The sequence below is a fragment of the Acinetobacter sp. ABJ_C5_2 genome (assembly GCF_044538485.1).
Lineage (GTDB): Bacteria > Pseudomonadota > Gammaproteobacteria > Pseudomonadales > Moraxellaceae > Acinetobacter > Acinetobacter nosocomialis_A.
Map to the genome: position 1 here is coordinate 1 of NZ_JBIUCS010000001.1, position 57671 is coordinate 57671.

54 protein-coding genes and 1 pseudogene (1 of these 55 running past the window's edge) are annotated in these 57671 nt (G+C 38.5%); 32 read left to right on the forward strand and 23 right to left on the reverse strand.

The genetic code is table 11. The features are described 5' to 3' along the window. Window positions 1-58: 58 nt before the first annotated feature. Window positions 59-988: a DUF2971 domain-containing protein gene (locus tag ACH8JV_RS00005; protein ID WP_396519041.1), complete on the forward strand. Its 930-nt coding sequence runs from the start codon at window positions 59-61 to the stop codon at window positions 986-988. A 119-nt stretch (window positions 989-1107) separates the two neighbouring features. Here ACH8JV_RS00005 and ACH8JV_RS00010 read toward each other — a convergent pair whose 3' ends face one another. Continuing rightward, entirely contained in the window at window positions 1108-1437 is a 330-nt protein-coding gene (locus tag ACH8JV_RS00010) for a hypothetical protein (protein ID WP_396519043.1), read from the reverse strand. A gap of 147 nt (window positions 1438-1584) precedes the next feature. After that, window positions 1585-1854: a hypothetical protein gene (locus tag ACH8JV_RS00015; protein ID WP_396519045.1), complete on the reverse strand. Its 270-nt coding sequence runs from the start codon at window positions 1852-1854 to the stop codon at window positions 1585-1587. An 827-nt stretch (window positions 1855-2681) separates the two neighbouring features. On the opposite strand from ACH8JV_RS00015, the gene ACH8JV_RS00020 reads away from it, so the two are divergent. Then, the gene (locus ACH8JV_RS00020; RefSeq protein WP_396519047.1) at window positions 2682-3251 is read left to right on the forward strand and encodes a TetR/AcrR family transcriptional regulator; all 570 of its coding nucleotides are present in this window, start codon (window positions 2682-2684) and stop codon (window positions 3249-3251) included. 69 nt (window positions 3252-3320) lie between these two features. Here the strand turns inward: ACH8JV_RS00020 and ACH8JV_RS00025 are convergent, their stop codons facing one another. After that, window positions 3321-4184, reverse strand: coding sequence for a metal-dependent hydrolase (locus tag ACH8JV_RS00025; protein WP_016805063.1), 864 nt, complete (start codon window positions 4182-4184; stop codon window positions 3321-3323). A 105-nt stretch (window positions 4185-4289) separates the two neighbouring features. On the opposite strand from ACH8JV_RS00025, the gene ACH8JV_RS00030 reads away from it, so the two are divergent. After that, the gene (locus ACH8JV_RS00030) at window positions 4290-4910 is read left to right on the forward strand and encodes a TetR/AcrR family transcriptional regulator (RefSeq protein ID WP_396462386.1); all 621 of its coding nucleotides are present in this window, start codon (window positions 4290-4292) and stop codon (window positions 4908-4910) included. A 116-nt stretch (window positions 4911-5026) separates the two neighbouring features. On the opposite strand, the gene ACH8JV_RS00035 is transcribed toward ACH8JV_RS00030, so the two are convergent. After that, window positions 5027-5632 carry a nitroreductase family protein gene (locus ACH8JV_RS00035; protein ID WP_311086751.1) on the reverse strand — a complete coding sequence of 202 codons (606 nt, stop codon included), beginning with the start codon at window positions 5630-5632 and terminating at the stop codon, window positions 5027-5029. A 33-nt stretch (window positions 5633-5665) separates the two neighbouring features. Continuing rightward, complete coding sequence (locus ACH8JV_RS00040; RefSeq protein WP_396519049.1) at window positions 5666-6451, reverse strand: SDR family NAD(P)-dependent oxidoreductase; 786 nt, start codon at window positions 6449-6451, stop codon at window positions 5666-5668. Window positions 6452-6573: 122 nt separating this feature from the next. Between ACH8JV_RS00040 and ACH8JV_RS00045 the strand changes: the two genes are divergently transcribed. Then, entirely contained in the window at window positions 6574-7140 is a 567-nt protein-coding gene (locus ACH8JV_RS00045; RefSeq protein ID WP_209045442.1) for a TetR/AcrR family transcriptional regulator, read from the forward strand. On the opposite strand, the gene ACH8JV_RS00050 is transcribed toward ACH8JV_RS00045, so the two are convergent. After that, window positions 7137-8294, reverse strand: coding sequence for a glycerate kinase (locus ACH8JV_RS00050; RefSeq protein ID WP_396519052.1), 1158 nt, complete (start codon window positions 8292-8294; stop codon window positions 7137-7139). The genes ACH8JV_RS00045 and ACH8JV_RS00050 overlap by 4 nt on opposite strands. Window positions 8295-8688: 394 nt before the next feature. Between ACH8JV_RS00050 and ACH8JV_RS00055 the strand changes: the two genes are divergently transcribed. The 5 genes from ACH8JV_RS00055 (at window position 8689) to epmA (ending at window position 14622) form a co-directional block, all read left to right on the forward strand. Beyond that, a complete protein-coding gene (locus ACH8JV_RS00055) occupies window positions 8689-11097 on the forward strand; it encodes an FdhF/YdeP family oxidoreductase (protein WP_396519054.1) in 2409 nt (802 codons plus the stop codon). Between the two features lie 78 nt (window positions 11098-11175). After that, entirely contained in the window at window positions 11176-11967 is a 792-nt protein-coding gene (fdhD, locus tag ACH8JV_RS00060; protein ID WP_396519056.1) for a formate dehydrogenase accessory sulfurtransferase FdhD, read from the forward strand. Window positions 11968-12086: 119 nt separating this feature from the next. Further along, a complete protein-coding gene (locus tag ACH8JV_RS00065) occupies window positions 12087-12479 on the forward strand; it encodes a YkvA family protein (protein WP_396519058.1) in 393 nt (130 codons plus the stop codon). Between the two features lie 104 nt (window positions 12480-12583). Beyond that, the gene (locus ACH8JV_RS00070) at window positions 12584-13651 is read left to right on the forward strand and encodes a 4-phosphoerythronate dehydrogenase (RefSeq protein ID WP_396519060.1); all 1068 of its coding nucleotides are present in this window, start codon (window positions 12584-12586) and stop codon (window positions 13649-13651) included. After that, complete coding sequence (gene epmA / locus ACH8JV_RS00075) at window positions 13648-14622, forward strand: EF-P lysine aminoacylase EpmA (RefSeq protein WP_396519062.1); 975 nt, start codon at window positions 13648-13650, stop codon at window positions 14620-14622. The genes ACH8JV_RS00070 and epmA overlap by 4 nt, the downstream gene beginning before the upstream one ends. A 57-nt stretch (window positions 14623-14679) precedes the next feature. On the opposite strand, the gene ACH8JV_RS00080 is transcribed toward epmA, so the two are convergent. Next, window positions 14680-15660 carry a TIM44-like domain-containing protein gene (locus ACH8JV_RS00080; RefSeq protein WP_311069465.1) on the reverse strand — a complete coding sequence of 327 codons (981 nt, stop codon included), beginning with the start codon at window positions 15658-15660 and terminating at the stop codon, window positions 14680-14682. A gap of 82 nt (window positions 15661-15742) precedes the next feature. Continuing rightward, complete coding sequence (gene radA / locus ACH8JV_RS00085; protein ID WP_304402689.1) at window positions 15743-17131, reverse strand: DNA repair protein RadA; 1389 nt, start codon at window positions 17129-17131, stop codon at window positions 15743-15745. Between the two features lie 175 nt (window positions 17132-17306). On the opposite strand from radA, the gene ACH8JV_RS00090 reads away from it, so the two are divergent. The 6 genes from ACH8JV_RS00090 (at window position 17307) to ACH8JV_RS00115 (ending at window position 23630) form a co-directional block, all read left to right on the forward strand. Further along, entirely contained in the window at window positions 17307-18725 is a 1419-nt protein-coding gene (locus ACH8JV_RS00090) for an amino acid permease (RefSeq protein WP_396519064.1), read from the forward strand. A 301-nt stretch (window positions 18726-19026) separates the two neighbouring features. Next, window positions 19027-20433, forward strand: coding sequence for an amino acid permease (locus ACH8JV_RS00095; RefSeq protein WP_263614411.1), 1407 nt, complete (start codon window positions 19027-19029; stop codon window positions 20431-20433). 140 nt (window positions 20434-20573) lie between these two features. Then, a complete protein-coding gene (locus ACH8JV_RS00100; protein WP_068936861.1) occupies window positions 20574-20798 on the forward strand; it encodes a lipoprotein in 225 nt (74 codons plus the stop codon). A gap of 22 nt (window positions 20799-20820) precedes the next feature. Further along, the gene (lysA, locus tag ACH8JV_RS00105) at window positions 20821-22071 is read left to right on the forward strand and encodes a diaminopimelate decarboxylase (protein WP_396519066.1); all 1251 of its coding nucleotides are present in this window, start codon (window positions 20821-20823) and stop codon (window positions 22069-22071) included. Window positions 22072-22076: 5 nt separating this feature from the next. Next, on the forward strand, window positions 22077-22922 hold the full coding sequence (dapF, locus tag ACH8JV_RS00110; protein ID WP_396519068.1) for a diaminopimelate epimerase: 846 nt from the start codon (window positions 22077-22079) through the stop codon (window positions 22920-22922). 102 nt (window positions 22923-23024) lie between these two features. Continuing rightward, window positions 23025-23630: an alpha/beta fold hydrolase gene (locus ACH8JV_RS00115; RefSeq protein ID WP_396519070.1), complete on the forward strand. Its 606-nt coding sequence runs from the start codon at window positions 23025-23027 to the stop codon at window positions 23628-23630. Window positions 23631-23680: 50 nt separating this feature from the next. Here the strand turns inward: ACH8JV_RS00115 and ACH8JV_RS00120 are convergent, their stop codons facing one another. Further along, window positions 23681-24304: a LysE family translocator gene (locus ACH8JV_RS00120; protein ID WP_396519072.1), complete on the reverse strand. Its 624-nt coding sequence runs from the start codon at window positions 24302-24304 to the stop codon at window positions 23681-23683. A gap of 163 nt (window positions 24305-24467) precedes the next feature. Here ACH8JV_RS00120 and xerC point away from each other — a divergent pair, with 163 nt between their 5' ends. From xerC to gyrA, 6 genes are all read left to right on the forward strand, one after another. After that, the gene (gene xerC, locus ACH8JV_RS00125) at window positions 24468-25355 is read left to right on the forward strand and encodes a tyrosine recombinase XerC (RefSeq protein WP_396519584.1); all 888 of its coding nucleotides are present in this window, start codon (window positions 24468-24470) and stop codon (window positions 25353-25355) included. 465 nt (window positions 25356-25820) lie between these two features. Then, window positions 25821-26570 (forward strand): electron transfer flavoprotein subunit beta/FixA family protein, encoded by a 750-nt coding sequence (locus ACH8JV_RS00130; protein WP_000646180.1) that lies wholly within the window; start codon window positions 25821-25823, stop codon window positions 26568-26570. A gap of 17 nt (window positions 26571-26587) precedes the next feature. Beyond that, entirely contained in the window at window positions 26588-27520 is a 933-nt protein-coding gene (locus tag ACH8JV_RS00135) for an electron transfer flavoprotein subunit alpha/FixB family protein (RefSeq protein WP_272409704.1), read from the forward strand. A gap of 77 nt (window positions 27521-27597) precedes the next feature. Beyond that, entirely contained in the window at window positions 27598-28440 is an 843-nt protein-coding gene (locus ACH8JV_RS00140) for a helix-turn-helix domain-containing protein (protein ID WP_396519074.1), read from the forward strand. Window positions 28441-28530: 90 nt separating this feature from the next. Continuing rightward, window positions 28531-29490, forward strand: coding sequence for an MBL fold metallo-hydrolase (locus tag ACH8JV_RS00145; RefSeq protein WP_396519076.1), 960 nt, complete (start codon window positions 28531-28533; stop codon window positions 29488-29490). A 395-nt stretch (window positions 29491-29885) separates the two neighbouring features. Then, window positions 29886-32600, forward strand: a complete 2715-nt coding sequence (gene gyrA / locus ACH8JV_RS00150; RefSeq protein WP_396519078.1) for a DNA gyrase subunit A — start codon at window positions 29886-29888, stop codon at window positions 32598-32600. Between the two features lie 54 nt (window positions 32601-32654). On the opposite strand, the gene ACH8JV_RS00155 is transcribed toward gyrA, so the two are convergent. The 8 genes from ACH8JV_RS00155 to ACH8JV_RS00190 form a co-directional block, all read right to left on the reverse strand. Then, window positions 32655-34301: an ArnT family glycosyltransferase gene (locus ACH8JV_RS00155; protein ID WP_396519080.1), complete on the reverse strand. Its 1647-nt coding sequence runs from the start codon at window positions 34299-34301 to the stop codon at window positions 32655-32657. Window positions 34302-34310: 9 nt separating this feature from the next. Next, complete coding sequence (locus ACH8JV_RS00160; RefSeq protein ID WP_331422147.1) at window positions 34311-34691, reverse strand: GtrA family protein; 381 nt, start codon at window positions 34689-34691, stop codon at window positions 34311-34313. A 1-nt stretch (window position 34692) separates the two neighbouring features. Next, on the reverse strand, window positions 34693-35673 hold the full coding sequence (locus ACH8JV_RS00165) for a glycosyltransferase family 2 protein (RefSeq protein WP_396519082.1): 981 nt from the start codon (window positions 35671-35673) through the stop codon (window positions 34693-34695). After that, entirely contained in the window at window positions 35670-36464 is a 795-nt protein-coding gene (locus tag ACH8JV_RS00170; protein WP_263614401.1) for a ChbG/HpnK family deacetylase, read from the reverse strand. Before ACH8JV_RS00170 ends, ACH8JV_RS00165 begins: the two co-directional genes overlap by 4 nt. A gap of 258 nt (window positions 36465-36722) precedes the next feature. Then, a complete protein-coding gene (locus tag ACH8JV_RS00175; RefSeq protein WP_396519084.1) occupies window positions 36723-37814 on the reverse strand; it encodes an ABC transporter permease in 1092 nt (363 codons plus the stop codon). After that, on the reverse strand, window positions 37811-38941 hold the full coding sequence (locus ACH8JV_RS00180) for an ABC transporter permease (RefSeq protein WP_396519086.1): 1131 nt from the start codon (window positions 38939-38941) through the stop codon (window positions 37811-37813). The genes ACH8JV_RS00175 and ACH8JV_RS00180 overlap by 4 nt, the downstream gene beginning before the upstream one ends. Before the next feature lie 3 nt (window positions 38942-38944). After that, complete coding sequence (locus ACH8JV_RS00185; RefSeq protein ID WP_396519088.1) at window positions 38945-40066, reverse strand: HlyD family secretion protein; 1122 nt, start codon at window positions 40064-40066, stop codon at window positions 38945-38947. Between the two features lie 12 nt (window positions 40067-40078). Further along, complete coding sequence (locus ACH8JV_RS00190) at window positions 40079-41566, reverse strand: TolC family protein (protein ID WP_263614397.1); 1488 nt, start codon at window positions 41564-41566, stop codon at window positions 40079-40081. A 377-nt stretch (window positions 41567-41943) separates the two neighbouring features. Between ACH8JV_RS00190 and serC the strand changes: the two genes are divergently transcribed. Continuing rightward, window positions 41944-43023, forward strand: a complete 1080-nt coding sequence (gene serC, locus ACH8JV_RS00195; protein ID WP_396519090.1) for a 3-phosphoserine/phosphohydroxythreonine transaminase — start codon at window positions 41944-41946, stop codon at window positions 43021-43023. A gap of 57 nt (window positions 43024-43080) precedes the next feature. Here the strand turns inward: serC and ACH8JV_RS00200 are convergent, their stop codons facing one another. Further along, a complete protein-coding gene (locus tag ACH8JV_RS00200; RefSeq protein ID WP_019457296.1) occupies window positions 43081-43227 on the reverse strand; it encodes a hypothetical protein in 147 nt (48 codons plus the stop codon). A gap of 33 nt (window positions 43228-43260) precedes the next feature. After that, window positions 43261-44202 carry a hypothetical protein gene (locus tag ACH8JV_RS00205; protein WP_304456461.1) on the reverse strand — a complete coding sequence of 314 codons (942 nt, stop codon included), beginning with the start codon at window positions 44200-44202 and terminating at the stop codon, window positions 43261-43263. A 257-nt stretch (window positions 44203-44459) separates the two neighbouring features. Between ACH8JV_RS00205 and ACH8JV_RS00210 the strand changes: the two genes are divergently transcribed. Together ACH8JV_RS00210 and ACH8JV_RS00215 are read left to right on the forward strand one after the other, a co-directional pair. Further along, entirely contained in the window at window positions 44460-44945 is a 486-nt protein-coding gene (locus ACH8JV_RS00210) for a YaiI/YqxD family protein (RefSeq protein WP_079377047.1), read from the forward strand. Between the two features lie 10 nt (window positions 44946-44955). Then, complete coding sequence (locus ACH8JV_RS00215) at window positions 44956-45864, forward strand: DMT family transporter (RefSeq protein ID WP_396519092.1); 909 nt, start codon at window positions 44956-44958, stop codon at window positions 45862-45864. Window positions 45865-45893: 29 nt separating this feature from the next. On the opposite strand, the pseudogene ACH8JV_RS00220 reads toward ACH8JV_RS00215, so the two are convergent. Continuing rightward, window positions 45894-45974 (reverse strand): annotated as a pseudogene (locus ACH8JV_RS00220) (PilZ domain-containing protein); the annotation flags it as partial. A 137-nt stretch (window positions 45975-46111) separates the two neighbouring features. Between ACH8JV_RS00220 and ACH8JV_RS00225 the strand changes: the two are divergent. The 3 genes from ACH8JV_RS00225 to ACH8JV_RS00235 all read left to right on the forward strand — a co-directional run bounded on the left by ACH8JV_RS00225 (window position 46112) and on the right by ACH8JV_RS00235 (window position 50542). Then, on the forward strand, window positions 46112-47347 hold the full coding sequence (locus tag ACH8JV_RS00225) for a lipoprotein-releasing ABC transporter permease subunit (RefSeq protein ID WP_263614392.1): 1236 nt from the start codon (window positions 46112-46114) through the stop codon (window positions 47345-47347). Then, window positions 47340-48026, forward strand: coding sequence for a lipoprotein-releasing ABC transporter ATP-binding protein LolD (gene lolD, locus ACH8JV_RS00230; RefSeq protein WP_311086768.1), 687 nt, complete (start codon window positions 47340-47342; stop codon window positions 48024-48026). Before ACH8JV_RS00225 ends, lolD begins: the two co-directional genes overlap by 8 nt. 83 nt (window positions 48027-48109) lie before the next feature. Continuing rightward, window positions 48110-50542, forward strand: a complete 2433-nt coding sequence (locus ACH8JV_RS00235; protein ID WP_396519094.1) for a DNA internalization-related competence protein ComEC/Rec2 — start codon at window positions 48110-48112, stop codon at window positions 50540-50542. Here ACH8JV_RS00235 and ACH8JV_RS00240 read toward each other — a convergent pair. Further along, window positions 50495-51478 carry a lysophospholipid acyltransferase family protein gene (locus ACH8JV_RS00240; protein WP_311069445.1) on the reverse strand — a complete coding sequence of 328 codons (984 nt, stop codon included), beginning with the start codon at window positions 51476-51478 and terminating at the stop codon, window positions 50495-50497. The genes ACH8JV_RS00235 and ACH8JV_RS00240 overlap by 48 nt on opposite strands. Window positions 51479-51614: 136 nt before the next feature. Here ACH8JV_RS00240 and sppA point away from each other — a divergent pair, with 136 nt between their 5' ends. Continuing rightward, complete coding sequence (gene sppA / locus ACH8JV_RS00245; RefSeq protein WP_233929962.1) at window positions 51615-52631, forward strand: signal peptide peptidase SppA; 1017 nt, start codon at window positions 51615-51617, stop codon at window positions 52629-52631. Window positions 52632-52650: 19 nt separating this feature from the next. Further along, window positions 52651-53460: an alpha/beta fold hydrolase gene (locus tag ACH8JV_RS00250; RefSeq protein WP_396519096.1), complete on the forward strand. Its 810-nt coding sequence runs from the start codon at window positions 52651-52653 to the stop codon at window positions 53458-53460. Between the two features lie 64 nt (window positions 53461-53524). Here ACH8JV_RS00250 and purN read toward each other — a convergent pair whose 3' ends face one another. Next, window positions 53525-54154: a phosphoribosylglycinamide formyltransferase gene (purN, locus tag ACH8JV_RS00255; RefSeq protein WP_002052470.1), complete on the reverse strand. Its 630-nt coding sequence runs from the start codon at window positions 54152-54154 to the stop codon at window positions 53525-53527. Continuing rightward, window positions 54151-55221, reverse strand: coding sequence for a phosphoribosylformylglycinamidine cyclo-ligase (purM, locus tag ACH8JV_RS00260; protein WP_000071984.1), 1071 nt, complete (start codon window positions 55219-55221; stop codon window positions 54151-54153). Before purM ends, purN begins: the two co-directional genes overlap by 4 nt. 135 nt (window positions 55222-55356) lie before the next feature. On the opposite strand from purM, the gene cxpE reads away from it, so the two are divergent. From cxpE to rbtA, 3 genes are all read left to right on the forward strand, one after another. After that, window positions 55357-56550 (forward strand): chloramphenicol efflux transporter CxpE, encoded by a 1194-nt coding sequence (gene cxpE, locus ACH8JV_RS00265; RefSeq protein WP_263614386.1) that lies wholly within the window; start codon window positions 55357-55359, stop codon window positions 56548-56550. A gap of 20 nt (window positions 56551-56570) precedes the next feature. After that, entirely contained in the window at window positions 56571-57269 is a 699-nt protein-coding gene (hda, locus tag ACH8JV_RS00270) for a DnaA regulatory inactivator Hda (RefSeq protein WP_001249536.1), read from the forward strand. Between the two features lie 327 nt (window positions 57270-57596). Next, on the forward strand, window positions 57597-57671 hold the 5' end (the start) of the coding sequence (rbtA, locus tag ACH8JV_RS00275) for a rhombotarget A (protein ID WP_396519098.1). The gene runs 1779 nt beyond the window's last position; only the first 75 of its 1854 coding nucleotides appear in the window; its start codon is at window positions 57597-57599; its stop codon lies off the right edge, out of view.

Here is a 57671-nt window from a genome sequence, read left to right on the forward strand (position 1 = left end):
ATAAAATAGTGTAAGTATATAACACTAGTTGAGAAGATAGTTATGAGTATTATTAATTATGGCATTATTTAAGTTTTTTCCTAAAGATGATGATTTGATAGAAAAAATTTTTACTAGAGATCATTTCTGTGCTGTTAAATGTTCTTTACCTAAAGATTACAACGATCCGTATGAGTTATTTTTAGGAGTAGATAACTCTGTAGGCCCTAATGATTTAGCTTTTTATCATGATGTAGTTCAAGAAATTCCACAATATCCAACCTCTTGTTTTTCTAAATCTGTACTTTCATTACCCATGTGGGCACATTATGCAAGTAACCAAATGGGATTTGTTATTGAATACGATCTTGAGTTATTAAAACAATATTTTCCTAATGCCTCTATAGAGAATGTGAAATATATTTCAGAGCCAGATGAAAATATAGCAAAAACTTTAAAAATGGCTTCTGGAACTTTAAAACCTAGATATTTAATGTTTCTTAATAAAATAGTTCACTACAACGCATATTTCTCTAAATTTGAAGACTGGAGTTATGAAAAAGAATGTCGCTTTGTAGCTACAGGTAATTACACTGAAACTATAAATTCAAATGATTTATTATTCATTCCCATAAAAGCAATTAAATCTATCATTTTAGGAAAAAGTATATCTGATCCAAATAAGCATAAATTGCTGGAAATTTCAAAAAGATATAATCTTAAAATCTATCAAATTAATATCAGTAAAACTTCTTCTTTACCATTTTTTACAGATTTAGATGGTAAATCTTTTATTTTTAATAAAGAAGAAATTATTTTAGCCCCTAAAGTTTGTAAAGCTTGTCCGCAACCTCTATTAAATACTAAATCTGAGCTATGTGAAATTTGTAGTATTACTGAAGCTCACAAAGAGAATGCCATGGATCGGAATACTTTTAGATTACTAGATCATGCTGGTATACTAGATAAATATATGAATGACTTTAATAAAATATCTAGAAATAGATAAAGAATAATCAATTTTAATGCTTTATGAATGTTTTTGTAAGAATTTCATAGTTTTAATTATTTCACTGGTAATAAGTTATAGTAATAATTTATTACCAGTTTTAACTATCTAAAATAATCTTATTTATTTCGGTTATATTTGCTTGTAGGAAAACTTACTCTGTTTTCTTTCAAATGAGTGCTTTCTATAATTTCTGCAATCATTTTTTCTTTATGATTCATTGTTTCTCGATTATCAAATATTTTTCTTAATGTTAAAGGAAAGTATCCGCTCTTAGTTAACTGAATTTCACCTTGCCCCATGGCCCAACTAGAACTAGTGTTCCATGTTAAATCATTACCAATATGATGTTTGATTCCTTTTTCTTCATCAATTGCATACAGTTGATGTCCATATTCATTTGAATATTCTTCTTCTAGACGATCGAAGTACTGTTTATCATCATTCATTATTTATCTCCTAAAAATATAATTTTAAATAAATGAGAACTAAAGATTATAGCAGTAACCTTTAGTTAAAAATAAGAGAATAATCTCATTATTTTTTCGATTTAGAGCTTTTCATATAACAATCATTATATTAATTCTAGAAAATCTTTAGATTAAAAAAATTTCAGGATATAAAAATGATGGGGTATGTTTTCTAATTAATTGGACTTGCCCTTTATAACCTCGTTTCTCTAATTCTAGTAAAAATACGGGCCATGGAGGAATATTACTGCGATATATATTACTTGATGATGTAGACATCCCACCTCCAATTGCAGTAGATAACCCACCATACAATTGAGTAGATAACCCACCATTCAATTCTGTACTCAAATTTCGAGGCCAAGTTCTTAAATTTGGTATCTCAGGTCGTGACATAACTAACTTATCTCCAAATTTCTATTGTGAAAAATATTAATTAGAATACATTCCCCTTTTTTAAGTACATGTTTTAATCGTTTTGAACACGAACGACATTTTATGTCTCTTTAATAAATTATTTTCTTACTGATTGGTTATTTAACATGATTCAGCTTATAAGAAATTCTTCTAGCTTAAAGCAGCTTACTAGGCTATTTACCCGCTTTTATAAACCCCCATTTAACAATAACTCACTCATTATTTATCCTTACTTTTTAATGATCTAATTTAAAACAAATGTCATTTTGTATGCTTGACTGCAAAAGGGTTGGGCACTATTCTTTGCCTGCTGGCCACATTGCCAGTCGGTCGTCGCAGACCGAATATTATCTCCCGCATCAGAGCCATTCCTTCTGAGGAATACTCATATGTGGTAGCCACTCGTTCCTTTCCCGTAGCGGTAGGACGGGAGAGGGACACCTACGGGTGTGCTAGTTTGAGATAATACTAGTCTGCGAACCCTTTCTCGTTCTGCCACCATAATTCTATAAATGTCTGGCAGAACTCCCAATAAAAAGGAGTTGGCTTTGCACATCCATTATTTCTTGGCAACCTTTGCCAAATGCTATAACAACACAACTTAGTTTTTAACGAGTTTGATCGCCATGCGGCTGATTAGGCTTTAAATCGTCACGACTAAAAACTTGCAGCAACAATAAAACTTGAGATGTGCCAAGCACAGTCTTTATAGGCTTTGCTACGCCTTTTTTTCAGCTTTTAAAAAGTAAAAGGCTTTTATATCTCATTTATATACAACAACAATTTAATTTTATAACGGTAAAACTATGCCAAATTTAATTCTCCCAACACGTGCTTTTGAGGTTATCAAAAAAGGGATCGATTTATTCCACTACGGTGGCTTTCACATGGTCGGCGTCGACAAAATTGTGAGAGAAACAGAAGTGAATAAAATGACGTTTTATAATTATTTTCACTCAAAAGAACGCTTCATTGATATCTGTCTAATTGTGCAAAAAGAACGGCTGCAAGACCAAGTGGTTGCAATGGTGGAGTACGACCATGACACAAGCACAATCGATAAACTTACGAATCTTTATGAATTACATACCAACTTAGAAGGGCAGTATTACTTATTATTTAAGGCCATTTTTGAAACTAAAAATAGTTATCCAAATGCCTATCAAACCGCGGTGAGGTACAGAATATGGCTGACCAATGAAATTTATAGTCAACTTCGATTACTCAAAGCTGATGTTTCTTTTACTGATGCCAGACTGTTTTTATATATGATTGATGGCGCAATTCTTCAGCTTTTAATGTCAGAACAGAACAATGAAAATGAGAGATTATTAGTGCGCTTTTTAAGACAGTTTAAATTTAGCGAACCTATGTAATCTCTACACATTTTTAAAGAGAATTAAGTCTGAAAAAGCCCTCAGATGAGGGCCTTATATATTGCTTTTCTAGCTCAGCGCTTCTTTGAGAAACCCTTGTTGGCCAAAAAGCTTTTCTCGAAATTCAGCTTCTAACTGTTCGGTTTGCATATGTAGAGGATTAAAACCTTCGTCTCTGACATCAAGCATATCTACAAATGCTTTAGATAAAATTCCTAACCGATTAACTCCGCCAAATCCTAAATAAACCCCATCCTTCAATTGTTTGAAGGTGAATTTTATATCTTTTCTTTTTAAAATCTTGATCCAATATTCAAACATAATAGGCATGATAAGTTTTGTGACTCTAGCTAAAGCGAGTTTTCTGTTTTTGCTAGAATTTCCTCCTATCGCATTTAATACATCAAATGCGACCGATTTATGCTCAAGTTCTTCAAGGGCATGCCACTCCCAAAGATTTCTGCTTTCTTGCGTAGTTTTTTCTTTAATTAACTGGTCTGTGAGCAATAGGCGAGCAAGTGTAGCTGTGTAATGTTCCATCACTACGGTAGCAGCGACTTGTTCGACTGCTGAAAGTTTACGTAATTTATCTAAACGAGCTTTGGTTTTAGCCTCAATTTCGACCACTTCAGGATAGTTAGAACGGAGGAAATGATTGTTCAATGTTTTATGTTCACGGCTATGAAAAGCTTCTTGAGCAATAAAAGCTCTTATATCTTCTAATAAGTTTTCATCCTTAATTTGGCTTCGAACGTTTCTAATACTTTCTATAAAAAACATTTCACCCGGAGGAAACATTGCGGAAAGTACAACAAACAAAGAAGTGACAACAGGATTTTCCTCATAATAAAAAGAGTAACTTTTATTCGCATCGTAAGAAAGTTCAACATTACGGCGAACTATTTTTTGATTTGATGCTAGAGCTGTATTCATTTTTCTAACTCATCTTTTAAAAAATAATTGATCAAATTTTGATTTCTATTAGAATTTATCAATGAATTTATACGGAAAAAAGCCGGATATTTATAAGGATAAAAAATGAAGGTAACTACAAGAAAACCAAAACAAAATAGAGCGAAAAATACATTTAAATCTATAGTGAGTGCAGGATTTATCTCTGTTATGAAAAATGGCTTGGAGCATACGACTGTACTTAAAGTTTGTGAGATTGCAGGCGTCGGATCGGGAAGTTTTTATGAATATTTCAAAAATAAAGACGCGCTTTTTATCGAGATGCAGCAACACTTCATTGTGGAGATATCAAAAGCCATTTATGAGGTGATTCCTGAAATTTTAGATTTAGAGATCCCTGAAGCAATCCGAACAATTTTTTTAAAAATTGGTGAACTTTTGGCGAAAGATAATAATAAATATTTTTATTGGCTCAGTGTTTCTTCTAAATACAGTACTGAAGCAAGTCAGGTAAAAGCTGTGAAAGCGATAAATGTATTAGCTATTGAATATGCGATGAAACATCCAGAAGTATTAAAAATCAAAAATTTAAAAATGATGGTTTATATTTTAATTCACTCAAGTATCGCTTTAACAATGAACTTTTTTACGTCTGAAAATATGGGTTTTACTTTTGAAGAGTTAGTTGACTGCTTAATTAATATTACGATGTCATACATAGAAGATGATAGGAATAAAGTCGCTTAATTTTCTATTCGCAAGTTTATAATTTTTAGCGCCTAAATGAATACTAAATTAAAGGCTTCCAGCTATTTATAATAAAAAGAACAAATAGGATGAAAGCCTAAAATTTGAATTACAACTTAGAATGTATTTTGAATAATCACATCGTCGTAAGGAAGTTTGCCCACACGTGGGTAAGGCTCGGAAGCCGACTTACCAACTGCAATCATTAAACACACCACATGATCTTCAGGTAAGTTAATGAGCTTTGCCATTGCGTCAAAGTCAAAACCGTCCATAGGGCAGCTATCTAAACCGTGTTCTTGGGCAAGTAACATCAGAGTTTGAGCAAAAATACCCGCACTGCGCATCACTTCGTCACGCTGAGTTTGTGGACGGTCACGATAATACTGGTCAATTGCACCAGCCATAATATTTTGAACTTCTGGAGTTGCACCATCCCACACACGTTTGGCATCAACTTCCCATGTATTTACTTTTGCACATAATACAATCAGTAAAGATGCTTCTGTAACTTGTGGTTGGTCCCAAGCAATTGCACGAATTTTTTGTCTTAACTCAGTGTCTTCAATAATCACTGGACGCCAATGTTGCAAGTTAAAAGCACTTGGTGCATTTGCTAAAACTTCTTGTAATAACTCTTTCTTGTTATCTTCAGATAATTCAAAAGAAGGGTCGAAGCGTTTAATTGCACGGCGCTTACGGAGAGCATCAATAACATTCATAAGATTTTCCTACTTAAGAGGTGGGTAGCAATACTAGTTAGCTTTATAACGTTGAGCTACTTCAGCCGAAGAAAAGTTTGGTAGTAAAGTGATACGTGATTTTTCAAAATTATTCCATTGATTTTCGTCTTTAAGCACAGGAATTGTAATTGTTTCTTTGCGATCAAAGCCGATTAGAGCAGCATCGACCAAATTATTGACATCCATTAATGGCGGAACTTGGCTTAAGTCGATGCCTGAACGTTCCCAAATTTCGGTTTTAGTGGCAGAAGGCAATACGGCTTGAACATGTACACCACGATCTTTTAACTCTAAATGTAAACCTTGGCTAAAAAAATGTATGAAAGACTTACTTGCCCCATAAATGGTAGAGCCAAATTCAGGGGACAACCCAACCACAGAACCTAAATTAATAATTGAGCCTTTACCTTTACGCACAAGTTGCTCTGAAACAGCATGAGACAATCGAACCACCGCAGTCATATTTAAAGTCATGAGTGTTTCAATTTCTTTAATATCTTGAGCTAAAAAGTTCCCGCTTAATGTAATACCTGCGTTATTTACCAAAATTTCAATATCGGCATCGTTTTTAAGTACATCTTCAATTTTACTGATGTCTTGATCCTTTGATAAATCGGCCTGAATAAATTCGACCTGTACATCGTATTTTTCTTGAAGATCTTTTGAAATTTTATCTAAACGGTTGGTGTCTCGTGCCACCAAGATTAAATGATAGCCACGTTGAGCAAATCGATCTGCATAAACAGAACCAATTCCTGACGAAGCCCCTGTAATAAGTACTTTTGATTGAGCTGACATGTGATGTCTCCACGCTTTAATTTTTAGATGATGACTATAATCTAAAATATACAGGTTTTGATGTCAATCATAATCAATGTATAATAATGACGAGCAGGGTGAATAAAAGTGAGCGCACCAACATGAAAGTCAGTAAAACTCAGGTAAAAGAAAACCGAGATAAAATTGTTGAAAAGGCGACTCAACTGTTTCGTAGCAAAGGCTACGATGGGGTCGGCATTGCCGAATTAATGTCTAGCGCAGGCTTTACTCATGGTGGGTTTTATAAACATTTCACTTCGAAGACTGACCTTGTCTCAATTACCGTTAAACATGGGCTTGAGCAGGTTTTAAAAAGAATAGAAGGTTTAAACTTAACTCAATTTATTCAGCTTTATGTGTCCCGCACTCATCGAGATAATCGAGATTTGGGCTGCACACTAACAGCGCTATCTTGTGATGCAGCAAGACAGCCAGACGAAGTAAAAGTCGAATTTGAAGAAGGCATTGAGCAACTTATTCAGTTCATTATGAACGAACGAGCAAAACAAGTTTCTTTAGAAACAGAAGAGTTGAGAAAGCAAGCCATCAATATTCTTGCCCAATCTGTGGGGGCAATTGCCTTGTCTCGCGCATGCCCAGACCAATCAAACCTTAGTGATGAAATATTGGAAAGCTGTAAAGAGAGCCTTTTAAAATTAGCCGATTAAGCTTTGTTATCCGTTAAGCTGGTTTGGCTAAATTGAATTAATCTTGCAATATCGACGGTTCTTTCATAAATGAGTTGTGCTGCATGTTCACAGGCCTGTTCTAATGTAATGGGGCCATTGGCGAGTGAAAAAGCAGCTGTAACGCCATGTTCATAAAGCGCTTGGTAGCCTTCGCCTAAAGAGCCTGCAATGACAATAACTGGAACATTGTGCGCCTTAGCAATTTGACTCACCCCAAAAACTGTTTTGCCACTTAAGGTTTGCTGGTCAAATTTACCTTCGCCTGTAATCACCCAATCTGCATGAGCAATTTTATGCTTAAGTTGGTTTAGTTCAGCCACCACTTTAACGCCAGCTTTAAAGTCTGCATTTAAATAACTTTTGGCTGCAAAGCCTAAACCGCCAGCAGCACCTGAGCCTGCTTCATCTCGTTTGTCTAAACCTAAAAGTTGCTTAGAGATATCGGCAAAATGGGCAAGGGCGGCATCGAGTAACTGGACTTGAGCAGGGGAAGCCCCTTTTTGTGGACCAAAAATATGTGATGCGCCATTTGGACCGCAAAGTGGATTGGTCACATCGGCAGCCAGTAAAAACCGTGTATGCTGAATGCGTGAGTCGAAATGTGTTAAGTCAATGTGTGATAGGTTGTTTAGAGCGAGGCCACCTGCGGGTAAAACGTTTTGGTTGGCATCGAGCAAAACAGCACCCAAAGCACTGAGTAAACCTGTGCCACCATCATTAGTAGCACTACCGCCCACGGTTAAAATAATGTCTTTTGCGCCCGCGTCTAAGGCATCTAAAATAAGCTGGCCTGTGCCAAACGTTGTGCTGTGGCAAGCGTCTCGCTCAGACGGTGGAACTAACTGTATGCCGCTCGCTTGAGCCATTTCAATGATGGCGATTTTCTGATGCTCTAACCATCCCCATTTGGCCTGAACAGGCTGACCTAATGGCCCGACTACAGTTTTTTCACGCCATTGACCATCACAGACTTCTAAAACTGCTTCAATGGTTCCTTCACCGCCATCTGCCATTGGACATAAAACAGTTTCTGCATGAGGAAAAACCGCTTGCCACCCTTTGGCAATGGCTTGCGCTACCTTCAAAGCAGATAAGCTGTCTTTAAATGAGTCAGGGGCGATCACAACCTTCATAAATACTCTAATAAGGATAAGTTTCTCATTGTTTTATACTGCTTAATACCAAAAAACCAGAGATAAACACATGTAAGTGTCAATTTTAAAACGCTTTCAAACTGTTAAAAATGAAACCCAATAATGTTTTTATCTGTAAAAACTACAGCTATTAAATTTTTAAGTCATTGTTTTATATGTTTTTATATAAATAATGTGCTTGGGCTGAATGATTGTAATTGTAAATAATATGGCACATATTATAAGAGCGGTTGAGCCGGCTTTTAAAAGATGAGCAATAACATAAAAAGCAGACTCTACTCATAGGTAAACAGCGGGTAGCTTTGATAAAACCATAATTAAATTGTGATTTCACTGAGCCTGTTGAGTGTAAAAAAGATAAGAGGATGAAAAAGTGGATAATTCAGAAGAACAAAAGCACATACAGGAAAATAATAGTTTTGCGCGAATTGAGCCATATACTCATCCTGCTGGCGGGTGGGGCGCACTGCTGAGTGTTGCCCGAAACTTAAAGCGACAAGATATTTTAGGCAAAGGCTCAATTACCTTACTCAACATTAACCAGCCTACAGGTTTTGACTGTCCCGGCTGTGCATGGCCAGAAAAGAAAGACGCTCACGCATTTAACTTTTGTGAAAATGGTGCCAAAGCGGTTGCCTTTGAAGCGACCAGTAAAACCGTTACTCCCGAATATTTCGCAGGGCATACCGTCAGTTGGCTGTCAGAACAAAGCGATTTTTTCCTAGAAGACCTAGGCCGCTTAACCGACCCAGTTCGTTATGATGCTGCAACCGATAAATATGTTCCTATTTCGTGGGATGATGCATTTAAGCTCATTGCTCAACATTTACATGCGCTAGATAACCCAGACCAAGCGGCATTTTATACGTCGGGCCGTGCCAGTAACGAAGCAGCATTTTTATATCAATTATTTGTGAGAAGCTTTGGTACAAATAACTTTCCAGACTGTTCGAACATGTGCCATGAAACCACAAGTGTCGGCTTGCTTGACTCAATTGGTTTAGGAAAGGGCACAGTCACCCTAGATGACTTCGATATAGCTGATGCTATTTTTAGTTTTGGGCATAACCCCGGCACTAACCATCCACGTATGTTAGGTACTTTACGTGAAGTTTCTAAACGCGGCGGCAATATTATTGCGATTAACCCAATTAAAGAACGAGGCCTAGAGCGTTTCCAAGACCCACAAGCACCGCTTGAAATGATGACCAACGGCAGTACGCCAATTAGTCGTTATTATTTCCAGCCTAAAATTGGGGGTGACTATGCACTCATGTTAGGGATGTTAAAGCACTTAAATGAGTGGGATAAAAAAGCACTTGCCTCAGGTAAACCAAGCGTTTTTGACCGAAACTTTATTGCGGTCAATACTGTTGGTTTCGATGAAATGATTGCCGAGGTAGAAAGAACCGAGTGGGCAGATATTCATAAGCACTCAGGTCTGTCACCTGAACATTTAGAAAAACTCTCTAAACTCTTTTTAGAGTCAGAGCGCTCTATTTTCTGTTGGGGTATGGGGATTACCCAGCACCGTCACGGAACTGCTAACGTACATATGCTGGCAAATTTATTGTTGGCGCGTGGTCAAATTGGTAGACCGGGTGCAGGGCTATGTCCGGTTCGTGGGCACAGTAACGTGCAAGGCGACCGAACTATGGGTATTAATGAACTGCCTAGCCCTAAACTACTCGATAGCATTGACCGTGTGTTCGGTATTAAATCACCGAGAAAAAATGGGCATGGTGTGGTTGAAACCATTAAAGCTATGGCTGAAGGCGAGGTCAAAGTCTTTATTGGTTTGGGCGGAAACTTTGCGGTTGCGACGCCAGATACTCCATATACTCAAGAAGCGCTTAGAAAATGTGATTTAACTGTTCATGTCACAACGAAATTAAATCGTAGCCATTTGGTGTGTGGTAAAGACGCACTTATTTTGCCATGTTTAGGCCGTACCGAAATTGATGAGCAGCTTCATGGCCCGCAAGCCATTTCGGTTGAAGACTCAATGAGTAATGTTCACTTGTCGGCGGGGCGTAACACGCCAATTTCTAAAAATATTTTGTCAGAACCAGATATTGTGGCAAGAATGGCTGAAGCGGTACTTCCAGACAGTCAGATTAAATGGAAATGGTACATCGAAAGCTATGACCGTATTCGCGACTCAATTGCCGATGTATTTGATGAGTTCCATGACTTTAATTTACGCGTCTATAAACCGGGTGGTTTCCACTTAGAACATCCAGCCAATCAGCACATCTGGAATACAAAAAGTGGTAAAGCGCAGTTTATGATTACACCGCTCAGTGAGGTTTATGCCGATAAGGAAAATCAGTACGCTGCGGCATATACCGAAAGTAAGGTCTATACCTTAATGACCACTCGCTCTCATGACCAATACAACACCACTTTATATGGTCTAGATGACCGTTACCGCGGAGTGTTTGGTCAGCGCCGTGTATTGTTTATGAACCAAGCCGATATTGATGAAGCAGGCTTTGAAGCAAACCAGTGGGTCGATATTGAAAGTGTGTTCTCGGATGGTGTGAAACGTATTGTGCATAGTTTTCGTATTGTGCCGTACAACATTCCACGCGGCAGCTTGGCGGCTTACTATCCGGAAACCAATCCTTTGGTGGCATTAAGCAGTCACGATAAATATGCCAAGATTCCGGCATCAAAAAGTGTTCCTGTGATTTTGCATCCCGGAAATGCACCTGAGCACTTTAACTTGGCAACAGCCGTTGACCCTGAAGATGCAGATAGAAAAGTCAGCAGCCTTTAAAACAAACACGATATTTAAAATGTAATTCAAACAAATGGCGCTCTAAACAAGCGCCATTTTGAAATAAAGGAAATCATTTTGACACCACATTCTTATGGGGTTGAAACATTACAAGTACAGCGGTTTAACAAAACCGAATCTGAAAATGTTTTAGATCATATTGTGCAAGAGTACCCAATCGCCTTGGTGTATAACGGTATTTCACATGCGGTGATGATGGCAACACCAACCGATGTCGAATTATTTGCCAAAGGTTTTAGCCTCTCAGAAGGTATTTTGACCAGTTTAAAAGAGCTATATGCGCTTGATGTGCATCAAAGTGAATTGGGAATTACGGTGGAAATGACCATTTCATCGAGAGCATTTGCTGCACTAAAAGAACACCGCCGTATGATGGTAGGCCGTACAGGTTGTGGGTTATGTGGAATTGAGAGCTTAGAGCAGTTTCAGTTAGATGTTCCCAAAATTACAACGCATGCATCAAAAATATGGCTTGAGCAAATTCCGAGTGCCATTTCCCATTTAAAAGCCCAGCAAGAAATTACCGCTTTAACAGGTGGAGCACATGCCGCAGCGTGGGTGGTTGATGGTCAAATCGTGGCGTTATTTGAAGATGTTGGCCGCCATAATGCCTTAGACAAACTAATTGGTTATTTGGCGCAAGAAAACTACGACACCAGTTTAGGTTTTGTGGTGATGACCAGTCGGGCAAGTTATGAACTGATACGAAAATGTGCGCAGTTGAATATTAGCTTGCTAGCTTCAATTTCAGCACCGACCAGTATGGCCATTCAGTTAGCCAAACAATCTGGCCTGACATTGGCAAGTTTCTGTAGGGGAGACAGATTTGTTTTATATACAGAAATTTAAAATATATCGTTCAATATGATGGGCTTAAAACAAAGCTCATCTGACATTTCTGTTGCTTTTAAGCTAAGGATAGATTTTATAGATTATTATAAAACTCTAAAGGTTCAGAGTCTGTCCAAATGTCTTGGGTACAATCAATAAAAGAATGGGCAAAACGTCTAAAAAAACAAATTATTATGCTTTGGTTCGCATCAAGGCATCCTCAAATGCCGTGGTTACCAAAAATTATTGCGGTCGTGGCTGTGGCTTATGCTTTTAGTCCCATCGACTTAATTCCAGATTTTATTCCTATTTTAGGCTTTGTAGATGATGCTATCATTTTACCCATACTCATTTGGTTAGCGCTTCGTTTTACGCCTCAACAGGTTATTTTCGATGCGGAACAGCAAGCTAATGAATGGCTAGAAGAACATGAAAAAGGGCCACGAAATTATTTGGTTGCTGTACTTATTATTTTAATATGGCTCACTCTTGCGGTGATGGCTTATTTTTATTTTGGTGGTGGTTTGTAGGTGAACTAAGCTTAGAAACCCTGTCGTAATTTAATGCCCTGAACATTGTGCTTTGCTACAACTCAAAGGATAATAACGTTTTTATAAGCTATGAGTTGCAGACAATGAAAATCGTCGCAGATGAAAACTTGGCATTTACCGATTACTTTTTTTCAGAATTTGGCGATATTCAACACCATGCAGGACGCACCTTAACACATGCAGATGTAAAAGATGCTGAAGCTTTATTGGTTCGCTCAGTCACCGCAGTGAACGAAAGTTTAATTCAAAATACCGCTTTAAAATATGTGGGTAGTGCCACAATTGGAACCGATCATTTAGATATTCAAGCCTTAGAAAAACATGACATTACATGGGCCAATGCGGCAGGTTGTAACGCACAGGCTGTGGCTGAATATGTGATTACTGCTTTACTGCATTTAGATACAAACCTTTTAGAACGACAAGAAAAATTTACGCTAGGCATCGTTGGTCTTGGTAACGTGGGTAAACGTTTGGCTTATATGGCTCAGTTACTTGGTTGGAACGTAATTGGTTTTGACCCATATGTACAGTTAGATTCAATTGAAAATGTAAGCTTTAAAGCCCTATTGCAACAAGCCAATGCCATTTCCATTCATGTGCCGCTCACCAAAAACGATGAACATGCGACATATCATCTTTTCAATGAACAAACTTTTGCACAACTTCAACCTGGCACCATTTTAATTAATAGCGCTCGTGGTCCAGTCGTGAAAGAAGCTGCTTTAATGCAAGACATTCAACGCACTCAGCGAAAAGTGGTGCTCGATGTATTTGAACATGAGCCAGTCATATCTGATGAGCTTTTAAATATGTTGGCGTTGGCAACACCGCATATCGCAGGCTATAGCTTGGAAGGTAAGGCACGCGGTACACAAATGATTTATGAAGCGTTTTGCCAAAAGTTCGGATATGACATCAATAAACGTTTCGAGACTCAGTTGCCTGCATGCGAAGACTATTTTTCAGGACATGATTTAAAAGCGGTGTTAAAGCAAAAACTATCTCAAATTTATGATATTGCTCAAGATGATGCCAACATCCGTGCCTGTGTTAAAGACGGCAAAGTAGAGCAAAAAGCATTTGATTTATTACGTAAGAATTATCCGCTGCGCCGTGAATGGGCAGCACATGGGGGACCACAGGCATGAGTTTAAGTTATCAACCTACTTGTTCAATTGATGCTTTAAAGGCTCGTGCTAAGCTTTATACCCAAATTCGCCAGTTCTTTGCAGAACGTGAAGTCATGGAAGTCGAAACGCCAATTGTTTCACAAGCAGGCGTTACCGATGTGCATTTGGCTTCGGTTCAGACTTTGCGCCATATTCATGGCAAGTTGCAAACTCAATATTTACAAACCTCACCAGAGTTCGCCATGAAACGGTTATTGGCAAGTGGTAGCGGGCCGATTTATCAAATCTGTAAGGTTTTCCGAGACGATGAACACGGGCGCAAACACAACAGTGAATTTACCATGCTTGAATGGTACCGTCCGGGTTTGGACTTAAAAGCATTAATGCATGAAACAGCCGATTTATTACAAACCTGTTTGCAGCATCGTTTTGGGGAAGTTCGTCCGTTTATTTTAAGTTATAAACATGCCTTTCAGGACCGCTTGGACATTAACCCATTGCAAGCGACTTTAAAGCAACTCAAAGATACTGCGAATCGTGTGGGATTAAATCTTGATTTAGGTGATGACCGCTTAGCTTATATGGATTTGTTGTTCTCTCATTTTGTTGAGCCAAGTTTAGGTTTTGATGCGCCTATCTTTTTAACTGACTTTCCACCAGAAATGGCGTCTTTGGCAAAAGTGAAAGTAGATGAAGATGGGGAAGAGGTCGCAGCACGTTTTGAGGTTTATATTGAAGGCTTAGAGCTTGCCAATGCTTACGATGAATTGCTCGATGCAGAGGTGTTACGTTCACGCTTTGAAGCAGATAATGCAGAGCGGGCTAAGCAAGGGCTGCATGTCATGCCATTAGATGAGCACTTGTTAGCAGCTTTGCCTCATATGCCTGAATGTTCAGGAATTGCTTTAGGAATTGACCGATTACTCATGGTCGCAACCGATCAACTTAAAATTGAAAAAGTCATCGCATTTCCAGCTGAAATTGCCTGAGGGCGAGCAAATAAAAAAGCCACATATTGTGGCTTTTTTATTTGGAGCTTATTTAAATTAAGCTTGTTGAATACCTGCAACAACCCAGTCTTGCTGAGAGCCAACAGGTTTTACAAAGTGCCAGATTTCAGTAAATGGCTGTGGCAAGCTATTTAAATCTTCACTTACTGTACCTGTAAAGCGTACGCTCACAATGTATTGACCATTTTCAGTCGCACTGTCTACAACCATTGCATTTAAGTTACTAAACTCAGCAACGTCCTGATCTTGGTTCTCCATGATGTCGTTATACATAGAGTTATAAAGTTCAGGGGTTAAGTAGCGACGAATTTCTTCGATGTTACTTGCACTGTTAATTGACTGAATGTGGTTAAAACGCTGACGAGCAACACGTAAGAAAGAAGCAGGTTCGCTACCATCTGGTAACTGGTTGCCATTACTTGTTGTTGCACCGCCAAACGGAGCTTGAGTTGCTGTACCACCACCAACAGACTGACCAAAAATATTGGTATTGTCGTTTGAGTTAGTTGGCGCAGCTGAACGGCCAAATGTGTTTTGACCGTTGCTGTTTGGAGCGTAAGGATTATTTGCTGCTAATTTTTTTTTCCCGCCAAATTTGCGGAATACAAAAAAGGCAACAGCAGCAGCAAGTAATACCCATAACCAACCTGGGATACCACCTTTCTTCTCTTGTTGCTGTTGAGCAGCTTGTTGCTCGTTGTCAGGCTGGGTTACACGTTGTTCAGTTGATGTTGGTTTGTCATCAGCTAAAGCATGTGCTGCAACAGCACCTACGGCAGCACCAGCTACACCAGCTGCAACCATTGAACCAACACCCGGACCAGATCTCTGAGGTGCTGTAGCAGGTTGTTGAACTGGAGCCACTTGACGAGGTTGTTGATATGACTGGCTTGAAGTGGTAGAGCGTGCCATGCCGTGGCTTTTACCACCACCTGCACGTTTTGCTTCAGCAAGAGGAGAAATTGCCAAAGCAGCCATTAAAATACCGGTTATCAAGCCGCGCTGGTGTACTTCCATAGGAAATTCCTGTTTAAAATTAATTTGTAATAGTATTTATGCAGCCATTTACACTAAATTTCAACTATAAAAATATGTTTTTTTATGTCAATTCATCGCTGAGCTGCATCGCTTCGGTTAGCGCTTCATGTAAGCGTGCCACAGCAATCACTTGTACCCCCGGAATCGCTTTTTGTGGGGCGTTGCCTCTAGGTAAAATGACATATTTAAAGCCATGTTTTGCCGCTTCTTTTAAACGCTCTTGTCCATTTGGTACAGGACGAATTTCACCTGAAAGTCCAACTTCACCAAAAACTGCAAGTTGCTGAGGCAATGCTTTGGTACGTAAACTCGAAGCACAGGCCAGTAAAACAGCCAAGTCAGAACCTGTTTCAGTAATTTTTAAACCACCGACAATATTGACATAGACATCTTGCCCTGTGGTTTGCACACCACCATGACGGTGCATGACAGCAAGCAACATGTTTAAGCGGTTTTGTTCAAGACCAAGTGCGACGCGTCGTGGTTGCCCTTGGGCATCATCAACTAAAGCTTGAACTTCAACTAAGAGTGGGCGAGTTCCTTCACGGCTAATCATGACAATTGAACCGGGAATTGCTTCATCGTAACGACTTAAGAAAATAGCAGAAGGGTTGGCTACTTCGCGTAAACCTTTATCGGTCATGCCAAATACACCAAGTTCGTTGACTGCACCAAAACGGTTTTTCACAGCACGAATCATACGATAACGTGAGTCGGACTGGCCTTCAAAATAAAGTACACAGTCCACCATGTGTTCTAAAACACGCGGACCTGCGAGTGCACCTTCTTTGGTCACGTGACCAACTATAAATAGCGCCGTGCCACTATTTTTTGCATAACGGGTTAATAACGCAGCAGATTCACGAATTTGTGAGACACCACCTGGTGCAGATTGGAGCGTTTCTGTGTAAAGCGTTTGAATCGAGTCTAAAATTGCAACAACAGGTTTTTCTTGTTCTAAAACTTCACAAATCCGCTCGACACAGGTTTCCGCCATGACTTTTAATTGATCTGTCGGCAGGTCAAGACGCTGAGCACGTAAGGCCACCTGAGATAACGATTCTTCACCCGTAATATAGAGCGCAGAGCTTTTTGCACTTGCCATGTGGGTTGCGGTTTGCAAAAGAATAGTCGATTTACCAATACCCGGATCACCACCAATTAGGACAACAGAGCCTGTGACCAAACCACCGCCGAGCACACGGTCAAACTCGCTGATACCTGTAGGCAAACGGGTTTCATGAGAAACCGAGACTTTATTTAGTGTTGTGATATTGGCAACTTGGCCTGCGTAGCCACCAATTTTAGGACGCGCACGATGCGCTGTAGTAGGTTCGAGTTTGACTTCAGTCAGAGAATTCCATTCACCACACTCTGAACATTGACCGGCCCATTTAGGATGATCAGCACCACATTGTTCGCAACGGTAAACAGTTTTGACTTTGCTCATATTCGACTTCGGTTAGATAACTTCATAATCAGTAAAAACAGAGTATAGCAAAACGACACCCTGAACGTAGGCAGAACCCGATCATTTTTCAAAGGCCTATTTTTCACGCGTTGTCCAAAAATATTGGAATGCATTTTGCTTTAGCTAAGGTGGGAAATTTTTAGGATATTTACCTATGTCTAATCTTCAGCATCATGATCATGCTGGCGACTTACAGCGCAAGCTGACCAATCGCCATTTACAATTGATTGCTATCGGAGGGGCCATTGGAACAGGCCTGTTTATGGGGTCGGGCAAAACTATTTCATTGGCGGGGCCGTCAATCTTATTTATCTATTTAATTATTGGCACCATGATTTTCTTTCTTATGCGTGCTTTGGGAGAGGTTTTACTTTCAAACCTAAATTATAAGTCATTCGTTGATATGGCTTATGACCTGATTGGGCCTGGGGCTGGCTTTTATGTCGGGTGGACCTACTGGGTAAGTTGGGTACTCGTAGGTATGGCAGATTTAACCGCGGTAACGAGCTATTTGAGTTTTTGGTTACCTAATGGAGTCAGTTTTAGTCCAATAGAACAGGCCATGATTAGTGCGGGCTGTGTTCTCTTTCTATTAGTTTTAAACTTATTAACGGTTCGTCTATTTGGTGAAGTTGAATTTTGGTTTGCGATTATCAAAATTGTTGCCATTATTGCTTTAGTCCTTGCCGGCATCTACATGGTCGTGACCAAGTTCCAATCACCATCTGGCTCTGTTGCTGCTATCTCTAACATTTGGAATCATGGCGGTATGTTCCCTCATGGGGTAAATGGTTTCCTTGCGGGCTTCCAGATTGCGATCTTTGCTTTTATTGGGGTGGAGTTGGTCGGAACTACAGCCGCTGAAACTAAAGATCCACATAAACATTTGCCTAAAGCAATTAACGCAATTCCGATTCGCGTCATTTTGTTCTATGTATTGGCATTAATGGTGGTGATGTCTGTAACACCTTGGGATCAGGTAAAAGCAGATCGTAGCCCATTCGTTGAATTATTCTTAATGGCAGGTATTCCAACTGCTGCAATTATTATGAATCTCGTGGTGTTGTCATCGGTAATGTCTTCGATGAACAGCGGTATTTTTTCAACGAGCCGAATGATGTACGGCTTATCGCGTGATGGTCAGGCACCTGAAACTTTGGGTCAGCTGACTAAAAGCGCAGTTCCGGCAAATGGTTTAATTTTTTCCTGTGCCTGTATTATGGGCGGTGCTTTACTACAATATTTTGTGCCAAATACCATTGAAGCATTTACCTTGGCAACAACCTTATGCACCATTTTATTCTTAACGGTATGGATTTTGATTTTGGTATGTTACATCCGCTACCGGAAGTTATCTCCTGAACTGCATGAAAAATCGAACTTTAAAATGCCGGGTGGGGTAGCGATGAGTTATGTCGTTATTGCTTTCTTCTTATTTACGATTGCGATTTTAAGCCTTGAAGCAGATACAGCTAAGTCATTTATGGTCAGCCCAATCTGGTTCCTTGTACTTGCAATTGGTTACTTTGGTTTTTATAAGTCAAAAATAAAACGTAATTTTGCCCAAGAATAAATAACTTAGAAGCAAAATATAAAAAGGCAATCGATCAGATTGCCTTTTTTAATTGAAAAATCAAGGTGATTCAAGTCTTATTTGTAGACTGGAAGGTGCGTTGTATTGCTATGTTCTTGTGCGTATTATCGGATTTAATTGTATGTATCTTGAAATTATCAGCCATACAGACAAAAATTGGTTAGCTGAAAAGTTGTCAAAAAATATACATTTAAAAAGATACCTGCAAATGGTGCGATATCGTCTTTTTGATTTGAATTTAGCTAACGGACTAAAAAAATTACTGGAGTGTATTCATAAAATGTCGAATCAAAATCTGAGCGACCCTCATGAACAAGGTGAGCTCCATCGTAGTCTTTCCAATCGGCATTTACAGCTGATTGCAATTGGTGGTGCCATTGGTACTGGATTATTCATGGGGTCAGGTAAAACGATTAGTCTTGCCGGCCCATCTATCTTATTCATTTATTTGATTATTGGTGTGATGGTGTTTTTTGTCATGCGTGCGCTTGGCGAATTACTCCTGTCAAATCTGACCTATAAATCATTTATTGACTTCACCACAGATTTAATTGGCCCATGGGCTGGTTATTTTGTGGGGTGGACCTATTGGTTGTGTTGGATCACGATTGGTATCGCCGATCTTTCTGCAATTATCTATTACCTGCAATTTTTCAATAACGGGCAGCCTTTCTCACCAATGGAAGGTGCAATGATTAGTGTGGCTGCTATTGTATTTATTATGGGTTTGAACCTATTAACTGTACGCCTATTTGGGGAGTTAGAGTTCTGGTTTGCGCTTATTAAGATTCTTGCGATTATTATTTTAATTGCAGTGGGTCTATGGATGATCTTTACCGGCTTTACTTCTAGTACGGGTGAGGTGGCTTCATTTACTCACTTGTGGGCAAATGGTGGTTTCTTCCCAACAGGGGTGCATGGCTTCTTGGCGGGCTTCCAGATTGCAATTTTTGCTTTCGTTGGTGTAGAACTTGTGGGAACAACGGCTGCTGAAACCAAAGATCCTGAGCGTAACTTGCCTAAAGCGATTAACTCAATTCCAGTTCGTATCATTATTTTCTACGTATTGGCATTGCTTATTGTAATGTCTGTAACGCCGTGGAACAGAATTGATCCGGCGATCAGTCCATTTGTAAACTTGTTTAGCCAAGCAGGTATTGCAGCGGCAGCAATCTTGATGAACTTAGTGGTATTGTCATCGGTGATGTCGTCAATGAACAGCGGTGTATTCTCAACAAGCCGTATGTTGTTTGGTTTATCTCGTGAAGATCAAGGACCGAAAGCTTTTGGTAAATTAAACAGACGTGCAGTACCTGCAAATGCATTGTATTTCTCTGCTGCGTGTTTATTGTTAGGTGCGGCATTACAGTATTTTGTACCAAACACAGTTGAAGCCTTCACACTTGCAACAACGCTTTCAACCATTTTGTTCATTTGCGTGTGGTTACTGATTATCTGGAGCTACATTCGTTATTACACGACGCGTCCTGAATTGCATGCTAAATCAACATTTAAATTGCCCGGTGGTTTATTTACCTGTTGGATCACGATTATTTTCTTTGTTGGCATGATTTATGTGTTGTCTTTAGAGCCAGACACGTTTAAAGCACTGAAAGTCAGTCCAATCTGGTTTGTTATCTTGATCATTGGTTATTTCTTCTTCTATAAACCACGTCATAAAAAATAATGAAATTGATGTGGTTATGACTAAACGCTGGCTGAAAAGCTGGCGTTTTTTATGCATATTGTTTTTCTATTCAAGTTTACTCTTTAGCCGCCTGCATGATCACGGTATACTGCATCGAATTGTTTAAATCAGGTGCTCAGATGCTTCGTGTCATTTGCCTCATCAGTTTATTGAGCAGCAGTATTTTGCTTACAGCTTGCGGTCAGTCAGGAGCATTACAGCTACCTTCTGATCCAAATTATGACAACCGTGCAAAATACTTGCTCTATCGTAATAAAGAATCAAAACAAGTTGTGCAAAAGGATGAAAAGGCTGAACAGCCAGTCGAGTCATCATCAGCTCCAACCCAAACAACTTCACCTTAAGCTTTGAAATAAGGACACATTCATGAGTTTCACCCGCATTAATGGAGTATTGCATGCAGAGCAATGTTCTCTAGAGCAGCTTGCGCAGCAATTTGGCACACCGTTATATGTTTATTCAAAAGCCGCTTTTGAAAAACATTATTTAGATATGGATCGTGCCTTTGACTTTATTGATCATCAAATCTGTTTTGCGGTGAAGTCTAACTCAAACTTGGCTGTTCTTAGTGTCTTGGCAAAACTTGGTGCGGGTTTTGACATTGTGTCTGGTGGTGAGCTGGCTCGTGTTTTAAAAGCGGGTGGGGATGCTTCTAAAATCGTATTTTCAGGTTTAGGTAAAACTGAAGTAGATATTGAAACATCACTTAATGTAGGTATTGCTTGTTTTAATGTCGAGTCTTATGCAGAGTTAGACCGCATTCAAAAAGTAGCTGCTCGTTTAGGTAAAAAAGCACCCGTTTCATTACGTGTAAATCCAGATGTCGATGCAAAAACGCATCCTTATATTTCAACTGGTTTAAAAGAAAATAAATTTGGTATTCCAAGTGATACTGTTTATGAAACCTATCAATACGCAGCTTCTTTACCTAACCTTGAAATTGTAGGTATTGACTGTCACATTGGTTCACAGCTCACTGAAACTAAACCATTTGTTGATGCTTTAGACCGTGTCATTGTGATGATTGATGAGTTGAAAAAACTAGGCATCAATCTTAAACATATCGATATCGGTGGTGGTTTAGGGGTTTGTTATAAAGATGAGACACCGCCAAGTGTTGAAGAATATGCGAACTCTATGAAACCTGCTTTAGAAAAATTAGGCTTAAAAGTCTATATGGAGCCGGGCCGTAGCATCAGTGCAAATGCGGGTGTACTTTTAACTAAAGTTGATTTGCTTAAACCAACGACACATCGTAATTTCGCGATTATTGATGCAGCAATGAATGATTTGATTCGTCCTGCTTTATATGAAGCTTGGATGGATATTCAGCCTGTTGTGCCACGTACCGATACTGAAGAAAAAGTATGGGACCTCGTTGGTGCGATTTGTGAAACAGGTGACTTTATTGGTAAAGATCGCGCACTCGCATTACAAGAAAATGACTTGTTGGCTGTACTTGGTGCAGGGGCTTATGGCTTTGTGATGAGTTCAAATTACAACACGCGTGGCCGTGCTGCAGAAGTCATGGTATCAGGTGAAAAGAGCTATTTAATTCGTGAACGTGAAACGGTTGAGTCGCTTTGGGAAAAAGAACGTTTATTGCCTGAGGAGTAAATGAGATGTTATTAGAATTTACCAAAATGCATGGTTTGGGCAATGATTTCATGGTGGTTGACCTAATTAGCCAAAGAGCTTATTTAGATACGGCAACCATTCAACGTTTGGCAGATCGACACTTTGGTGTTGGCTTTGACCAGCTTTTAATTGTTGAACCACCAGATTTACCAGAAGCTGACTTTAAATATCGCATTTTCAATGCAGATGGTTCTGAGGTTGAACAATGTGGTAATGGCGTACGTTGTTTCGCGCGTTTTGTACACGAGCGTCATTTAACCAATAAAACCAACATTACCGTGCAAACCAAAGCAGGTATTGTAAAGCCAGAGCTTGGGCAAAATGGTTGGGTGCGCGTAAATATGGGCTATCCAAAATTTCTACCAAATGAAATTCCATTTATTGCCGAAGAGCCAGAAGCTTTGTATACCCTTGAGTTGGCAAATGACCAAAACATTAGTATTGACGTGGTAAACATGGGTAACCCACACGCGGTCACTATTGTTCCAGATGTACTCACTGCAGATGTTGCTGGTATTGGCCCACAAGTTGAATCACATAAACGTTTTCCTGAACGTGTGAATGCTGGTTTTATGCAAGTGATTGATGATAAACATGTTCGCTTACGTGTATTTGAACGTGGTGTTGGTGAAACACTAGCGTGTGGTACAGGAGCATGTGCTGCTGCGGTAAGTGGTATGCGCCGTGGTTTACTTGCGAACTCAGTTGAAGTTGAACTTGCTGGCGGTAAGCTACAAATTGAATGGCAAGAAGGTGATGTGGTTTGGATGACTGGTCCAACAACCCATGTATATGATGGGCGTTTGGATTTACGTTATTTCCAAGGTTAATCGCATGGCCTAAATAGAAGCCTCTTTTCATCAGTTAAAGTGATAAAAGAGGCTTTCTTTTATATGTACAATAATTTTTTAATTTCATTACTTTATAAAAATATGAATAATTTAATTTTCTTACCTGGTGCATCAGGCAGTACGACATTTTGGCATCCTTTAATTGAAAAATTACCTCAGCAATACCGTACAAAAATTATTGGTTATCCCGGTTTCGGTGATACACCAGAATCTCTTGAAGTAAAAAGTTTTGAAGACCTAACAAATTATGTGGTCGACCAAATTAATGAAGAATCTATCATTGTTGCGCAATCTATGGGTGGGATTTTTGCCGTTGCCGCAGCGCTACAAAAACCTCATTTGGTGAAAGGGCTGGTCTTAATTGCTACTTCTGGTGGAATCAACCTTAAACGATTTAATGTTCAAGACTGGCGTGAAGCATACCGCCAAACATTTTTAAAATATCCAGATTGGTTTGTTACCACTCATGCTAACTATGAAGAGTTTTTGCCAGATATAAATGTTGAAACTTTATTAATCTGGGGCGATAACGATCCAGTAAGTCCTGTTCAGGTAGGTCAATATTTAAATCAAAAGTTTGAAAAGTCGACGTTATATGTTGTGAAAGGTGGGGACCATCAATTAGCAGAAAAACATGCCAATGAAGTTGCGGTCCAAATAGCAAACTACTTAAAAAACTTCATGTAAATCTTTAGCTATTATTTAGCGTGCTATGCGTTCGCACGCTTTTTTAAAAGTTATCTCTTACTGAAAGCTAATTTCAATGCGAACAACACAAAAATACTGCCTGTAATCCGGTCCATATATTTCACAAACTTAGGTTGTTTTAGATAACGTGAAAGTGGTTGCATGGCTAGAATTAATAAAGTTGACCATACTATTCCAATCACCACATGAATCATTACAAGTCCCATTACCCAAGTGACAGCCGATGCTTGGGCTGGAATGAACTGGGGAAGAAATGAAATATAAAAGATGCCTACTTTGGGATTAAGTAAATTGCCAAAGAAACCTTTAATGAACCAATTCTCTGAGGTAGAGCGATTTGAATTATTTTCTTGTATGTCTGCAAGTTGGCTACGTGGTTTTAAAATCATATTTAAACCCAGCCATGCAAGATAAGCAGCTCCCATCCATTTCAATAGATTAAAAGCTAAGTTTGAAGCCATAAGTAAGGCACCTAAACCGCAGGCCACGACAATTCCCCATACAATACAGCCAAGGCTAATTCCAAGAGCTGCTTGAAACGCTTTAGTTTTACCTTCAAGTGTAGCGGTGCGAATAATTAAAGTGGTATCTAAACCAGGCGTAAGCGTCAGTAAAGTAATGGCAATTAAATAAGGAATGAGTATGGTGGTCATGGCAGCAAGGTCCAATGAATACTTGGTATAAATTGTAATATATAAGTTAGATTCATTATGCTGTCCTATATGAAATTTTCCTCATCAAATAGTTTTTGGTACACTCAAAAAAATGGGCAAATAAATGGAGAGCAATTTGGATTTTGCATTACAACTGCTCTCGATGTGGTTAAAAGAAAGAAAAATTCAAAATCAGTCTGAGCATACAATCACGGCTTATGAGCGAGATGTGAAAAGCTTTCTTGAGTTCTGTGACTCAAAAAAAATTGATTTAAAAAATGTTGAAGCTTCAGATTTACGTGAATATCTGGCTCAGCGTGTTGAGCAAGACCAGTTAAGCGCAAGTAGCATGCAGCGTCATCTCACTTCTATTCGTCAGTTTATGAAATGGGCTGAACAAGGCAAATATCTAGAAATTAATCCTACTGACGATTTTAAGTTAAAACGCCAACCTCGGCCCTTGCCGGGCATGATCGATATAGAAACGGTTAATCAAATTTTAGATCAACCCATGCCGGAAAAACCAGTTGATCAGCAGCTTTGGTTGCGAGATAAAGCCATGTTGGAACTACTTTACTCAAGTGGTTTACGTCTCGCTGAACTACAAGGCCTCACAATTAAAGATATTGATTTTAATCGTCATCTTGTTCGTATTACGGGTAAAGGAAATAAAACCCGTATTGTCCCATTTGGGAAAAAGGCAAAAGAAAGTCTATTGAACTGGCTTAAAATTTATAAAATCTGGAAAGGTCATTTTGACCAAAATGCTTTTGTTTTTATTTCGCAGCGTGGTGGTGTACTCACTCCACGTCAAATCGAGAAACGTGTAAAACTTCAGGCACAACGAGCAGGTGTAAATGTCGACTTACATCCGCATTTACTTCGACATTGTTTTGCCAGCCATATGTTATCAAGTAGTGGTGATTTGCGTTCAGTTCAAGAAATGTTAGGCCATAGCAACTTATCGACTACCCAAATTTATACGCATATCGATTTTGATCATTTGGCTCAAGTGTATGATCAGGCTCATCCGCGAGCGACCAAGCATTAAGTTATTTAAGTTGAATTATTTATCAATACGCGACTTTGATTGCACTGAATAAGATGAATGTAGAGATCATTTGTACTTTTTTACAAATTTGTTTAAAAGAAATATGTGAAATTACCCAATTGACCATTTTGAACTTTGCACATTTTGTCGGCATATATGGCCTAAAAACGACAAAATTTGACTCATTTACAAGGCGCTTATGTTTCTGACTAATAAGGTAAATAAGATAAAAAGATAATAAAAATCAATGTATAAAATAGACTTTAAAAAGAATAAAATAAGGGCGAGTCAGGTGTGAAATTTTTTTTATGAACTGATGATTTCATTTTTTTTGTACTGTTCCAGAAAATTGTGACTTGACCGAAATGCCAAACACATTGCAAGATAGGGTACCTAAAAAATTTGAATTGAAGAGTTAATATACTTTTCTCAACATTTACTTTTGCTAGAACAGCCGAGGATTACATGAAGGCTCTTGTTGCTGTAAAACGTGTGGTTGATGCCAACGTTAAAGTTCGTGTTAAGCCGGACAATAGTGGGGTTGACCTTACCAACGTTAAAATGTCAATTAACCCATTTTGTGAAATCGCAGTGGAAGAAGCGGTTCGCTTAAAAGAAAAAGGAACAGTATCAGAAATCGTTGTTGTTTCTATTGGTCCTAAAGAAGCTCAAGAACAAATCCGTTCTGCAATGGCTTTGGGTGCAGACCGCGGTATTTTAGTTGAAACCACTGATGAAATTGGCGCTCTAGAAGTTGCTAAAATCTTAAAAGGTGTTGTTGATGCTGAGAAACCAGAACTTATCCTTCTTGGTAAACAAGCAATTGATGATGATTCTAACCAAGTAGGTCAAATGCTTGGTGCATTATTAGGTGCTGGTCAAGGTACGTTTGCTTCTGAAGTGAAAGTGGATGGCGGTAAAGTACAAGTGACTCGTGAAATCGACGGTGGTTTACAAACTGTTGAACTTGCGCTTCCTGCAATTATTACAACTGACTTGCGTTTAAACGAGCCACGTTATGCTGCATTGCCTAACATCATGAAAGCTCGTAAAAAACCGCTTGATACTAAATCTCCTGCTGATTACGGTGTTACAGCTGGTACTAAGCTTAAAACTGTTAAAGTTGAAGCTCCAGCAGAACGTAAAGCTGGCGTACAAGTGAAATCTGTAGATGAGCTTGTTGAAAAATTGAAAAATGAAGCGAAAGTGATCTAATACGGAAGGATAAAATCATGAGTATTTTAGTTATCGCTGATCACAACAACCAGACACTTAACGGTGCTACTTTAAACGTTGTTGCTGCAGCTCAAAAAATCGGTGGTGATATTACTGTATTAGTTGCTGGTTCAGGCGCTCAAGCAGTTGCTGACGCTGCTGCTAAAGTTGCTGGTGTAAGCAAAGTATTGCTTGCTGACAACGCTGCTTATGCAAACCAATTAGCTGAAAACGTAGCTGGCTTAGTTGCTGACTTGGCTAAAGGTTACAAATACGTTTTAGCTGCTTCTACAACGACTGGTAAGAACATTCTTCCACGTGTTGCTGCGCTTCTTGATGTAAGCATGATTACAGACATTATTTCTGTTGAATCTGCGAACACATTCAAGCGTCCAATCTACGCTGGTAACGCAATTGCAACTGTTCAATCTGACGAAGCAATCATTGTTGGTACTGTTCGTGGTACAGCGTTTGATCCAGTTGCTGCGGAAGGTGGTTCTGCTGCGGTTGAAACAGTTGGCGAAGTAAAAGATGCAGGCATTTCTAAGTTTGTATCTGAAGAAATCGTTAAACTTGATCGTCCAGAATTAACAGCTGCTCGTATTGTTGTATCTGGTGGTCGTGGTGTAGGTTCTGGTGAGAACTACCACAAAGTACTTGACCCATTAGCTGACAAGCTTGGTGCAGCACAAGGTGCTTCACGTGCAGCAGTTGATGCAGGCTTCGTACCTAACGATTTCCAAGTTGGTCAAACTGGTAAAATCGTTGCACCTGAGCTTTACATTGCTGTAGGTATTTCTGGTGCGATCCAGCACTTGGCTGGTATGAAAGATTCTAAAGTTATTGTTGCAATCAACAAAGACGAAGAAGCACCAATCAACAGCGTTGCTGACTACTGGTTAGTTGGTGATTTGAACGCTGTAGTACCAGAGTTAGTAAGCAAGTTGTAATTTACAGCTTGTCACTTATTCGAAAAACGCCCTTGTGCTATAACTAGCCAAGGGCGTTTTTTATTTAGATCATTATTATGAATATTAATCATTCCGCTTCCATCGAAGCTCATCAATTGCACCAGTCATTGGTGAGATTGGCGCGGGCAGATATGGCACGAGATTATTTATGTATTCGGTCTAAAAATCAGCATGGCCTTTCCAATATTAAAGTTAGCCAGTTGCATATGGGATTTATTCTATATGGGCAACAACAATTAAATTTTCAAACAAAACAAATCAATTTTAGTGCCGGCGATCTCTATATTATAAAACCCGATACGGTTATCGATGCAGTTAATCTGCCTGACCCTATAACGGGTGAATATCTCACTATTCTGGTGCCTATGTGTGACGAAGTCATTCAAGCCGCACAAATGATTTGGGCGAAGCCTGTAGTCGACAAAACCGAAGCAATATTAAAGTTTTCAATTGATGATTTCGCTACTTCTTTAACCGAGTGGCAAACGGCTTTGTTTAATCATGATGTGGTGAAAGCACGTTTATGTATTACCGCTATGCTTGTACAGTTATGCCAACAGCATTGTTCAGATGTGCTAATTGTACCGCCACCTAAATTGACGAAAATCATTCACGATTGGGTAATAGAGAATCCACAGCACCATTGGCAGTCTAGTGAGTTTGAAATGCGACTAGGTTTGAGCAGCGCAACACTTCGCCGCAAGCTTAGCCATGAAGATACGACCTTAAGAGAAACGATTACGCATGCCCGTCTTACTTATGCACTTGAGTTGTTGTATTCCAAAAAACTACCCATGAAAACCATTGCAGCCAAATCAGGATACCAGTCTGTTGCTATTTTTCGTGATCGCTTTGTAGAGCGTTATGGGATAGATCCAGCTGTTCTTGCTGCAGAATAAGTCAATTTGAGCGTTTCTTGTAGTTTATTGAGCGATTTAAATAGATAAAAACCAATAGAGTTAAAGTATGAAAATACCAAGGACTCTATGATGAAATCATTAAAATCACTTGCGATATTATTACTGCTGAGTGCCAGTACAGTTATACATGCAGAACAAAACCCAACCGTGCATCAGGTTGATGGTTATTTTTTACAACCAATAGGAAACCTTAAAGTAACGGCATTGTTTGATGGGGAACTGGGACTGCCTCGTAGTGATTTACTGGGTATTTCTGCTGAAAAAGCCAATCGACTGTTTGCAGAAAACTTTGTTCCTGTAGACGAGCATAATCAAATTGTCACGGATTTTTCTGCCTATCTTGTGCAAACGCCTACGCAAAATATTTTGATTGATGCAGGGACTGCAAAATGTTTTGGCCCAACTTTAGGTCATGTACGTGAAAACTTGAAGAAAGCAGGCGTACAGCCTGAACAAATAGATACGATTTTAATTACACATGCCCATCCCGATCACTTATGCGGTATTACACTCGATGGCAAAATGGCTTATCCAAATGCGAAAGTTTATCTAGCTAAAGAAGATGTAGATTTTTGGACATCGCCTGTTAATGAAGCAAAAGCCACTGATTTTTTTAAACCAATATTTAAAATGACGCGTGATGCATTACAGCCATACCAAAAGGCAGGGCAGTTAGTTGCGTTTACCAAATCCTCTTTTAATGTACCGAATGTTCAACTCATCGTGACTCATGGTCATACGGAAGGTCATTCTTCATACTTAGTAGATGGACAAAACGGACAAAAGTTCTTAGGTCTAGGTGATGTTGTGCACTACGGTGCGGTACAGTTTCCTTATCCTGAAGCAAGCTATAAGCCCGATACTGACTCGAAACTAGCTATATCTGTCCGTAAAGATATCTTTGAGCAAGCCTATAAAAACCATTGGTGGATAGGGGCAGCACATATCGCTTTTCCTGGCATTGGACACATTGGTAAAAGCTCAACAGGATACCAATGGATACCGGCTCAATATCGCCCTGTAAATTGATTCTTCAAAAAGCATAATTAGCTTTAAAAATGAACTCGGAATCTTTAACTCAAATAGTGCTAAGTTGAGCTAAGACGAAAAGTTAGATTCTTTAAATACATGAAATGTGTTCTAAAAAGAGCACTTTCATGCTGTTTATATTTTGGTCGAATAATTGAGTTTTAATGAATACATTTAAAAGTAGAAACCTATAATTTTAACTTATTAATTCTAATAGAATTTTTATTGTAAAAAAATGCTATTTTCAGATCGCTAAACTCCCAGTTATCGAGCAATTTATGCTATAGTATACAGCTATATTTTTTTCGATTTTAGTTCACTTTCCGGAACTAAATTTTTTGCAAGATCAAGACATATAAACGGATAGAAATATCTATCTGTAAGAAGGAGTATGCATGAGCGTATCGGAAATCCGACCGATTGCCATTGAGGACGAACTCAAGCATTCATATTTAGATTACGCAATGAGTGTAATCGTATCTCGTGCATTGCCGGATGTGAGAGACGGTCTTAAACCTGTTCACCGTCGTGTGCTTTATGCCATGCACGAATTGGGCAATGACTATAACAAAGCCTACAAGAAATCTGCTCGTGTCGTTGGGGACGTAATCGGTAAATATCACCCGCATGGTGACTCAGCTGTTTATGAAACCATTGTTCGTATGGCACAAGACTTTAGCTTACGTTATTTATTGGTTGATGGTCAGGGTAACTTCGGTTCGATCGATGGTGATAGTGCCGCGGCGATGCGTTATACCGAAGTCCGTATGACTAAGCTGGCACATGAGCTTCTTGCAGATTTAGAAAAAGACACAGTTGACTGGGAAGATAACTACGATGGTTCGGAACGTATTCCTCAGGTACTTCCGACACGTGTTCCAAACTTGTTAATTAACGGTGCTGCGGGTATTGCTGTAGGTATGGCAACCAACATGGCACCACACAACATGACAGAAGTTGTGAATGCATGTTTGGCTTATGCTGATAATCCGAATATTTCAATTGAAGGATTGATGGAATACATTACCGGTCCTGACTTCCCTACAGGCGGTATTATTTACGGTAAATCAGGTATTGTTGATGCCTACCGTACTGGTAAAGGTCGTTTACACATTCGCGGTAAATACCATTTCGAAGAAGATGAAAAGACAGGTCGTACGACTATCGTCTTTACTGAAATTCCATATCAAGTAAACAAAGCAAGAGTAATTGAACGTATTGCTGAGTTAGTTAAAGAGAAAAAACTTGAAGGTATTTCAGAGCTTCGTGATGAGTCTGACAAAGACGGTATGCGTATTGCAATTGACTTAAAACGCGGTGAAAACGCAGAAGTCGTTGTAAATAACTTATTCTTAAATACCCAGCTTGAAAACTCATTCAGCATCAACATGGTTTGTCTAGACAACGGACAGCCAAAATTGATGAATCTGAAAGATATTATTGCGGCATTTATTCGTCACCGCCAAGAAGTTGTGACACGCCGTACCATGTTCGAATTACGTAAAGCACGTGAACGTGGTCATATCTTAGAAGGTTTGACAGTTGCCTTAGCAAATATTGATGAAATTATTGAAACCATCAAAACTTCTGCTAACCCTGCTGAAGCGCGTGAGCGTTTACTTGCTGGTGAGTGGGCAGGTGGTGGTGTTATTTCATTACTTGAAAAAGCAGGTGCTATTTCTGTTCGTCCAGATGAAATTGAAGGTGAAGATCCAAATCGTCCATTTGGTTTAAGCGATTCAATTTACCGTCTATCTCCGACACAAGTAGGCGCAATTTTAGAATTACGTTTACACCGTTTAACAGGTCTAGAACAAGATAAGTTACACGCAGAATATACTGAAATTTTGGGTCAAATTGCTGAACTTACAGCCATTCTAAACGACTTCAACTTGTTGATGGGTGTGATTCGTGAAGAGTTAGCACAAGTATTACAACAATATGGCGATGCACGTCGTACTGAAATTGTTGAATCTCGTGTCGATTTCTGCCGTGAAGATTTAATTCCAGAAGAACAAGTGGTATTAACTGTTTCGCAAACGGGTTATGCAAAAACTCAACCACTTTCAGACTATCAGGCACAGCGCCGTGGTGGACGTGGTAAGTCTGCAACCTCTATGAAAGATGATGACTTTATTCAACATCTGATTGTGGCATCGAACCACGCGACTGTACTTTGCTTTACCAACGTGGGTAAAGTGTACCGTCTGAAAGTATTTGAGGTTCCTCAAGCATCACGTGGGGCAAAAGGCCGTCCAATCGTGAACTTGTTACCTTTAGATGCAACAGAAACAGTCACTGCTATCTTGCCTTTAACAGAGTTCCCAGAAAACCACTATGTGTTTATGGCGACAGCTTCTGGTACGGTTAAGCGTGTTGAGTTAGAACAGTTTGCAAACATTCGTTCAAATGGTTTACGTGCTATTGAACTGAATGAAGAAGATACCCTAATTGGTGTTGCGATTACTGATGGTAATCAGCAAATCATGTTGTTCTCTAACGAAGGTAAAGCAATTCGTTTTGCTGAAACTGACGTACGTGCAATGGGTCGTACAGCGAAAGGTGTACGTGGTATGCGCGTGAGCTTTGCAAGCAGTACTTTAAGCGAAGAAGATGTAGAAGTTGAAAACGATGAATCAGATGACAATGATGATTCAGCAGATTCAAGTCTAGTAAGTCGCATCGTATCGCTTGTCGTTGTACCAGAGACTGGTGAAGTACTGTGTGCGAGTGCCAACGGTTATGGTAAACGTACTCCTGTAAATGACTTCCCAACCAAGAAACGTGGTGGTAAGGGCGTTATTGCAATTAAAACAAGTGAACGTAACGGTGAGCTAGTTGGTGCAGTTTCTATTGATGAAACTAAAGAGTTATTGCTGATTTCTGATGGTGGTACGCTTGTTCGTACGCGTGCAGCAGAAGTTGCAATGACAGGTCGTAATGCTCAAGGTGTTCGTCTCATCCGTTTAAGCGAAGAAGAAACTCTTGTAGGCGTAGTTTCAATTGAAGCTGTAGAAGATGAAGAAGAACTTCTTGAAGGCGAAGTAGATACGACTGAAACCGATAGCGAAGAAGTTGTATCTAATAATGAAGATACTTCTGAAGAGTAAAACGTTTTAAAATAAAAAAGGAAGCTTAGGCTTCCTTTTTTATTTCTGATTTATTTATTTTGCTGAATGGAAAATAAACACATCATAGTTTCGGTAATGCAAAGTTTTTACTGATGGATCTTTAGTTGCAAAATTATTAGGTTGGCTTACCACAATCAAATCTTGCTTTTGAACTAGAGCATCTTTGAGCTGCTGTTCGCTCCACAAATACTTTTTAAGTTGTGGCTCAAATAACAAGCCATCTTTAATTTCTAAAGAAGCGCTATCAGAGTGAATACTGTCCCATTCATTGACAATATAAACAGGCTGTTTAAGCTGTAAAAGGAAAGGTACATCATAAAAATAGTAATTGTAGAAAACTATTTTTGTAGATGGGGTGATGTACTCAGCAAAATCTGTTTGGCCCACATTGTTTTTAGTATCTAAAATACGAACAGCAAAAGGAACCGAACTACATAGAACAATTAAACTCATAAAAATATAGTTTAAATAGCTCACTTTCTGCTTTTTATATAAGCATACTAAAACCAGTGGAAGCACAATTAACAGTGTACCAATGGTGTAAATGAATATGGCTTGATGTTGAAAAAATGGTTGATTCGCACGTAGAAAATGTGGGGTGGCCACAATACCAATCCCAAGAATCATAATAAATACAGGAGTACCCCATACCTGTAATTTGGTTTTATAACTGCTTTCAAGAACCTTATTTATCACAAGTGCCAAGAAAATAGTAAGGGGTGGTACAGCAGGTAAAATATAGCCCGCTAGTTTAGAAGGTGGAATAGAGAAGAAAACCGTAACAGAAATAAACCACCATACAAGCAAGGCAAATACACCCGATTGCTTATAATCTTTAAAGACGGACTTAATAGACTCAAATCTACTTGCAAAAAACCAAGGTAAAGAACCGACAAACAAAATAAGCAGATAGAAGCACCACGGTTGCTTATTATTAAATTCTTTTGAACTGAATCGACTAAATTGTTGGTCAATAAAGAAATAATGTAAAAATTGAGGATATTTGCTTTGTACTGCGTACAACCATGGGCTAACAATAAGTAAGAATAGCAAGATAGCCAATGGATTGAGAAGAGAAGGTATTTTTTTCCATTGTTTTGTGTAGAGTAACCACGGCAACAGGATCATACCTGGAATGAGAACACCAATAAGACCTTTACTTAGAAAGGCGGCTGCACCAGCGACATAACCTAAAAATAAAATAGGTTTTCGTGCAGAAATGGTGAAATCAGCAAAGCATAAAACGCTTAATGTAATCCCCGATGCTACTAATAAGTCATGGTTAATATACTGGCTACTACCAAAAAAAAGCAGGTTGGTCGCTAAAATAATAACCGTAAGCTGTGCTACGCCTTCCGAAATATGTTTTTTTACAAATAAGAATAGACCCACTAACATGAGGGTACCAGCTAAAACAGGTACTAACCGTAACACCCAGACATGTACACCAAAAAGTTCCATAAACATAGAACTTAACCAGTGTAGTAGTGGAGGTTTATGCATGAATGGCAAACCATCGATTCGTGGAGTTAACCAATCTCCAGATTCGACCATAGCTCGGCTAATATCTCCATAGCGGCCTTCGTCAGGTACAGATAGAGGTCTTATCCAGGAAAGAAGAAGTAACCAACACGGTAAAAAAAATAATAAAAATTTGGAATTACGAAGCCATTGCTGCATACACAATCCTTAATGTTGAAATGCAAAAAAACGGTTAAGCAAAAAAGTCACGACAGAAGTCAGAACAATTGCAATACACACTAAGGTTGAAACAGGGACGTTAAAATAGAGGTTTGAGAGTAAAAGAAAACTTTCATTAAATAAAAAACCTAAGCCTGCAACCAATGTGAATTTTGGTAGAGTCTGACGATGATCAAGATGCTGTGCTTTAAACGTAAAAATGCGATGCCCGAAATAGCTCACCCAATAGGCGACTAAAAATGCAAGTAAATTGGCATATTGCAGTGCAACATGCTTCTGAAAAAGAAGCATGGCTACACTATAGTGAGTAAGTGCTGCTGCGGCCCCAGTAGTGGCAAACCGCGTGAGCTGAAGAATATGAGCAAACATGTTAGAAACTTGAGAAAGTATTTTCCGGCTTTGTGATAGATTTTTCTTGTTTAATACGAGAATGTTCAGATGCAACAATATATTTTGGTCTGTTTTTTACTTCCGCGTAAATACGGCCAACATATTCACCAACAATACCCAGAAACAACAACTGTATACCACCAAGTAAAGTCATACCCGCTGCAAGTGTTGCCCAACCTGGAACAGAAATTCCTTCAATCAACGTTTTAATGATGATCCATACGCCGTAACCCATAGCACCTAAAGCTAGGATTGCACCTAAATAAATACAGATGCGTAAAGGTAAATCTGAAAACCCAGTTAAACCTGACATAGCCAAGTTAAATAGAGATTTTACGTTGAAGCTAGAACGGCCGTGCTGACGTTCTTGTTCAGAAAAATTAACGCCTATACTTTTAAAACCAACCCAAGCATAAAGTCCTTTCATATAGCGGTTTTTTTCTGGCAATTGTTTAATTGCTTCAACAACTTTTGCATCTAGTAGACGGAAGTCGCCCGCGCTTTCTGGAATATCGATCGGAGAGCTTAAGTTTAATATACGATAGTAACCTTGGGTTAAAACACGTTTAAGCCAAGACTCGGTGGTACGATTGCGAATACCATACACCATGTCATAACCATTTTTCCAAAGGTTAATCATGGTTGGAATTGCTTCAAATGGATGTTGAAAATCAGCATCAATCAGTAGGGCAACTTCACCTGTCACATGATCTAACCCAGCACTTAACGCTGCTTCTTTACCAAAGTTGCGTGAAAGTTCAAGCACAACCAATGGGTAATCATCAATCATTGTTTGTAGAATAGGAATGGTGTCGTCTTTACTCCCATCATCTACCACAATAATTTCAAAGCTAAGATTTTGCTGTTTTAGACTATTTGCTAAAGCAGGAATAAAAGTTTTTAAATTTTCTGCTTCGTTATAGGCTGGAACAACGCAGGATAAAAATGGTTTTGTGTTCATTGCATTGCCCCTAGTCTAGTGAGCTGGATACCATATTGCTGACAATCAAGTTGAAACTGATCCGAACTGAAATATTCATATTCTTGTATTCGGGCATGTTGAATCGGATCTTGATCATTTGATTCTGCAAGCGCTGGATGGCACATAATCAGTAAATGGTCTTTTGCATTTGCAAGCCAATACTGGTTCAGTTCGCCATAGTCAGTTTGCTTAAAATCATAGATACCGGCAAATTGGTCATTTTGATTAAAATGATATGTTTGACATGCTTTTGCTAAAGAATTAGAACCCAGTGCAGATAGCACGCGAGTCTTAAAACGATAGTGAGGTAAATCTATCGGGTGCTGTAAATTTCGAATCCAACCCGTAAATTTTTTCTCTTTTAACAATTGCAGCAAAATATCGCGTATGAATGGAAATTGATGAATATGTTGATGTCCATCAATAAAATCTGGGTGTTTTCCCATGACTGAAACGAATAAATCCCATTGTTCTTCAATACATTGGGTAATTGATTCACGATTCAGGCTTGAGGACCATGCACGTAAAATCAGCATGGGTAAGGAAAAAACAGTATTACCTGAAGCGAAAGCATGGGTAAGATTTAAATGCAAACCGATATCAACTTGATCGCTAAAGGGTTTTAATTTGGCAGCAGCAGTTTCCCATAGTTCAGATTGGGTCATACATGAGGTTGCTTGAAGTGCACCTTGTTCAATTAAATGAATAATTGCATCAGATATTTCTGCATTCATTGCAAAGTCATCTGCGCAATAACACACTTTTGGCATATCCAAATTCCACCATAGGGCAGGATTGCAGAACTATTCTGCTTAGCTGCTGAAAAACTATACTAATTACTATGGAGAAAATTTCTTAATTTCAACTTAAAGTTTTCTTAAGGTTTCATGACAATTGATACAAATTAATACTTTGAATTTATTTATTTTTTTATAAATATTTGGTCAATTATTTAAGAAATAAGCTTTAACTATAAGATTTTATAGTAAATAAAAATATAATTTATACACATTCATGTAGCCTTAAATTTACTTGGAATTTTTTAAACGTGAATGGGCAATAATTAAAAAAATGATTCCAATTGTTGCAAGAAAAATCAATTTAGGAATCACAACATTTAAAGGAACACCCATTTGATTAAGCTGTACAAACATTTGTACACCGTGTGTAGAGGGTAAGCACCAAGCAAACCATTGTAACCATTCAGGCATGGCATGGTGGGGCCATGCGGTACCGGTTAATAAGAAAAGCGGAACTGAACTAAATACAATGATATGTCCGGCACGTTCAGGCATGTCTAAAAGTGAGCCAATCAACATGCCTAATCCAATCACACAACTAATAAAAATTGGAACCGCGACGAGTAAACCAATAAAATTACCACCATGTGGATAGTCGTTGAACCACAAGGTAAAACCAAAAAGGTAAAAACTGCTTAAACAACCAATCGTAAAGAGGCTGGCAAAAATTCCAGCAAAGCGAATGGAGGTAATTTTTTCATGCTTTTCGCGGTAGCTTGCAATCAGCATGGCTAAGCCTAATACAATCGTTTGATGAATAATGAGTGTTGCAACTGCTGGAAAAATATAGCTTCCATAACCTGAAAGGGGGTTAAATAAAGGAACCTGATGAATAGAAAGCGCTGGTTGGAAATGTGTACGCTCTCCAAATTTTTCAACATATTCTTTTAATGTGGCCTCAATAGATGTAGCAAGACCTAACCCAATTTCTTTAGTTTTTAAAAAGTTGGTTGTACTTAAGTATAAGCCAATTCCACCAGTTTCCCCGCGGCGTAGACTCTGTGTTAAGTTGTTGGGTAAAAGCAAAATACCATCTGCTTTTTGCTCGCGAACCATTTGTTCGGCTTCGAGAAAATTAGCAGTGACATCAACAATTTTAACGTGCGGACTATTGCTTGTTTGTCCAATAATTTGAGAGCTTAAAAGACTCTGTTCTTCATCAACAATGACAATTGGAATTGATTCGGCACGTTCAGCTTTATAGGCAGTTGGATAAAAAAAGCTATAAAGAATGACTGATAAAATCAGTGTCGTGAAAACCGAACTGTTACTAACAATATCTTTAAATGTTTGTCCGTAAGCCTTTAAGAATTCTTTCATTGTGCTGTCCCCCGAACTAATTTGTTAAGCAGCAGGGAACTCAAAATGAAATAAATAAGGCAGTAGCCAATCAGTATTAAAAAAGGAATCACTGAAATAAAAAGTGGACTTCCAATCACCCATTGTTCGGTTTGGAGCTTTGCATAAGGTGTATATGGAATAATTAAAGACCAAAATTTAGTGAAAATTGGTGCATTATTTAAAGGCAGGGTAACCCCTGCAAAACTTAAAGAAGACCCGCCGTATACCGCAATAAAACCAAAAGTTTTACTTAAATTTTTGGTCGCCAGAATGACGGTGCTACTAATGAGTGCATAAGCAAAATAAAGTAAGAACTGGGCAACTAATAAGAAACTAAGAGAACCTGCGACAAACCAACCGCGAATCTCAACGAGCCAAAACATCCATAACCAAGTCCAGAGGCAAAAAATAAAGCTATATAGCAAATTTTTAGCCAGTAAGCCGCGAATAAAATTTTCACGGTTTACCCACTGGGTTAATGTGCCGCGTTTAAGTTCTTGTCCAATGGCAAATGCCACACAACAACAGAGTAATAGATGCAAAACAGCAGGAACCATGAAAGGTTCTAAATAAAATTCATAACTCATGCTTGGGTTATAAAGCGTTGAAATTTTGACGTGCGCTGTAGGAACATCTAAATAGGGGATATTATTTGCTAAATAACTCTGGCCTGCATAGTCTGCTAAAGCATTGAGTGTACTGACCAACATGGCAGAGGAAATCGTATTTCCTACGCTAAAGAACGATTGGTTAAATGCGATACTGATTTGAGCATCTTGAGCTTTTACAAAACGTTTTTCAGCGCCGTCTGGAATAAAAACATAGCCCCAAATTTTGGTTTCATTGAGTAGTTTCTCAGCTTCGGTTGCGCTTGCAGTAATTGTTTTAACATCTACCGTATGATTTAACGAAAGATATTTTTCAATATTACGGCTCAGTTCACTCTGGTCCTGATCAATAATTGCGATAGGTAAATGTTCAGCCTTACCTGCATAAAACATGCTGCTAAACAAAAAAATGATAAAAGCAGGGATGAGTGTCACCATGCACAAATCCCATTTATTGCTTCTTAGATAGTTTAGTTCACGTAATATACTGGCAAGCATGCTTTATTTTTCTTCTTTAATTTTAAATAGAACACTCATGCCAACCTTTAAGTCTTTGACAGGACGCTCAGGCACCAGATGTAATTTAAAGCTACGAATATCATAACCGCCAGTCTGACGAGTGGTTTTAATCGTGGCAAATTCACCTTCTGCATCAATATTTTTTATTTTAAATATCACGGTTTGATTTAATGCAGGAATGAATCCTTCTAGCGTTTTGTTTTTATAAAGAGAAGCATATTGGTTTTCACCGACATTTAAGCTCACCCACAAATCATCATCTTCTAAAATGCTAACAACGGGTACACCCATCGCAACCAGTTCGGAAGGCTTACCATAAGTTTTGGAAACTTTACCCGAAATAGGAGCGAGTAAACGGGTTTCTGCTTCAAGTGCTTGGGCTTCGCTGACTGCTGCTTTGGCAATATCAACTTGAGCATCTGCCGTAGATTTTTGTTGGCTGGTACTTCCACGCTTTGCTCGTGCATATTGTTGATAAGATGCTTCACTTAACTCTTGAGCAGAAGTTTGTGCTGCTAACATCTCATCTCGTCTTTGACGTGAAATGACACCTTGTCTATATAAGTTTTCACCACGTTGATAAGTGGTTTTTGCAAGGTTTGCTTGAGCTTTCGTACTTTGCCAATTGGCATAAAGAGTATCGATATTTTCTTGTTGGGAGCCTCGGTCTACAGTCGATTGAAATGCTAAAGCGGATTGTAAGGTTGCTAAAGCTTGTTGCTTTTTAGCTTCAATTTCTGGGCTGACTAAACGAACAAGGGGTTGTCCTTTAGAAACTTTTTGGCCTTCTTGAACATAAATTTCTTCAATACGACTTGGAACTTTAGTACTGACGTGAATAGTTTCAGCCTCAACTCTGCCTTGTAATTCAATAGGCTTGGGTTGATAGCTTTTCCACAAACCGAAACTAATCAAACCCAACAAAGCAATAATGACCACACCAATAACTAGTTTAATTTTCGAATTTTTAGGTGGTTGTGTATCACTTTTATTCGACTTTACTTCTTGAGTACTGTCAGTTTGATTACTCGGTTGATCTTGACCTGTTTGCTCTGTATCCGTAACAGGTGAATCTTGCTGAGAAGAAGATGATTCTTGATTCATTTTATGCCCCTATTAACGGATATAGTCAGTGTGTGGTTGAGTCACATAAGCTTTAAACTGGTCCATAGAACCATGGCTTTGCAATAAGGTTGCAAGTGACATGACATATTTATATGCATTTAAAGCCATTTCTGTTTTTAGAGCACTTAATGCATTTTGTGCATCAATGACTTGGGTGGCTGTTCCCATACCTTCACGGAAAGAAAGTTCTTGAATACGTAAGTTTTCTTGAGCTGCACTGATATTTCTTTGCAATAGCGTGTGACTTTGCTGTGCGGAATTGAGCTCGTTATATGACTTATTTAATAATCCTTCAATTTCTTGTTTCGTTCGTTCAGTCATGAGTTCTGAAGCATAGCGTTTTAACTCGGCAGCATGAATATTTTTATTTTTATCTACACCCGAAAACAGGTTGTACTTTGCCATTACACCTACAATCCAGTTTTCCTTCTCATCTAGTGAATACTCACCAAAAGCGAAAAGACTCGGTTTTTTTGCTGCTTGTTGAGCTTGAATATTTGTATTAGCCAATTGAGTATCTAACTGCATTTTTTGCACAAGGCTCGATTTTTGAGCGTAACTACTTAGCAATGCTTCTAAAGATTGGCTACGAACTGTATTTACAAACAGAGGCGTACTTAAATCAGGATTACTTTGCTGATGCAGAAGATTGTTTAAGCTAAATTGACTGGCATTCAGATTTGCTTGTGCATTTTGTAAAGTTCGCTCTGCATTATTACGGGCAACTTCAAATTGCATGCGTTGTCCTTTACTAATAAAACCTTGCTGTTCGAGCTTTAACGCATTGCTGTAATGTTTTTGCATTGCATTAAAGTTAAATAAACTACTCGCGACCAGTTGTTGTTGTAATTGCACATTAAAATAACTTTGTACCACTTCAAACCGCTGGATATCTTGTTGTTGTTGGCTTGAAAGCTGAGAGCGCTGGGCCTGAATATTGGCTATCTTTTTTGCACTAGTGGTTAAGCCCCCTGTGTAGAGTGGCATGACAACCGAAATAGACGGGCGTACGACCTGATCTTCTACAGTTAAATTGGCGTAGTCTGGAAAACGATTTATACCGTCATGGATGATTTGGTTTGAACCTTCCTGAACTTGTCCCAAAACATCTGATGGAATGACATTGTTCCACTGTGAAAGTTTATCATTGAGCCCTTGGCTTAAATCATTCTCAAGCTTTTGTTTAAAAGCACCCAGTGGCACATCGGTTTCACTGTGAAATGCGTATGCTCTAACGTTTAAATCAACTCTGGGTAACCCTAACCCTTTAACTGCTTCAGCTTCTAATTGAGAGGCTTGTTGTAAGGCTTGGTTGGCTTGAGTGCTATATGAGCTTTTTAAAGCTTGTTGTTCTGCTTCAGCATAACTTAAGCTTTGTGCATAAATAGGCGTTGCAATAAATACTCCCAATACCAACGCAAGGTAATTGGGTTTAAAGAAAAAAGGGCGTATTGACTGTCGATACTGATGTGTTGGCATTTTATATAACAATTTTTGATCATCCCTTATAGTTTAAATTTCTTGTTATTAAATTCAATTATCATATTGTTTATTATACAATTGTATAAAAGCACAAAATGATTTTGAGTTTATTTTGCGTGATGGAAAATCATACAGCAAGTTTTTATATATTCAGCACAGTATGGGAAACTCTATTCACAAGTCAAGTTGAACTTTATTTAGTAAAACTTATAAAAAAATAAGTGAAAGCAAACAAATAAATAAAATAGTTATTGAAAAAATAAACCTAAATACGCCCTAGCATTGAAATATTTACTAGAGAAGCTGCTGCAAGCTTAAGCAATCTGTGGTTAAATGCCTTTTTTTATTGTGTTTCACTTTACAAGGGAAAAATCATGCGCGCGTACAATTTCTGTGCTGGTCCTGCTGCATTACCTACTGCCGTTTTAGAAAAAGCTCAACAAGAATTGTTGGATTGGCAAGGTAAAGGTCTATCCATCATGGAAATGAGTCACCGTAGTGCTGACTATGTTGCGGTAGCCGAAAAAGCTGAAGCAGACTTGCGTAAGCTTATGAATATTCCTGAAAACTATAAAGTGCTGTTTTTACAAGGTGGCGCGTCATTACAATTTTCAGCAATTCCTTTAAACCTGCTTGGTAAAAATAACAAAGCAGATTATATCCATACAGGAATTTGGTCTGAAAAAGCGTTAAAAGAAGCAAAACGCTATGGTGACATTAATGCTGTAGAAGCAGGCATTAAAGTAGATGGTAAGTTCGCAATTTCTAATCAAAGCGAATGGAACTTATCTGATAATGCTGCTTATGTTCATTATGCAGATAATGAAACAATTGGCGGATTACAGTTTGCAGGTATTCCTGATGTTAAAGCACCGCTTGTTTGTGACTATTCATCAAGTATTTTATCTGCTCCACTAGATGTGACCAAGTTTGGTTTAATCTATGCTGGTGCACAAAAAAATATTGGTCCTGCTGGTTTAACAATCGTTATTATTCGTGATGATTTACTTGATCAACCTAAGCCAGAAATTCCAAGTATTTTAAAATATGGTGACCAAGCGAAAAATGGTTCTATGGTAAATACACCATCGACTTATGCTTGGTATTTGTCTGGTTTGGTATTTGAATGGTTACTAGAGCAGGGTGGGGTAGACGCTATTCATAAAGTTAACCTTGAAAAAGCTCAGTTACTTTATGGTTATATCGATTCAAGCGATTTTTATAATAACCCGATTGCTATTCCAAACCGTTCAATTATGAATGTACCATTCACTTTGGCAGATGAAGCTTTAGAAAAGCAATTCTTGAAAGAAGCTGAAGAAAATCATTTATTGAACTTGGCAGGCCACCGCTCAGTAGGTGGTATGCGTGCAAGTATTTATAACGCAGTTCCATTAGAAGGCGTTCAAGCGCTTATCCGCTTTATGGATGATTTTGCTAAACGTAATGGTTAAGTAAATCAAATAATAAAGCCCTCGAAAGAGGGCTTTATTTATTGTGCAATTTATTCATTAAAAAGGGACAAAACCAAATTGATGGATCATCATTGCGGCTAAGAACATACCTAAAACAAAAAAGCAAAACGCACCAGTATCGACCCTTATACGTGGGTTACTAGTTTGAATGAGGCTGGTGGTTTGTTCAGGTATAATCTTCATTCAATAGCCTAATTTTTAAAATATTAGTGAAATTCAATTAGTTTCACTATTTTTAGCATAAATATTCGCCTGAATCCAGATATTACCGCGAATATATTCACCAATATTAAAGTTTTTGTACAAATCATTTTGGGTCGCAATGCGCACTAATATGGCAGGAAGATCATCTTCCAAAACTAAAGTGACATCATAAAGAGTATATTCTGCACCCATAAATGTCATTGAAGTTTTACCGACAATATTACCTTGGAACCAAGCTTCGTCTTCTTGTCCAAGATTTTCACCATATAAATATGCAACCATTTTTGAAAAATCAACCGTTACAGGCTCTTGATCTTCCTCAGTTTTTGGTTGCCACTCATTAATGAGTTCTTGTAGGTTTTCAGGTGCAATTCCATTATGTTCAGTTAAAATTGCATTTAGTGCACGGTGATGCTTAATTGATGCTGGATCATCTACAACAATTGTTTCACCAGCAGGGACCGATTCTAATTCATAAGCCCATGCATTAAATTGAACTTGGTAAGTTTGGGTTTTGTCATATTGACAACGATTAACACTAAATAAATTATCAAATGCATAAACAGTCGTATTTTTATTTAATCTTAAACTTAATACTGCCTGAGTTGCTGAGTCACAAGTAATGATGCGCTCAATTTGTGCATTATATTGATAAGGACTTTCAAAACTAGGAAATGCTGTTTTTAAAGCACGAGGTTTTTGATTTTCAACCGCAATAATTTGGTTAATAGTGACATTTTGCCCTTGAGGACCTTGAATCAGCCAGAAAGATTGATCCATTTCATCTTCATTTTGGCATAAACCCATTGGCATTACAGGAGCATCAAGCGCCAGTCCAAGCCATTTTGGTACATCTGTCTCTGGATGGGAGGTCAGTAGATTCCAATGCTCTCCATGACTACCAAAATTTTGGTCGTTTACCGTAATAACTTCTGGACTGTTTTGATTTTTCATAAGTACGATTGATGTTGGGTTTATCTCACTTGTTATATTAAATCGAGGGTAATTGCTATTTTTCAAGTCAACATATGTAAATTCTCTTGTAAAAGCACATATTTACTTATTAAAAAGCCCTTTAATGGGGAAAATTACTCATTTTTAAAAGCGAATATGACCGACTGTTAAGGTATTGTTAAAATTAAATTTAGAAAACAAGTTTTATATTTAGCGCTATTCTCTAGTGAAATGCATCTGTTAGACTTAGATTTTTAGTGGAAATAGAGAATAACGTGCTGCCATTTAAGCTGTGGGTAGACGCAGATGCATTACCTAAAATTTTGCGTGAAGTCATTTTACGAGCTTCAGATCGTTATCAGTTGGAAGTGATTTTTGTAGCCAATCAAAATGTCGGAATTACCCCGTCGGTACGTATTAAATCAATACAGGTTTTAAGTGGAGCCGATCAGGCCGATCAGGAAATTGTAGATCGTATGTCTGAAAATGACATTGTCATTACGCAAGATATTCCGCTTGCTGCTCAAGTTATTGAAAAGGGCGGTATTGCGATTCATCCACGTGGTGAAATTTATACCACTGCAAATGTTAAGGCTCGTTTGCACTTACGTGACTTTATGGATACGCTCCGCGGTGCAGGAGTCCAGACGGGTGGCCCACCTCCAATTTCAGAACGTGATAAACGTGAATTTTCGAGTGCGCTCGATCAAACAATTTTAAAGCAAAAACGTAAAACAGCTTAGTGAGCCTCTTATGCCATCCCAGACCAACTTGGCTTCAACTTACGTCTTGCTTGTATTTATTTGGGCAACGACACCTTTAGCCATTGTGTGGAGCGTGTCTGACTTACATGTCATGTGGGCCTTACTCTTACGTTTTTATATTGCTTTACCTCTTTCGGTTATTGTTTTACTTGTTCTAAAAACGTCTTTTCCCATTCATAAACAAGCTCTCCATAGTTATTTTGCAGGGTCCTTTAGCTTAATTGGCTCTCAAATTTTTACCTATGCTGCGACCCAATATTTAAGTTCAGGCATGATCGCTTTGATGTTTGGTCTGGCACCTATTATGGCTGGTTTAATTGGTCGTTTCGGGTTTGGTCAGCATCTTTATAAACTACAATGGCTTGGTATGGCGATTGCTGTTTGTGGCCTAGCAATCATTTGCTTAAATGGATCTGGTCAGCATGTGCATCCATTTGGCATTGTTTTAATGTTGATCAGTGTTTTTGTTTATTCATTTTCTATTTTTTGGGTAAAAAAAGTGAATGCCCAAGTTCAGCCCATGGCTCAGGCAACAGGTTCAATTTTGGTTTCTTCACTTTTGGCGAGCTGTCTTATTCCGTTTATTTGGCAATATGCACCGAGCCACTTACCGCAAGCTAAATCTTTATTTGCTTTAATTTATACAGTTCTGATGGCTTCACTCGTTGCCATGTTCTGTTATTTCAAGCTTGTACAAAATATCAAAGCAACTACTTTATCACTTACAACTGTGATTACGCCTATGTTAGCTATGGTGATTGGTGCTGTTTTAAACCATGAGCACCTTTCAATAATGGTTTTTGTAGGGGCATTTATTATCTTGTTTGGTCTATTCCTTTATTTTTATAAAGACATTCAGGCAAACCGTAATTTTGCTCAACATATTAAATCTAAATAGGAGAAGATAAGGGTAATTTGTTGAGCTTATTCATTAAATTGTTCTAATTCGTAGCTAAATGCATGATCAAATTGATCTCATATCTTAAGTAGTAGAAAATAGCGCAGCAATATAATATTAGGATTGTTAAGGATAGGTCAGAACTTACTGATTTTTAAACCTTAATACAGCATCTAACGATATGGCCAAATAAGAAGTGTAGATCACACTTCTCTATTTTCCATCAATCACCTTGGATTTAGAAGGTATGTTTAAACCAATCTCACTGTATATAGGGTTGAGATATACTCGCGCACGACGCAGTAATCATTTTATTTCTTTTATTGCATTGGTTTCGATGGTCGGTTTGACACTTGGTGTCGCTGTACTGATTACGGTACTTTCTGTAATGAACGGTTTTGACCGCGAATTGAAAAATCGTGTTTTGGGAATGGTACCGCAAGCGACAGTTTCATCGACGCAAATTCTTACGGATTGGCCTGAGCTGGTTAAACGAGTTGAAAATCATCCCCATGTGACTGGAGTTGCACCTTTTACCCAATTGCAAGGTATGTTAACTGCTCAAGGGCAAGTGGCTGGTATTATGGTAACGGGTATTGACCCTAAATATGAAAAGAATGTCTCTATCATTCAAAATCATATTGTTGCCGGTAGCCTCGACTCACTTAAAAAGGGTGAATTTGGTATCGTGCTTGGTAAAGACATGGCCGATTCACTTGGTTTACGTCTAAATGACAGCGTGACATTGGTATTACCTGAAGCAACTCCATCTCCAGCAGGTGTTGTACCTCGTTTTAAGCGCTTTAAACTGGTTGGTATTTTCAGCGTAGGTGCTGAAGTGGACTCAATGGTTGGGTACATTGCTTTATATGATGCATCGACTTTATTGCGTTTACCTGATGGTGCTCAAGGCGTCCGTTTGAAAATGGATGATATCTTTGCTGCTCCTCAAGTTGCCGATGATATTGTGAAAAGCTTACCAAGCAATTTCTACGCAACGAACTGGACCTATACACACGGTAATTTGTTTAATGCCATTCAAATGGAAAAAACATTAGTTGGTTTATTACTCGTACTGATTATTGTGGTTGCTGCATTTAACATTGTCTCGTCTTTGGTCATGGTTGTAACCGACAAAAAATCCGACATTGCAATTTTGCGTACCTTAGGCGCGTCACCATCCATGATTACTAAAATCTTTATGGTACAAGGTACTGTGATTGGTGTGATTGGTACAGTTGCGGGTACGGTTTTAGGTGTAGTTTTGGCACTTACGATCAGCGATATTATTTCTTGGTTTAATAATGTGCTCGGACTTAATTTGTTCGATGCCTATTTTGTACATTACTTACCTTCTTACTTAAGATGGCAAGACGTCACAATTATCGTAATTGTTTCTTTACTCTTAAGTTTCTTGGCAACTATTTATCCGGCGCTTCGTGCAGCCAAAGTTCAACCTGCCGAGGCATTGCGTTATGAGTAAAGTCGTTTTAGAAGCAAAAGATATTTATAAGCATTTTGATGACGGTAAATCTAAGGTTGAAGTCATTAAAGGTCTTTCTTTACAGGTTGAAGCAGGGCAGTTTGTATCTATTGTGGGCGCGAGTGGTTCAGGTAAAAGTACTTTGTTACACGTACTTGGTGGCTTAGATCAGCCTACACAAGGACAAGTATTTTTAAATGGTCAGCGCTTTGATAATTTGGGTGAAGCGGAACGTGGTTTTCAACGTAACCAGTATTTAGGTTTCGTTTATCAGTTCCACCACTTATTGCCAGAATTTAGTGCGCTTGAAAATGTAGCGATGCCTTTAATGCTTCGATCAGACAGCCAATATAAGTCGGTCAAGGCACAAGCTGAATATTTGCTAGATCGCGTTGGGCTATCTCACCGTATGGACCATAAACCAGGTGAGCTTTCAGGTGGTGAACGTCAACGTGTGGCTCTTGCTCGAGCATTGGTGACTAAGCCTGCGGTCGTTTTAGCTGATGAACCAACGGGTAATTTGGACCGTAAAACAGCTGTAGGTATTTTCGAGTTACTTACTGACTTGAAGAAAGAACTAAACATGGCAATGCTTATTGTGACCCATGATGAGCAATTAGCTCAAGCAGCAGACTCTATCTTGCATATGGAAGATGGTTTGTGGGTGAATGGTTCTTAAAAAATTGTCATTAAATCACATTGTTAAAGCCCACTCAGTTGGGCTTTAATTTTGCCCCTAAAATGATAATGACAAGATTTTGAATGTTTAAAATTATTCTATTGGGGTGGATGGTTGGTATTGCATTAATGGGTATTCATTTAACTTTAATCATGCAATATGGAGAAGTAGCTAAGGTTCTACTTTTATTTGGCTTTATTTTTTATTTTTTTAGACGCTCAGTATTCGTTGGCCGACCACTTTTAAAGGCTATTTATTGCCTGTTATGTACAACAAGTCTGTTTATTGTCGGTTATCAATATGCCGAGAAAGCACTGATTGAGCGTTTAGAACAAAGAGAAACGGATTCAAAGAATCTCGATATTATTGTTTATATAAAGCAAATCAGTGAAGAAAAAGACAATAAAGTTCAACAAACTGCACAAGTATTAAACTTATCAAAAGAACCAGTAAATTGGCTATTGTATTTGAAAAATAATAATCAGGGGGTGTTGAAGGGCAATCTAGAACTTGAATTAGGCCATTACTATCGACTATCTGGAAAAACAAAACCTGTGCATAGTTATGCCACAGCAGGAGCTTTTGATCAGGAAAAGTGGTTTATTCAGAGAAATATCATGTCTGGTTTTATTGTTCAGCATATTGAGCCTTTAAGCCTTGATGAAATATATCGATTGGGATATCAACAGCATTTAAGAGAACAGCAGTCCTTTTTTAATAGATTTCATTTAAATATAGAAAAGCTTCGCTTAACTTTTAGGCACCTATTACACAATTCTTCATTACAGCAAAAGGGCCTACTTTTAGCTTTGCTGACTGGTGATGAAAGTCTTTTATCAGATGAAACTCAACTACAATTTAAACAATTAGGAATTGCTCACTTATTGGCGATTTCGGGTCCACATGTACTTATTTTTGCCATTATGTTGTCTTGGGTATGTCATCAACTCATTTGTCGTTATTACCCTCAAATTTATTTATGGAAACCGAAACAGGTTTTGATGGCTGTGCCATGCTGCTTCGGTGTTTTAATTTATACAGCTTTTGTGGGGTTTGAAATTCCTGCACTACGGACATTGTTGTCAGTCTTTATATTTATTTCTTTCCTAGTATTAAAACAACCCCTTAAACCATTTGCATTACTGGTATATAGCGCAAGTCTACTGTTGCTAATGGACCCGTTTAGTGTCCTTTCTGCAGGTTTTTGGCTGTCTTATGGGGCATGCTTTATTTTATTAAGAATTTACCAAACTATAGTGCAATTACCTGAGCAACATTTTTTAAGTCTGAGTTCAAAACTGATTTTTATGAGTAAGGTGTTAATTGAGTCTCAAGGCAAAATATTTATTGCATTGAGTCCTTTAACCTTACTGTTCTTTCAACAAATTTCTTGGGTTGCTCCATTAACCAATATTATTGCTGTGCCTATTATTGGTGGTGTTATTGTCCCTTTAAATATCATGGCTGCTTGCGCATGGTTTGTAGTAAAACCATTTGGAAATATGCTTTTTCATTTCAATGATATTTTACTCAGTATCTTACTGAGTTGTTTGGACTTATTAGAAAAACTCTCTTTACCATTACAGGGTATAAGCTTGACGCCACTGGCTCTATTTGCAGTTAGTTTAGGTATCCTTATTTTATTTTTGCCTAAAGGCGTTTTCCCAAAAACATGGGGATTACTCTGTTGTTTACCCCTAATTGTAGTGAATAAAACGAACCAGCAAATTCAGCTTCATATTTTAGATGTTGGACAGGGGCAGGCTATTTTCTTAGAACATCCTGAACAAAACTGGCTAATTGATACAGGTGGCTCTTACGATGAAAAGAAATTCAGTATCGGTCAAAATGTTGTAGTCCCATTTTTACGCCAACAAGGTGTAAAACAATTAGATCGTGTTGTATTGTCTCATCTTGACCAAGATCATAGTGGGGCTTTTCCTGCCATTCAGCAGGAGATTCCTGTAAAGCAGGTTCTCTCAAATGAGCAATCTTCAAATACTCTTAAGCAGTCATTTCAATATTGCTATCAAGGTCAACAATGGCAATATCCTGAGTTAGACATTCAAGTTTTATGGCCTAAAGAAAAAGATTTAGTTTTTGTACCTTCTCAACAGAATCAATATTCCTGTGTGGTATATCTTCATTTCAAAGGAGTCAGTGGTTATCAAAATTTTTTGATTATGGGGGATGCAGGCTGGGAAGCAGAATACGAGCTGTTAAAAGACTATCCAAGCTTAAAAGTAGATGTTTTGGTATTAGGGCATCATGGAAGCAAACACAGTTCGGCTTATGATTTTCTTGCAACCCTACAACCAAAACTGGCAATTGCATCGGCAGGGTTTGATAACCGTTATGGCCATCCTAGCCAAGAGGTTCTCAATCGTTTAAAAGCCCTTCATATCCCACTTAAAAGTACACTAGAGCAAGGGGAGTTAAGTTTTGTTCTGGAAAATCACAAAATGGTTTTACACGACCGACGTTTTGAGCGGATCTGGTTGCGTAGAGTTCTCTAAAGCTTCAGCTTTGAGTCTATTCACAGTTTTAATCGCTTCTGAAGGGTCAACATTATAAACATTATCTAAAGCTGGGTTTGCTTTAAAGCGTTTATAGCTCCAGTGGTAGTGTTCTGGATATTTATGAATGAGCTGCTCAATTGCTTGATGGATGACATAAGTGCCATCGTCAGCAGAGCCTTCATAGATTTTCTCATCCATAGGTTCAATATGCATGGTAAACCCGTCATTTTCATTACGGATCGCATACAGAAATAAAGCTTTCGCTTTAGTTTTTTGGATGAGCTTGGCACTTAAATTACTTGAAGCAAGTGGAACACCAAAGTAATTCACCATATCTCCACCTACATTCGGAGTATGATCTGGCAAAATTACTGTAGTTTCACCTTGTTTGAGTGCTTTAAAAATTTGTCTTACGCCAGTTTCATCGGTTGGGACGAGATTCGCCTGTTCACGGCTGCGAGCTTCTCGTACAAAACGGTCAGCATCATCATTTTTGACTGGTTTATATAAAATAGTCATTGATGTGAACTGGGCACACCATGCATTCATTACTTCCCATGTACCAAAATGAGGAACAATGAGTACAACACCTTTCTTCGCTGCTAAAGCATCATGAAAGTATTGTTCGCCTTCTATACGATGAATACGAGAAATATTTTCTTGGTTCGATGAACCCCAAATACTTAAAAATTCAAAATATGAGGTTAATTCATTACGTATAGCCTTTTCTGTAATTGCTATACGTTGTTGTGGTGTTAAGTGGGGTAGAGCAATCCTTAAGTTAAGTTCTATACTTTTTGAGGTTTTAGTAATTTTTAAAGTATTTACAAGACCAGCCAATAGACGAGCAATAGAGCGCCCAAATTGAATAGGTAGTCGGCTAAATGTTTTGAGTAATTGATAGTTCATGCTTTTTGAATCTGGTCTAGTCATCTATAGCAGTAAGGTAAGGAGGGAACAACAAATAAAAAAGACAAAAATATTATAAATGAAATCATATTATTTAGACAGTTTTTATCAAATCAACGTATATAATGACATCATTTCGATTGATTTGGATTGGAATTTTATGTCCGATTGGCCACCAAAACCACAAAATGAACCTATAACCCCTAAACAGAACGGACCAGAATGGCAAATCCTTGAGAAAGCTGTAATGGCTTCTGTAGAAGAACAACGCCGTAGTCGTCGCTGGGGTATATTCTTTAAAACACTTACTTTTATTTATCTATTATTTATTGTTGTGTTAATGGGCAAGGGTTGCTCAACCAGCAAAGAAGGCTCAGCAGCAAGTAGTAGCAGTGCTCATCTGGCTGTAGTTGATATTGTTGGAACCATTGATGCTTCAAGTAATCAAGCAGTAAATAGTGAAGATACGAATAAAGCGCTTAAACGTGCTTTTGAAGCTTCAAATAGTAAAGCAATTGCACTTAATATTAATTCTCCTGGCGGTTCTCCTGTTCAGTCGGATGAAATTTGGCAAGAAATTCGCTATTTGAAAAAAGAACATCCTGACAAGAAAGTCTATGCAGTAATTGGTGATATGGGTGCTTCTGGTGCTTATTATATTGCTTCTGCTGCTGATGAAATTATTGTGAATCCATCAAGTTTGGTCGGTTCAATTGGTGTCATTATGCCGAACTATGGCATTACTGGTTTAGCTCAAAAACTCGGAATTGAAGACCGTACTTTGACAGCGGGCACCAATAAAGACATTTTAAGTATGACAAAACCGATTAATCCTGTACAAAGAGAACATATTCAGTCTGTACTCGATAATGTCCATACTCATTTTATTAATGCAGTTAAAGAAGGACGCGGGAAACGTTTAAAATCGAATGACCCTGCTATTTTCTCTGGTCTTTTCTGGACTGGTGAACAAGCAATCCAGTTAGGTGTTGCTGACCGCTCAGGTAACATTACGAGCTTGATGCGTGAACTGAAGCTTGATAATAAAGTTGACTACACGATTGAACGTAACCCATTACAATCTATTCTTGGTCGAATGGGTGCAGAAATGGGTAAAGGCTTAAGTGAGTCGGTTGCTCAACGTTTAGAGACGAGTCAGAACGCCAAGCTACAATAATTTAAATCAGGATAACGGTATGTCAGTAAAACCGGTTATACACTTTGCACACGCCAACGGTGTGCCATCTATGGTGTATCAAAAATTGTTTGATCAATTAAAAGATGAGTATGACATCATTTATGTTCCACTCATTGGTCCTGACAAACGTTATCCAATTACCGATCATTGGCCTTTTTTAGTTGATCAGGTGATTGATAGTATTGTACGTCAAGCTAAAGGGAGAAAGGTGATTGGACTTGGGCATTCGCTGGGATCAGTTTTAACCTTAATGGCATCTTTTAAACGCCCTGAGCTTTTTTCACAAGTGATAATGTTAGATCCACCTCTTATTTTGGGTAGATACTCTTTTGCTTTTCATATGGCAAAACTGTTTAAACCTAAAATAGTCGATGACATGACACCTGCAGGTTTATCTGCACGTCGTCGTGAGCATTGGGAGTCTCGTGAGCAAGCTGCTTCTTTGTTACGTCCAAAAGGTTTTTATAAAGACTTTGATGAGGACTGCTTTCAAGCTTACATTGATTATGCTTTGAAAGAAGATTCAGTACGTGGCGGCGTAACGTTAACTATTTCTCGTGAAGATGAAGTTGCGATTTTCCGTAAAAATCCTTCTTGGTGGTGGCTACCTATACCAAAACCAAAAATGCCTGTACATTTAGTTGTAGGAAAAGAAAGTGCCTTCTTAAAAAGAGGTTTCCCTCAAATGGCAAAGCGTAAAATGGGAATTCCATTTAGTGTCGTTGAAGGAGGGCATATGTTCCCTCTGGAGCATCCGATTGAGACAGTGAATTATATTAAGAAGCTTATTCATAGCAATTTACGCTAATAAGACTTTCATTAAAAAAGGACATGCATGCATGTCCTTTTTTAATTTACGTTGAGCAAAGCTTTTACCAAGATGCAAAACGTATAGGGTGTTCAAGAATTTGATTACGGAAATAGGCTTGTCCATCTTTCCATGTCAGTTGGCCATTACATAACCACTCTGCAACTTGAGGATAAATGAAATGCTCAAGTTTATGTACACGTTCTGCCAAAGAGGCAACATTGTCATGTTCTTTGACTTCAATTGCAGATTGAGCAATTGCTTGACCAGCATCAAGTTCAGAAGTTACAAAGTGAACTGTACAACCATGCAATCGATCACCTGTATTTAATACACGCTGATGTGTATTAACACCTTTATAAGCAGGTAATAACGAAGGGTGGATGTTGAGCATTTTACCTTGCCATTTATCGACAAAGTTTGCAGTTAAAATACGCATGAAGCCAGCTAAGATAACAATGTCAGCTTGCCACGCCATAAGTTGCTGATGCATCGCTTCATCAAAATCGGCACGACTAGGAAAGTCTTTATGCGAAATTACCGCTGTTGCGATATTGGCATTTTGAGCACGCTCTAGGGCATAAGCATCGGCTTTATTGGACAATACACCTACAATTTGCCCTGATAGACGTGCATCTATCAAGGCCTGTAAGTTACTGCCGTTCCCAGAGACTAGAACAGCAATTTTCATCATTCAAAGATCACACGAATTTTTTCGTCTGCACCTTCCACTGATTCAGCATTTTCTTGGATATGTCCGATTTTCCAAGCTTTTTCACCTTGAGCATTAAGCACTTCAATTGCTTTTTCTGCATCATTTGCATCAACTGCAATCACCATACCTACACCACAGTTAAAGGTACGGTACATTTCAAAACGTTCTACATTGCCTTCACGTTGTAGAAGTTTGAATAATTCTGGCCATTCCCAAGAAGCTTCATTAATTACAGCTTGAGCACCATTTGGTAATACGCGTGGTAAGTTACCAGGTAAACCGCCACCAGTGATGTGTGCCATAGCATGTACATCAACTTGTTTGCAAAGCTCAAGAACTGGTTTTACGTAAATACGAGTTGGTTCCATTGCAACATCTGCAAGAGGGCGACCATCAATCACTTGAGTTAAGTCTACATTCTTAACATCTAAGATTTTACGTAGTAATGAATAACCATTTGAGTGAGCACCGCTTGATGCAACACCAATAAGTACATCACCAGATTTTACTTTAGAGCCATCAATAATTTTGCTTTGCTCAACAACACCTACGGCAAAACCAGCAAGATCGTAATCTTCGCCTTCATACATGCCAGGCATTTCAGCTGTTTCACCACCTACAAGTGCACAACCTGCAAGTTCACAACCTTTACCGATACCAGTAACTACATTGGCAGCTACGTCTACATTTAAGTGACCAGTAGCATAGTAATCGAGGAAGAATAATGGTTCTGCACCACAAACCAAAAGATCGTTAACACACATCGCGACAAGGTCTTGGCCGATTGTGTCATGACGATTAAGGTTAAGAGCTAAACGTAATTTAGTACCTACGCCGTCAGTTCCAGAAACTAAAACAGGTTCTTCGTAACCTTTAGGGATTTTGCATAGTGCACCAAAGCCACCAAGTCCGCCCATTACTTCTGGACGAGTTGTACGTTTAGCGACTGACTTGATACGATCGACCAGTGCGTCGCCCGCTTCAATGTCAACACCCGCATCTTTGTAGCTTAAACCGGTATTTGGGGTAGAAGTTGAGTTGCTCATAAATGAAGTCTCCGCATTGGCGGCAGATTATAACCTGAATATACGAAACTCTTATGTTATTTATGCTCGAAAATGCTATCTTTAATAAAAATATTTTTCCATTTATAACGATTAAATCAAAAAAGGCTATATTTTATGCAAGATCGTATACTGCGCCGTATTTTCTTACTCGCAGGTATTGTATTGCTGGTATGGGTATTATACTTGCTCAAGCCTGTGGTCATTCCATTTCTTGGTGCTTTTTTCCTGGCTTATTTATTTAGTCCACTGGTCGATGTTCTAGTAAAAATTAAGCTACCTCGTTGGTTGGCTATTAGCATTGTTTTTATCGGTATCGGTGTAACTTTAACTGTTGCGTTATGGTATTTGGTTCCACTCATCTGGAAACAACTTGTTTATGCACGAGATAGTATACCAGCGGGAATTCACTGGATTAATGCAGAGCTGTTACCATGGATTTCTTCAACATTCCATGTTCAGCAAATGGAAATTGATACCGATCAAATGTCCAAAGCGGTCATGGATTATGTTCAGACTAATTACAGTGCCGATAGTATTCAAGCTGTTTTATTAAAGCTTGCACAATCAGGTCTGAATTTTATTCAGATTGGTGGAACAATTGTTTTAATTCCAATTATTGCTTTCTATTTCTTGCTTGATTGGGACCGTATGTTACTGAACTTACGTCGTCTCATTCCACGACCATATGAAGAGACTACTTTACAAATCGTTCGTGAGTGCCATAGCGTTTTAGGAGCATTTGTTAAAGGTCAGTTCCTCGTTATGCTTTTACTCGGCGTAGTCTATGCCGTAGGTTTACAGTTAATTGGGCTAGAGGTCGGACTTATTATTGGGATGGTGGCTGGCCTTGCCAGTATTATTCCTTATTTGGGATTTGCTGTCGGTATTATTGCAGCCGTTATTGCAAGTTTGTTCCAGTTTGGACTGGACTGGACCCACTTACTACTCGTTGGTGTGGTTTTTATGATTGGTCAAGCAGTAGAAGGCTATATTCTACAACCCTTTCTACTCGGTGATAAAATTGGTCTTTCGCCTGTTGCGGTTGTATTTGCTGTATTGGCAGGTGCCCAACTTGCAGGTTTCTTAGGAATGCTCATTGCATTACCTGTGGCTGCCGTCATTGTTGTACTCTTAAAACATCTAAGAGATAACTATGAAAAAAGTAGTCTTTATGGCGCTTACTCGGAATTATTTGTACAAGAGGGTAATATTCAGCAAATTCATGTAGAAACTGGAAATACTAAACTTGATCTTGAAGTTAAAACACAGCAAGATACAGATACACCGAATCTTTCAGATCAGAAATAATTTCAAGGCCAATTCATTATATGCGTCAACTCCAACTGGATATAGAACCTCAACTTGATGCCCGAATCAGTGATTTTTCGGGACCAGGTTGGGGGCATGTAGTCGATGCAGTGCGTCAACTACATGCAGGTCTAGTAAATAGATTTTATATCTATGGAGGTGCAGGAACGGGTAAGAGTCATTTGCTTTCGGCAATTTGTGATTCTTATTTGGAAGTGGGTAAGTCTGCAATTAAAGTTTCTTTGCTAGAACTTCTTGATGCTCCCATAGAGGCAATTACCTGTTTAGAGCACTATGACTTAGTTGCTTTAGATGACATTGAATCTATTAGTGGTGTGCCGCACTGGCAAAAGGCGGTCTTTCATTTAATGAATAACCATGAAGGGCAACTTGTATTTTCTTCACGTGTTGCACCGATTGAATTGAAACTGGAGCTGCCAGACTTACAATCACGTCTTACTCAAGCAGTCAGTGTAAAAGTGCCAAGTGGAAGTTTATATGCGGACCGCTATGCTTTAGTCACTTCTGTTATGGCGAGACGTGGTATCCATTTCGATCAGCAGATTGTAGATTATTTACTTTTACATGGACCTCATCAGGCTTCTGTATTGTTGCAGACCGTAGCTCAACTAGAGAAACTTCTTAAAGGTGAGAAGACTAAGCTTTCAAATGCAACTTTAAGACAAATCTATGCTTTGATTGATGAATACCAACAATAAATACTTCTTATATTGTGTCTTTTTGTTGGTTAGGATAAGTTCGGTTTTCTAATATAAAAATAAAATAAGAACTATTAAACACTTATTCTTGAAGCCTCAGAGTGAATTGTTAAATTTTTTCATAAGTAAAATTTCCATATATCAATAGATGTTTAGTTGTCCAAATATTTATAAAGCTACTTATCTAAAATGACGCTATTGACCGATCAAAACATCTTGAGAAATTCTGATTCCTGTGACAAAGTACGCACAAAGGATGCGTTTGCAAAAGTGGAAACTTTGCAATATTGACAAAGAAAAATGAAAAAAATAGGTAAGGAGAAGGGTATGCTCAAACGGAGCATTGCTTTTGCATTATTGGCTGCTGCTGGGCACGCTTATTCTGCTGATATTCAAGTCACA

What these genes read in the sequence shown, in the direction of transcription:
- ACH8JV_RS00005 (WP_396519041.1), top strand. Translation starts at nt 59, where the DNA reads ATGGCATTATTTAAGTTTTTTCCTAAAGATGATGATTTGATAGAAAAA.
- ACH8JV_RS00010 (WP_396519043.1), bottom strand. Translation starts at nt 1,437, where the DNA reads ATGAATGATGATAAACAGTACTTCGATCGTCTAGAAGAAGAATATTCA.
- ACH8JV_RS00015 (WP_396519045.1), bottom strand. Translation starts at nt 1,854, where the DNA reads ATGTCACGACCTGAGATACCAAATTTAAGAACTTGGCCTCGAAATTTG.
- ACH8JV_RS00020 (WP_396519047.1), top strand. Translation starts at nt 2,682, where the DNA reads ATGCCAAATTTAATTCTCCCAACACGTGCTTTTGAGGTTATCAAAAAA.
- ACH8JV_RS00025 (WP_016805063.1), bottom strand. Translation starts at nt 4,184, where the DNA reads ATGAATACAGCTCTAGCATCAAATCAAAAAATAGTTCGCCGTAATGTT.
- ACH8JV_RS00030 (WP_396462386.1), top strand. Translation starts at nt 4,290, where the DNA reads ATGAAGGTAACTACAAGAAAACCAAAACAAAATAGAGCGAAAAATACA.
- ACH8JV_RS00035 (WP_311086751.1), bottom strand. Translation starts at nt 5,632, where the DNA reads ATGAATGTTATTGATGCTCTCCGTAAGCGCCGTGCAATTAAACGCTTC.
- ACH8JV_RS00040 (WP_396519049.1), bottom strand. Translation starts at nt 6,451, where the DNA reads ATGTCAGCTCAATCAAAAGTACTTATTACAGGGGCTTCGTCAGGAATT.
- ACH8JV_RS00045 (WP_209045442.1), top strand. Translation starts at nt 6,574, where the DNA reads ATGAAAGTCAGTAAAACTCAGGTAAAAGAAAACCGAGATAAAATTGTT.
- ACH8JV_RS00050 (WP_396519052.1), bottom strand. Translation starts at nt 8,294, where the DNA reads ATGAAGGTTGTGATCGCCCCTGACTCATTTAAAGACAGCTTATCTGCT.
- ACH8JV_RS00065 (WP_396519058.1), top strand. Translation starts at nt 12,087, where the DNA reads ATGTCTTGGGTACAATCAATAAAAGAATGGGCAAAACGTCTAAAAAAA.
- ACH8JV_RS00070 (WP_396519060.1), top strand. Translation starts at nt 12,584, where the DNA reads ATGAAAATCGTCGCAGATGAAAACTTGGCATTTACCGATTACTTTTTT.
- epmA (WP_396519062.1), top strand. Translation starts at nt 13,648, where the DNA reads ATGAGTTTAAGTTATCAACCTACTTGTTCAATTGATGCTTTAAAGGCT.
- ACH8JV_RS00080 (WP_311069465.1), bottom strand. Translation starts at nt 15,660, where the DNA reads ATGGAAGTACACCAGCGCGGCTTGATAACCGGTATTTTAATGGCTGCT.
- radA (WP_304402689.1), bottom strand. Translation starts at nt 17,131, where the DNA reads ATGAGCAAAGTCAAAACTGTTTACCGTTGCGAACAATGTGGTGCTGAT.
- ACH8JV_RS00090 (WP_396519064.1), top strand. Translation starts at nt 17,307, where the DNA reads ATGTCTAATCTTCAGCATCATGATCATGCTGGCGACTTACAGCGCAAG.
- ACH8JV_RS00095 (WP_263614411.1), top strand. Translation starts at nt 19,027, where the DNA reads ATGTCGAATCAAAATCTGAGCGACCCTCATGAACAAGGTGAGCTCCAT.
- ACH8JV_RS00100 (WP_068936861.1), top strand. Translation starts at nt 20,574, where the DNA reads ATGCTTCGTGTCATTTGCCTCATCAGTTTATTGAGCAGCAGTATTTTG.
- lysA (WP_396519066.1), top strand. Translation starts at nt 20,821, where the DNA reads ATGAGTTTCACCCGCATTAATGGAGTATTGCATGCAGAGCAATGTTCT.
- dapF (WP_396519068.1), top strand. Translation starts at nt 22,077, where the DNA reads ATGTTATTAGAATTTACCAAAATGCATGGTTTGGGCAATGATTTCATG.
- ACH8JV_RS00115 (WP_396519070.1), top strand. Translation starts at nt 23,025, where the DNA reads ATGAATAATTTAATTTTCTTACCTGGTGCATCAGGCAGTACGACATTT.
- ACH8JV_RS00120 (WP_396519072.1), bottom strand. Translation starts at nt 24,304, where the DNA reads ATGACCACCATACTCATTCCTTATTTAATTGCCATTACTTTACTGACG.
- xerC (WP_396519584.1), top strand. Translation starts at nt 24,468, where the DNA reads ATGTGGTTAAAAGAAAGAAAAATTCAAAATCAGTCTGAGCATACAATC.
- ACH8JV_RS00130 (WP_000646180.1), top strand. Translation starts at nt 25,821, where the DNA reads ATGAAGGCTCTTGTTGCTGTAAAACGTGTGGTTGATGCCAACGTTAAA.
- ACH8JV_RS00135 (WP_272409704.1), top strand. Translation starts at nt 26,588, where the DNA reads ATGAGTATTTTAGTTATCGCTGATCACAACAACCAGACACTTAACGGT.
- ACH8JV_RS00140 (WP_396519074.1), top strand. Translation starts at nt 27,598, where the DNA reads ATGAATATTAATCATTCCGCTTCCATCGAAGCTCATCAATTGCACCAG.
- ACH8JV_RS00145 (WP_396519076.1), top strand. Translation starts at nt 28,531, where the DNA reads ATGAAATCATTAAAATCACTTGCGATATTATTACTGCTGAGTGCCAGT.
- gyrA (WP_396519078.1), top strand. Translation starts at nt 29,886, where the DNA reads ATGAGCGTATCGGAAATCCGACCGATTGCCATTGAGGACGAACTCAAG.
- ACH8JV_RS00155 (WP_396519080.1), bottom strand. Translation starts at nt 34,301, where the DNA reads ATGCAGCAATGGCTTCGTAATTCCAAATTTTTATTATTTTTTTTACCG.
- ACH8JV_RS00160 (WP_331422147.1), bottom strand. Translation starts at nt 34,691, where the DNA reads ATGTTTGCTCATATTCTTCAGCTCACGCGGTTTGCCACTACTGGGGCC.
- ACH8JV_RS00165 (WP_396519082.1), bottom strand. Translation starts at nt 35,673, where the DNA reads ATGAACACAAAACCATTTTTATCCTGCGTTGTTCCAGCCTATAACGAA.
- ACH8JV_RS00170 (WP_263614401.1), bottom strand. Translation starts at nt 36,464, where the DNA reads ATGCCAAAAGTGTGTTATTGCGCAGATGACTTTGCAATGAATGCAGAA.
- ACH8JV_RS00175 (WP_396519084.1), bottom strand. Translation starts at nt 37,814, where the DNA reads ATGAAAGAATTCTTAAAGGCTTACGGACAAACATTTAAAGATATTGTT.
- ACH8JV_RS00180 (WP_396519086.1), bottom strand. Translation starts at nt 38,941, where the DNA reads ATGCTTGCCAGTATATTACGTGAACTAAACTATCTAAGAAGCAATAAA.
- ACH8JV_RS00185 (WP_396519088.1), bottom strand. Translation starts at nt 40,066, where the DNA reads ATGAATCAAGAATCATCTTCTTCTCAGCAAGATTCACCTGTTACGGAT.
- ACH8JV_RS00190 (WP_263614397.1), bottom strand. Translation starts at nt 41,566, where the DNA reads ATGCCAACACATCAGTATCGACAGTCAATACGCCCTTTTTTCTTTAAA.
- serC (WP_396519090.1), top strand. Translation starts at nt 41,944, where the DNA reads ATGCGCGCGTACAATTTCTGTGCTGGTCCTGCTGCATTACCTACTGCC.
- ACH8JV_RS00200 (WP_019457296.1), bottom strand. Translation starts at nt 43,227, where the DNA reads ATGAAGATTATACCTGAACAAACCACCAGCCTCATTCAAACTAGTAAC.
- ACH8JV_RS00205 (WP_304456461.1), bottom strand. Translation starts at nt 44,202, where the DNA reads ATGAAAAATCAAAACAGTCCAGAAGTTATTACGGTAAACGACCAAAAT.
- ACH8JV_RS00215 (WP_396519092.1), top strand. Translation starts at nt 44,956, where the DNA reads ATGCCATCCCAGACCAACTTGGCTTCAACTTACGTCTTGCTTGTATTT.
- ACH8JV_RS00225 (WP_263614392.1), top strand. Translation starts at nt 46,112, where the DNA reads ATGTTTAAACCAATCTCACTGTATATAGGGTTGAGATATACTCGCGCA.
- lolD (WP_311086768.1), top strand. Translation starts at nt 47,340, where the DNA reads ATGAGTAAAGTCGTTTTAGAAGCAAAAGATATTTATAAGCATTTTGAT.
- ACH8JV_RS00235 (WP_396519094.1), top strand. Translation starts at nt 48,110, where the DNA reads ATGTTTAAAATTATTCTATTGGGGTGGATGGTTGGTATTGCATTAATG.
- ACH8JV_RS00240 (WP_311069445.1), bottom strand. Translation starts at nt 51,478, where the DNA reads ATGACTAGACCAGATTCAAAAAGCATGAACTATCAATTACTCAAAACA.
- sppA (WP_233929962.1), top strand. Translation starts at nt 51,615, where the DNA reads ATGTCCGATTGGCCACCAAAACCACAAAATGAACCTATAACCCCTAAA.
- ACH8JV_RS00250 (WP_396519096.1), top strand. Translation starts at nt 52,651, where the DNA reads ATGTCAGTAAAACCGGTTATACACTTTGCACACGCCAACGGTGTGCCA.
- purN (WP_002052470.1), bottom strand. Translation starts at nt 54,154, where the DNA reads ATGATGAAAATTGCTGTTCTAGTCTCTGGGAACGGCAGTAACTTACAG.
- purM (WP_000071984.1), bottom strand. Translation starts at nt 55,221, where the DNA reads ATGAGCAACTCAACTTCTACCCCAAATACCGGTTTAAGCTACAAAGAT.
- cxpE (WP_263614386.1), top strand. Translation starts at nt 55,357, where the DNA reads ATGCAAGATCGTATACTGCGCCGTATTTTCTTACTCGCAGGTATTGTA.
- hda (WP_001249536.1), top strand. Translation starts at nt 56,571, where the DNA reads ATGCGTCAACTCCAACTGGATATAGAACCTCAACTTGATGCCCGAATC.